General features: G+C 62.8%; 49 protein-coding genes, 1 tRNA gene and 1 riboswitch (1 of these 51 only partly in view). Of the genes, 25 read left to right on the top strand and 25 right to left on the bottom strand.

Annotation, left to right across the window (positions count from 1 at the left end; genetic code table 11):
* Positions 1-36: 36 nt before the first annotated feature.
* From ABH945_RS07140 to ABH945_RS07110, 7 genes are all read left to right on the top strand, one after another.
* Positions 37-1,059, top strand: coding sequence for a tRNA dihydrouridine synthase (locus tag ABH945_RS07140; protein ID WP_429250128.1), 1,023 nt, complete (start codon positions 37-39; stop codon positions 1,057-1,059).
* Between the two features lie 83 nt (positions 1,060-1,142).
* Positions 1,143-2,537: a 30S ribosomal protein S12 methylthiotransferase RimO gene (gene rimO, locus ABH945_RS07135; protein ID WP_074763905.1), complete on the top strand. Its 1,395-nt coding sequence runs from the start codon at positions 1,143-1,145 to the stop codon at positions 2,535-2,537.
* A 3-nt stretch (positions 2,538-2,540) separates the two neighbouring features.
* Positions 2,541-3,491 carry a sugar kinase gene (locus tag ABH945_RS07130; RefSeq protein WP_429250127.1) on the top strand — a complete coding sequence of 317 codons (951 nt, stop codon included), beginning with the start codon at positions 2,541-2,543 and terminating at the stop codon, positions 3,489-3,491.
* Positions 3,492-3,592: 101 nt separating this feature from the next.
* The gene (gene bktB / locus ABH945_RS07125; protein ID WP_074763907.1) at positions 3,593-4,777 is read left to right on the top strand and encodes a beta-ketothiolase BktB; all 1,185 of its coding nucleotides are present in this window, start codon (positions 3,593-3,595) and stop codon (positions 4,775-4,777) included.
* Between the two features lie 77 nt (positions 4,778-4,854).
* Positions 4,855-5,523 carry a hypothetical protein gene (locus ABH945_RS07120; RefSeq protein WP_429250126.1) on the top strand — a complete coding sequence of 223 codons (669 nt, stop codon included), beginning with the start codon at positions 4,855-4,857 and terminating at the stop codon, positions 5,521-5,523.
* 182 nt (positions 5,524-5,705) lie between these two features.
* On the top strand, positions 5,706-6,890 hold the full coding sequence (locus ABH945_RS07115; protein WP_429250125.1) for a cystathionine beta-lyase: 1,185 nt from the start codon (positions 5,706-5,708) through the stop codon (positions 6,888-6,890).
* Positions 6,891-7,130: 240 nt separating this feature from the next.
* Positions 7,131-8,036, top strand: coding sequence for a cation diffusion facilitator family transporter (locus tag ABH945_RS07110; RefSeq protein WP_074763910.1), 906 nt, complete (start codon positions 7,131-7,133; stop codon positions 8,034-8,036).
* Positions 8,037-8,081: 45 nt separating this feature from the next.
* Here the strand turns inward: ABH945_RS07110 and serB are convergent, their stop codons facing one another.
* A complete protein-coding gene (gene serB / locus ABH945_RS07105) occupies positions 8,082-8,921 on the bottom strand; it encodes a phosphoserine phosphatase SerB (RefSeq protein WP_429250124.1) in 840 nt (279 codons plus the stop codon).
* Positions 8,922-9,174: 253 nt separating this feature from the next.
* Here serB and ABH945_RS07100 point away from each other — a divergent pair, with 253 nt between their 5' ends.
* The 4 genes from ABH945_RS07100 to ABH945_RS07085 all read left to right on the top strand — a co-directional run bounded on the left by ABH945_RS07100 (position 9,175) and on the right by ABH945_RS07085 (position 15,253).
* Positions 9,175-10,410, top strand: a complete 1,236-nt coding sequence (locus tag ABH945_RS07100) for a cytochrome P450 (protein WP_429250123.1) — start codon at positions 9,175-9,177, stop codon at positions 10,408-10,410.
* A 176-nt stretch (positions 10,411-10,586) separates the two neighbouring features.
* Positions 10,587-11,624, top strand: a complete 1,038-nt coding sequence (locus tag ABH945_RS07095) for a Ku protein (RefSeq protein WP_429250122.1) — start codon at positions 10,587-10,589, stop codon at positions 11,622-11,624.
* A gap of 84 nt (positions 11,625-11,708) precedes the next feature.
* Positions 11,709-14,867, top strand: coding sequence for a DNA ligase D (gene ligD / locus ABH945_RS07090; RefSeq protein ID WP_429250121.1), 3,159 nt, complete (start codon positions 11,709-11,711; stop codon positions 14,865-14,867).
* A 44-nt stretch (positions 14,868-14,911) separates the two neighbouring features.
* The gene (locus ABH945_RS07085; protein ID WP_429250120.1) at positions 14,912-15,253 is read left to right on the top strand and encodes a hypothetical protein; all 342 of its coding nucleotides are present in this window, start codon (positions 14,912-14,914) and stop codon (positions 15,251-15,253) included.
* Positions 15,254-15,398: 145 nt separating this feature from the next.
* Here ABH945_RS07085 and ABH945_RS07080 read toward each other — a convergent pair whose 3' ends face one another.
* Positions 15,399-16,334, bottom strand: a complete 936-nt coding sequence (locus tag ABH945_RS07080) for a LysR family transcriptional regulator (RefSeq protein WP_429250119.1) — start codon at positions 16,332-16,334, stop codon at positions 15,399-15,401.
* A gap of 182 nt (positions 16,335-16,516) precedes the next feature.
* Here ABH945_RS07080 and ABH945_RS07075 point away from each other — a divergent pair, with 182 nt between their 5' ends.
* Together ABH945_RS07075 and ABH945_RS07070 are read left to right on the top strand one after the other, a co-directional pair.
* Positions 16,517-17,533, top strand: a complete 1,017-nt coding sequence (locus tag ABH945_RS07075; protein ID WP_429250118.1) for a zinc-binding alcohol dehydrogenase family protein — start codon at positions 16,517-16,519, stop codon at positions 17,531-17,533.
* Positions 17,534-17,949: 416 nt separating this feature from the next.
* Positions 17,950-18,531 (top strand): DUF6013 family protein, encoded by a 582-nt coding sequence (locus ABH945_RS07070; RefSeq protein ID WP_074763918.1) that lies wholly within the window; start codon positions 17,950-17,952, stop codon positions 18,529-18,531.
* Between the two features lie 186 nt (positions 18,532-18,717).
* Here the strand turns inward: ABH945_RS07070 and ABH945_RS07065 are convergent, their stop codons facing one another.
* The 9 genes from ABH945_RS07065 to ABH945_RS07025 form a co-directional block, all read right to left on the bottom strand.
* Entirely contained in the window at positions 18,718-19,527 is an 810-nt protein-coding gene (locus tag ABH945_RS07065; RefSeq protein WP_074763919.1) for an ABC transporter permease, read from the bottom strand.
* Positions 19,524-20,237 carry an ABC transporter ATP-binding protein gene (locus tag ABH945_RS07060; protein ID WP_429250117.1) on the bottom strand — a complete coding sequence of 238 codons (714 nt, stop codon included), beginning with the start codon at positions 20,235-20,237 and terminating at the stop codon, positions 19,524-19,526. Before ABH945_RS07060 ends, ABH945_RS07065 begins: the two co-directional genes overlap by 4 nt.
* A 107-nt stretch (positions 20,238-20,344) precedes the next feature.
* Positions 20,345-20,914, bottom strand: a complete 570-nt coding sequence (gene mntP, locus ABH945_RS07055) for a manganese efflux pump MntP (RefSeq protein ID WP_429250116.1) — start codon at positions 20,912-20,914, stop codon at positions 20,345-20,347.
* 17 nt (positions 20,915-20,931) lie between these two features.
* A riboswitch (yybP-ykoY riboswitch) is annotated at positions 20,932-21,098 on the bottom strand.
* 68 nt (positions 21,099-21,166) lie between these two features.
* Entirely contained in the window at positions 21,167-22,075 is a 909-nt protein-coding gene (locus tag ABH945_RS07050) for a cation diffusion facilitator family transporter (RefSeq protein ID WP_429250115.1), read from the bottom strand.
* A gap of 150 nt (positions 22,076-22,225) precedes the next feature.
* Positions 22,226-24,025 (bottom strand): chloride channel protein, encoded by a 1,800-nt coding sequence (locus ABH945_RS07045; RefSeq protein ID WP_429250114.1) that lies wholly within the window; start codon positions 24,023-24,025, stop codon positions 22,226-22,228.
* A 2-nt stretch (positions 24,026-24,027) separates the two neighbouring features.
* The gene (locus ABH945_RS07040; RefSeq protein ID WP_074763924.1) at positions 24,028-24,444 is read right to left on the bottom strand and encodes a MarR family winged helix-turn-helix transcriptional regulator; all 417 of its coding nucleotides are present in this window, start codon (positions 24,442-24,444) and stop codon (positions 24,028-24,030) included.
* A 109-nt stretch (positions 24,445-24,553) separates the two neighbouring features.
* Entirely contained in the window at positions 24,554-25,723 is a 1,170-nt protein-coding gene (locus ABH945_RS07035) for an HPP family protein (protein ID WP_429250113.1), read from the bottom strand.
* 156 nt (positions 25,724-25,879) lie between these two features.
* On the bottom strand, positions 25,880-26,140 hold the full coding sequence (locus ABH945_RS07030; RefSeq protein WP_074763925.1) for a hypothetical protein: 261 nt from the start codon (positions 26,138-26,140) through the stop codon (positions 25,880-25,882).
* Between the two features lie 305 nt (positions 26,141-26,445).
* Positions 26,446-26,727: a GCG_CRPN prefix-to-repeats domain-containing protein gene (locus tag ABH945_RS07025; protein ID WP_074763926.1), complete on the bottom strand. Its 282-nt coding sequence runs from the start codon at positions 26,725-26,727 to the stop codon at positions 26,446-26,448.
* A 259-nt stretch (positions 26,728-26,986) separates the two neighbouring features.
* Between ABH945_RS07025 and ABH945_RS07020 the strand changes: the two genes are divergently transcribed.
* A complete protein-coding gene (locus ABH945_RS07020) occupies positions 26,987-29,512 on the top strand; it encodes an AsmA family protein (RefSeq protein WP_429250112.1) in 2,526 nt (841 codons plus the stop codon).
* A gap of 329 nt (positions 29,513-29,841) precedes the next feature.
* On the opposite strand, the gene ABH945_RS07015 is transcribed toward ABH945_RS07020, so the two are convergent.
* Positions 29,842-30,336 (bottom strand): hypothetical protein, encoded by a 495-nt coding sequence (locus ABH945_RS07015; RefSeq protein ID WP_074763928.1) that lies wholly within the window; start codon positions 30,334-30,336, stop codon positions 29,842-29,844.
* A 427-nt stretch (positions 30,337-30,763) separates the two neighbouring features.
* On the opposite strand from ABH945_RS07015, the gene ABH945_RS07010 reads away from it, so the two are divergent.
* The 3 genes from ABH945_RS07010 (at position 30,764) to ABH945_RS07000 (ending at position 35,070) form a co-directional block, all read left to right on the top strand.
* On the top strand, positions 30,764-32,374 hold the full coding sequence (locus ABH945_RS07010; protein WP_429250111.1) for a sensor histidine kinase: 1,611 nt from the start codon (positions 30,764-30,766) through the stop codon (positions 32,372-32,374).
* Positions 32,375-32,463: 89 nt separating this feature from the next.
* A complete protein-coding gene (locus ABH945_RS07005) occupies positions 32,464-32,985 on the top strand; it encodes a response regulator (RefSeq protein WP_429250110.1) in 522 nt (173 codons plus the stop codon).
* 111 nt (positions 32,986-33,096) lie between these two features.
* The gene (locus ABH945_RS07000; protein ID WP_429250109.1) at positions 33,097-35,070 is read left to right on the top strand and encodes a response regulator; all 1,974 of its coding nucleotides are present in this window, start codon (positions 33,097-33,099) and stop codon (positions 35,068-35,070) included.
* A 120-nt stretch (positions 35,071-35,190) separates the two neighbouring features.
* Here ABH945_RS07000 and mscL read toward each other — a convergent pair whose 3' ends face one another.
* The 4 genes from mscL to mfd all read right to left on the bottom strand — a co-directional run bounded on the left by mscL (position 35,191) and on the right by mfd (position 41,715).
* Positions 35,191-35,637 (bottom strand): large conductance mechanosensitive channel protein MscL, encoded by a 447-nt coding sequence (mscL, locus tag ABH945_RS06995; RefSeq protein WP_074763932.1) that lies wholly within the window; start codon positions 35,635-35,637, stop codon positions 35,191-35,193.
* Positions 35,638-35,726: 89 nt separating this feature from the next.
* Positions 35,727-36,761, bottom strand: coding sequence for a threonine/serine dehydratase (locus ABH945_RS06990; RefSeq protein WP_074763933.1), 1,035 nt, complete (start codon positions 36,759-36,761; stop codon positions 35,727-35,729).
* Positions 36,762-36,827: 66 nt separating this feature from the next.
* On the bottom strand, positions 36,828-38,063 hold the full coding sequence (gene argE / locus ABH945_RS06985) for an acetylornithine deacetylase (RefSeq protein ID WP_429250108.1): 1,236 nt from the start codon (positions 38,061-38,063) through the stop codon (positions 36,828-36,830).
* Positions 38,064-38,232: 169 nt separating this feature from the next.
* Positions 38,233-41,715, bottom strand: coding sequence for a transcription-repair coupling factor (mfd, locus tag ABH945_RS06980; protein WP_074763935.1), 3,483 nt, complete (start codon positions 41,713-41,715; stop codon positions 38,233-38,235).
* 207 nt (positions 41,716-41,922) lie between these two features.
* On the opposite strand from mfd, the gene ispD reads away from it, so the two are divergent.
* Together ispD and ispF are read left to right on the top strand one after the other, a co-directional pair.
* Entirely contained in the window at positions 41,923-42,636 is a 714-nt protein-coding gene (gene ispD / locus ABH945_RS06975; RefSeq protein ID WP_429250107.1) for a 2-C-methyl-D-erythritol 4-phosphate cytidylyltransferase, read from the top strand.
* 42 nt (positions 42,637-42,678) lie between these two features.
* On the top strand, positions 42,679-43,158 hold the full coding sequence (ispF, locus tag ABH945_RS06970) for a 2-C-methyl-D-erythritol 2,4-cyclodiphosphate synthase (RefSeq protein WP_074763937.1): 480 nt from the start codon (positions 42,679-42,681) through the stop codon (positions 43,156-43,158).
* Positions 43,159-43,208: 50 nt separating this feature from the next.
* Here ispF and ABH945_RS06965 read toward each other — a convergent pair whose 3' ends face one another.
* The 4 genes from ABH945_RS06965 to ompR all read right to left on the bottom strand — a co-directional run bounded on the left by ABH945_RS06965 (position 43,209) and on the right by ompR (position 46,843).
* Entirely contained in the window at positions 43,209-43,733 is a 525-nt protein-coding gene (locus ABH945_RS06965; protein ID WP_429250106.1) for a carboxymuconolactone decarboxylase family protein, read from the bottom strand.
* An 83-nt stretch (positions 43,734-43,816) separates the two neighbouring features.
* Entirely contained in the window at positions 43,817-44,365 is a 549-nt protein-coding gene (locus ABH945_RS06960; protein ID WP_074763939.1) for a peroxiredoxin, read from the bottom strand.
* A 196-nt stretch (positions 44,366-44,561) separates the two neighbouring features.
* Positions 44,562-45,911: an ATP-binding protein gene (locus ABH945_RS06955; protein WP_429250105.1), complete on the bottom strand. Its 1,350-nt coding sequence runs from the start codon at positions 45,909-45,911 to the stop codon at positions 44,562-44,564.
* 197 nt (positions 45,912-46,108) lie between these two features.
* The gene (gene ompR / locus ABH945_RS06950) at positions 46,109-46,843 is read right to left on the bottom strand and encodes a two-component system response regulator OmpR (RefSeq protein WP_006048917.1); all 735 of its coding nucleotides are present in this window, start codon (positions 46,841-46,843) and stop codon (positions 46,109-46,111) included.
* Between the two features lie 229 nt (positions 46,844-47,072).
* Between ompR and ABH945_RS06945 the strand changes: the two genes are divergently transcribed.
* The 3 genes from ABH945_RS06945 to ABH945_RS06935 all read left to right on the top strand — a co-directional run bounded on the left by ABH945_RS06945 (position 47,073) and on the right by ABH945_RS06935 (position 50,486).
* Entirely contained in the window at positions 47,073-47,402 is a 330-nt protein-coding gene (locus tag ABH945_RS06945) for a hypothetical protein (RefSeq protein WP_429250104.1), read from the top strand.
* A 175-nt stretch (positions 47,403-47,577) separates the two neighbouring features.
* Positions 47,578-49,236, top strand: coding sequence for a DUF1800 domain-containing protein (locus ABH945_RS06940; RefSeq protein WP_429250103.1), 1,659 nt, complete (start codon positions 47,578-47,580; stop codon positions 49,234-49,236).
* Positions 49,237-49,268: 32 nt separating this feature from the next.
* Positions 49,269-50,486, top strand: a complete 1,218-nt coding sequence (locus tag ABH945_RS06935) for a DUF1501 domain-containing protein (RefSeq protein WP_429250102.1) — start codon at positions 49,269-49,271, stop codon at positions 50,484-50,486.
* 91 nt (positions 50,487-50,577) lie between these two features.
* Here ABH945_RS06935 and ABH945_RS06930 read toward each other — a convergent pair whose 3' ends face one another.
* Positions 50,578-51,402, bottom strand: coding sequence for a squalene/phytoene synthase family protein (locus ABH945_RS06930; RefSeq protein ID WP_429250101.1), 825 nt, complete (start codon positions 51,400-51,402; stop codon positions 50,578-50,580).
* A 221-nt stretch (positions 51,403-51,623) separates the two neighbouring features.
* Between ABH945_RS06930 and ABH945_RS06925 the strand changes: the two genes are divergently transcribed.
* A tRNA-Leu gene (locus ABH945_RS06925) sits at positions 51,624-51,710 on the top strand.
* 102 nt (positions 51,711-51,812) lie between these two features.
* Here the strand turns inward: ABH945_RS06925 and ABH945_RS06920 are convergent.
* Together ABH945_RS06920 and ABH945_RS06915 are read right to left on the bottom strand one after the other, a co-directional pair.
* Positions 51,813-52,112, bottom strand: a complete 300-nt coding sequence (locus tag ABH945_RS06920) for a hypothetical protein (RefSeq protein WP_429250100.1) — start codon at positions 52,110-52,112, stop codon at positions 51,813-51,815.
* Between the two features lie 133 nt (positions 52,113-52,245).
* Positions 52,246-52,386 (bottom strand): hypothetical protein, encoded by a 141-nt coding sequence (locus tag ABH945_RS06915; protein ID WP_429250099.1) that lies wholly within the window; start codon positions 52,384-52,386, stop codon positions 52,246-52,248.
* 122 nt (positions 52,387-52,508) lie between these two features.
* Here ABH945_RS06915 and ABH945_RS06910 point away from each other — a divergent pair, with 122 nt between their 5' ends.
* Positions 52,509-53,987 (top strand): DUF3999 domain-containing protein, encoded by a 1,479-nt coding sequence (locus tag ABH945_RS06910; protein ID WP_429250098.1) that lies wholly within the window; start codon positions 52,509-52,511, stop codon positions 53,985-53,987.
* A 266-nt stretch (positions 53,988-54,253) separates the two neighbouring features.
* Here the strand turns inward: ABH945_RS06910 and ABH945_RS06905 are convergent, their stop codons facing one another.
* Together ABH945_RS06905 and ABH945_RS06900 are read right to left on the bottom strand one after the other, a co-directional pair.
* The gene (locus ABH945_RS06905) at positions 54,254-54,706 is read right to left on the bottom strand and encodes a MarR family winged helix-turn-helix transcriptional regulator (RefSeq protein WP_074766393.1); all 453 of its coding nucleotides are present in this window, start codon (positions 54,704-54,706) and stop codon (positions 54,254-54,256) included.
* Between the two features lie 63 nt (positions 54,707-54,769).
* Positions 54,770-55,939, bottom strand: coding sequence for a glycerate kinase (locus ABH945_RS06900; protein ID WP_429250097.1), 1,170 nt, complete (start codon positions 55,937-55,939; stop codon positions 54,770-54,772).
* A 619-nt stretch (positions 55,940-56,558) separates the two neighbouring features.
* On the opposite strand from ABH945_RS06900, the gene tig reads away from it, so the two are divergent.
* A protein-coding gene (gene tig, locus ABH945_RS06895; RefSeq protein ID WP_074763947.1) for a trigger factor crosses the window boundary here: on the top strand, positions 56,559-57,508 show its 5' portion. Its footprint extends 397 nt past the window's final position; the window shows 950 of its 1,347 coding nt (coding positions 1-950); the start codon lies at positions 56,559-56,561; its stop codon lies beyond the right edge, outside the window.

Raw genomic sequence — 57,508 nt, 5'->3', positions numbered from 1 at the left:
CCATTGCGCCAGTGCTTCGTCTGATGAGACGCCCGCATGAGCCGGCTGTTTCTCGCCCCGATGGAAGGGCTTGCAGACTACGTGTTGCGCGACGTGCTGACCCGCACGGGCGGATTCGACGGTTGCGTGTCCGAGTTCATCCGCGTGACGGGGTCGGTGCTGCCTGCGCGCGTCTACGAGCGGGAAGCGCCCGAGGTGCGGCACGCCAGCCGTACGGCAGCCGGCACGCCGATGGTGATCCAGTTGCTCGGTAGCGATCCCGAATGGATGGCCCGCAATGCGGCTCACGCGGCGCGCCTGTCGCCTTACGGGGTCGACCTGAATTTCGGCTGTCCCGCCAAAGTGGTTAATCAGCACGGCGGAGGGGCCATGTTGCTGGCCGATCCCCGGCAACTCAACCGGATTGTGTCGGCGGTTCGCGCAGCGGTGCCCGCCGAGGTCCCGGTGACGGCAAAAATGCGTCTCGGCGTATCGGACACGGCGCTGGCTCTGGAGTGTGCGGTGGCGCTGGCCGAAGGCGGGGCGGCGTCGCTCGTCGTCCATGCACGGACCCGCGATCACGGCTATCGGCCGCCCGCGCACTGGGAGTGGATCGCGCACATCGACGCGGCCGTCGACGTGCCGGTCATCGCCAATGGCGAAGTCTGGACGGTGGCGGACTGGGAACGATGCCGGGCGGTCAGCGGCTGTGCGGACGTGATGTTAGGGCGCGGCGCGGTTTCGGACCCATTTCTGGCGCTGAGAATACGTGGTCAGATGGACCCGCTTCCGTCCGCCGAAGACTGGCGCGTCGTGCTTCATGACATCGCGGGTTATCTGAAGAAAATACAGGCGCTCGGCGTTGCCCGCCATGAGCACGGGCGTGTCAAAAAGTGGCTCAGCTATCTTCAGCGGACGTGGCCGCAGGCCGCCGAATTGCATGCGGCGATCCGGCGGGTACAGGATTCACACGAAATTCTGCGCGTCATCGAACAGGCGCTGGAATCCACCGGCCCACGCTCGTCTCGCGAAACCCTGCTCGCGGATCAACCCGATCTCGCCGACGCCATTGCCGGTTGAAGGCGAAAATTCAAAGACTTACGAGCGGTCGCCCTGGCGAACCGCTACAATTCAAGGTTTAACGTATTCAAGCGGTCCCCCCCATGTCCACCCCCACGATTACTCCGACGGCCGCCCCTACGGCCGCACCGAAAGTCGGCTTTGTTTCGCTCGGCTGCCCGAAAGCTCTGGTCGATTCCGAGCAGATCATCACGCAGCTCCGTGCCGAGGGTTACGAAATTTCCGGTACGTACGACGGCGCCGACCTCGTGGTCGTCAACACCTGCGGTTTCATCGACGAAGCCGTGCAGGAAAGCCTCGACGCGATCGGCGAAGCGCTCAACGAAAACGGCAAGGTGATCGTCACCGGCTGCCTGGGTGCGAAGAAGAGCGGCAGCGGCTCGGGGCTGATCGAAGAAGTACATCCGAAGGTGCTGGCGGTGACCGGCCCGCACGCGGTCGGCGAAGTGATGCAGCACGTGCACACCCATCTGCCGAAACCGCACGACCCGTTCGTCGACCTGGTGCCCGCCGCCGGCGTGAAGCTCACGCCGCGCCACTACGCGTATCTGAAGATTTCCGAAGGCTGTAACCACCGCTGCACGTTCTGCATCATCCCGTCGATGCGCGGCGACCTCGTGTCGCGCCCCGTCGCCGAAGTGATGCTTGAAGCGGAAAACCTGTTCAAGGCAGGCGTGAAGGAACTGCTGGTGATTTCGCAGGACACCAGCGCTTACGGCGTCGACGTCAAGTACCGCACAGGCTTCTGGAACGGCAAGCCGATCAAGACGCGCATGACCGACCTGGTCGGCGCACTCGGCGAACTCGCCGCGCAATACGGCGCGTGGGTGCGCCTGCACTACGTGTACCCGTACCCGAGCGTCGACGAAGTGATCCCGATGATGGCAGCAGGTCCGTACAAGGGCCACGTGCTGCCGTACCTCGACGTGCCGTTCCAGCATGCGCATCCCGAAGTGCTGAAGCGCATGAAGCGCCCGGCCAACGCCGAAAAGGTGATGGAGCGCGTGAAGGCGTGGCGCGAGATGTGCCCGGATCTGACGATCCGCAGCACGTTTATCGCCGGCTTCCCGGGTGAGACCGAAGAGCAGTTCCAGACGCTGCTCGATTTCATCCGCGAAGCTGAACTGGATCGGGTCGGCTGCTTTGCGTACTCGCCGGTCGAAGGCGCGACGGCCAACGAACTCGACGGCGCGCTGCCCGACGAAGTGCGTGAAGAGCGTCGCGCGCGCTTCATGGAAGTGGCCGAGGAAGTGTCGGCGAAACGGATCGCGAAGAAGGTCGGCAAGACGCTGAAGGTGCTGGTCGACGAGATCAATGCCGACGGCGGCGTCGGCCGTACTGCGGCAGACGCGCCGGAGATCGACGGCGTCGTGTATATCGCGCCGTCCACGAAGGCGTCTAGGCGATACAAGGTCGGCGATTTCGTATCGGTGAAAATCACCGGCGCCGACGGTCATGACCTGTGGGGCGAGGTCTAAACAATGACGGTGAGTACGACCGCTCAGCCAAACAGCAGCACGCCGGAAATCCTCGCGCTCGGCGAGGCGATGATCGAATTCAACCAGTCGGCGAAAGACCAGCCGAACTATCTGCAGGGCTTCGGCGGCGATACGTCGAACTTCTGTATCGCCGCCGCTCGGCAAGGTGCGAAGACCGGCTTTGTGTCGGCGGTCGGTGAAGATCATTTCGGGCGTCTGCTGATCGATCTGTGGGAACGCGAACAGGTGGACACGTCGCTCGTCCGCGTCGATCCGCGCGCGCCCACCGGCGTTTATTTCGTGTCGCACGGCCCGAACGGCCACGCATTCGATTACCTCCGCGCCGGCTCGGCGGCAAGCTGCTACGCGCCGCACGATCTGCCGCGCGACGCGATTGCGGCAGCCAAAGTCATTCACCTGTCCGGGATCAGTCTCGCGATCAGCGTCAGCGCTTGCGACGCCGCGCTCGAAGCCATCGCGCATGCGCGCGCAAGCGGTGTGCGCGTGAGCTTCGACACCAATCTGCGTCTGAAGCTGTGGCCGCTGGCCCGCGCGCGCGCCGTGATGCTCGAAGCGATCCGCCAGACGGACATCTGTCTGCCGAGCTGGGACGACGTCACCGAACTCACCGGTTTAACCGGCCGTGACGAGATCGTCGATTTCCTGCTGTCGCACGGTCCGCGCGTGGTCGCATTGAAACTCGGCAAGGAAGGCTCGTATATCGCGACGCCGGACGAACGGCGCGTCGTGCCGGGCCACGTCGTCAACGCGGTCGATGCCACCGGTGCGGGCGACTGCTTCGGCGGCGCGTTTATCGCGCGCATCGTCGCCGGTGACGATCCTTTTGCGGCGGCGCGTTATGCGAACGTCGCGGCGGCGCTGTCCACGCAAGGTTACGGCGCGGTTGCGCCGATTCCGTCGTGCGAGACAGTGCAACGCCTGCTGGCAGGCTGAAATCCGTGCCCACCGCGACACGCCGCTGCGGCGATGTCGCGGCCTGCGGCCCGCGGGCAAGATCACAAGATCATCTTGAGAGACTAAAAGAGGAGCGAGCGATGCAACGGGACGTAGTGGTGGTCAGCGCGGTACGTACGGCAATCGGCGGTTTCGGCGGCAGTCTGAAAGATTTTCCGCCGACCGACCTCGGCGCACGCGTCGTGCGTGAGGCCCTTGTGCGTGCCAGCGTATCGGGCGACGAAGTCGGCCATGTGGTGTTCGGCAACGTCGTGCATACCGAACCGAAAGACATGTATCTCGCCCGCGTGGCCGCGATCAACGGCGGCGTCGCGCAGCACACGCCCGCGCTAACCGTGAACCGCTTGTGCGGATCGGGCTTGCAGGCCATCGTTTCGGCCGCGCAGAGCGTGCTGCTCGGCGACGCCGACATCGCGATCGGCGGCGGTGCGGAAAACATGAGCCGCGCCCCTTACTCGATGCCCGCCGCCCGCTTCGGTCAACGCATGGGCGACGCGCGCCTCGTCGACATGATGGTCGGCGCGCTGAACGACCCGTTCCAGTCGATCCATATGGGCGTCACCGCTGAAAACGTCGCGCGTAAATACGATATTTCGCGTGAAGCGCAAGACGCGCTTGCGCTCGAATCGCATCGCCGCGCGGCTAACGCCATCGCCAGCGGCTACTTCAAGGAACAGATCCTGCCGATCACGATCCCGTCGAAAAAGGGCGATGTCGTGTTCGATACGGACGAACACACGCGAATGAACGCGTCGGCGGAAGATTTTTCGAAGCTGAAACCGGTGTTCGCGAAAGAAAACGGCACGGTGACGGCCGGCAATGCGTCGGGCATCAACGACGCGGCGGCCGCGGTCGTGCTGATGGAGCGCAGCGTCGCCGAAAAGCGCGGCGTCAAGCCGCTCGCGCGGCTGGTGTCGTATGCGCATGCGGGTGTCGATCCGGCTTACATGGGTATCGGACCGGTGCCGGCGTCGCGCAAGGCGTTGGAGCGCGCGGGCCTGACGGTCGCCGACCTCGACGTGATCGAGTCCAACGAAGCGTTTGCCGCGCAGGCTTGCGCGGTCAGCAAGGAGCTTGGGTTCGATCCGGCCAAGGTCAATCCGAACGGGTCGGGCATTTCGCTCGGTCACCCGATCGGCGCGACCGGTGCGTTGATCACCGTCAAGGCGCTGTATGAATTGCAGCGCGTCGGCGGCCGCTACGCGCTCGTCACGATGTGTATCGGCGGCGGGCAGGGCATTGCTGCGATCTTCGAGCGGATCTGACGCGGGCTGGACATAGGTTTAAACGGTGCCGGCTGGGGTTCGGGGGCACCGCGCAGTATTGGCAGGAGGAAGAACGGATGCAGGAATCAAAAGCGATGAAGAGTTTGCCGGGCGGCGTGCGAAACGGCGCAGTGCGGCGGCGTGGCTGGGCGGTGGTTAGCGTGGCCGCGCTACTGTGTGCCGGTGCGGGAGCGTTGATGCCCGCGCAAGCCTGGGCCGAAAGCGACGCGGTCAAGGAACTGGCGGCGCCTCCGCCAATCCAGTTGCCGCTCAGGCCGAGCCCCGAGTTCGCAAAATTTCCGCGTTATGCAGGCATGCTCGGCTCGCGTCAGATCGTGTTGCGGCTGGGCCCGAAAACCGACGACCCATCGGGCGTGCACGGCGAATACCAGTACACGGACACCGGCGAAGTTATCCTGATCGCGGGCGACCGCGACGGCGATACGCTCGAAGTCGAGGAGTCGAACGATGGCACCCGTATCACCGGCAATTGGGTCGGCAAGTTCGCGGCCGACGGCACGGTCTCTGGCGACCGGATGAACGTCGACGATTCCGATCCGCAACCGTTCGATCTGAAGCCGCTGGCCGCAGGCCAGGCGATTCCGGCTCCGGGCGCGCCAGCTGTGGCTCATGCGGCTCCTGAGGCGGCGCCCGCGCCCGCGCCTCAAGCAGGCGGTAACGGGACTGCACCGGCCCCTGGTGGCCACCCGGTCGGCGGCGTCAGCAATCTGCAAACCGGCGACTGATCTGCCACTGTCCAATGACTAACCGGCCACTAGTCAGCCACGAATCTGCAACACAAAACAGAACCCCGTGCGGACCTCTCAAAGATCCTCGCGCGGGTTTTCTATCAGGCGCAATCCCGCCAACTCGTCTACTCTTTCTCAGGCGGCGCAACACCCCGCGCCGTCTTTCAACGAATCTCACCATGACCCAATCCAAACTCAAACGCGATCTGCAAACCCGCATCGTGCGCGCCGAAGACCAGATCACGCCGGGCTTCGAATCGTTTTCGACGCCGGTCGCGCGAGCCTCGACGGTCGTGTTTCCCGATCTCGCCACCATGCGCGCGCTCGACTGGAAAAACGACGCGCAATGGCGCTACGGCCTGCATGCAACGCCCACGTCGCTCGCGCTGGCCCAGCGTCTTGCCGCCATCGAGGGCGGCAATCATGCGCTATTGCAGCCGTCGGGTCTGTCGTCGATTTCGAATGTGTACTTCGGCCTCGTCAAGGCAGGCGACGACGTGCTGATTCCCGACAACGTCTACTCGCCGAATCGCGAACATGGCGACTGGCTGGCGCGCGATTTCGGTGTGACGGTGCGTTATTACGATCCGCTGATCGGCGCGGGCATCGCCGATCTGATCCAGCCGAACACGCGCCTGATCTGGATCGAAGCGCCCGGTTCAGTGACGATGGAAGTCGCCGATGTCCCGGCGATCGCCGCGGCGGCACGTGCGCGCGGCGTGATCACGGCAATCGACAATACCTGGTCCGCGGGTCTCGCGTTCCGTCCGTTCGACCATGGCGTCGACATTTCGGTGCAGGCGCTGACCAAGTACCAGTCAGGCGGCGGTGACGTGCTGATGGGCGCGACGATCACCGTCGACCGTGACTTGCACGTGAAGCTGAAGGCGGCCCGTATGCGCATGGGGATCGGCGTATCGGCGGATGACTGCTCGCTGATTCTGCGCAGCCTGCCGAGCATGCAACTGCGTTTCGAGCAGCACGACCGTGCTGCACTGGCCCTCGCGCAGTGGCTGAAAACGCGCCCTGAAATCGCGTCGGTCCTGCATCCGGCGATTGCCGACTGTCCGGGCCACGAGTTTTTCAAGCGCGACTTTACAGGCGCGGGCGGGTTGTTTTCGGTCGTCTTCGACGGCCGTTACAGCGCGGCGCAGATCGACACGTTCTGCGAATCGCTCGAACTCTTTTCGATCGGCTGGAGCTGGGGCGGCGCACACAGCCTCGTGATGCCCTACGACGTCGCGTCGATGCGCACCGCCGGCGACTGGCCGCACAAGGGCACGCTGGTGCGCTTCTATGTCGGTCTGGAAGCCGAGGCGGACCTGCGCGCGGACATCGAGCAGAGTCTGTCGGCGCTGGCGTGAGCGTTTGAGCTTCTATGCGAGTGCCAGGGCTCGCGACAGCCTTTTTGCCGCCGTGATGCAATGAATCGACCCACCGGGACCCGTTTCCGGTGGGTTTTTTTATATCCGGCGACGGTCATCAGCGTGCCTGGAAATCCATCGCGACATCGCACTGCACGCCACGCCGCAGCCCACTCGCCGCCGATATACTGCAACGGTCACTTCCTCGTTGGATCCTCGAACATCAGGAGGCGCCAGATCATGTCGGCCACCGAACTCGAGCAGCGAACCCTCAGGCGATCGTTGCTCTGCACGTTGATGATCGCGGGTGTCGGAATCGTCGTGGGTGTGGTCAGCGGTTCGCTGTCGATCATCTTCGACGGCATGTTTTCCGCGCTCGACGCCGCGATGTGCAGCCTGTCGCTGCTGGTCGCGCGCCTGTTGAGTCAGCCGGGCAGCCGACGCTTCCAGCACGGCTTCTGGCACATCGAGCCGCTTGTGCTGGTGTTCAACGGCAGCCTGCTGTCGGTGCTGTGTCTGTATGCGTTCGTCAACGCGGTCAAGGGAATCATCGACGGCGGCCGGGAGCTGGAGTTCGGCATCGCGATGATCTACGCGGTCGTGGTCAGCATCTTCTGCTTTTTCATGTACTTCCGGCAGCGGCGGCTCAACCGCGTGATCGAATCGGAACTGATCGGACTCGACACCAAAAGCTGGCTGATGTCGGCATGCATCAGCTCGGCGCTGCTGGTCGCGTTTTCTGTCGCGTGGATCCTGGAGCAGACCCGCTACAGCCACCTGAGCTGGTATGTCGACCCTGGCGTGCTAGCCGTGCTGACGCTGGTGTTGATTCCGATGCCGATCGGCACGGTGGTCGGTGCCGTCAAGGAAGTGCTGTTGATGACGCCGGACAGTCTCGACACGACCGTGCGCGAACTGATGCACAGCCTGACCGCCGAATACGGCTTCGTGACGTACTCGCATTACGCGACGCGCGTGGGGCGCGGGCTGTTCGTCGAGGTGCACATCGTGTTGCCCGATGCGATGGAGCATGTCGGCATCCGCCAGCTCGATCTGATTCGCGACAAGATATCGCGTGCGATTGGCGAATCGGGCCCGGATCGCTGGCTGACGGTGGCTTTTACGCGAGACCCGCGCTGGCTGTAATTCGCCGATGCCGGCGGGTCTCAATGTATTTGCGTGAGGCTGCGCTCAGAACAGCCGCAGCAACCCGTCCAGTCCGACATGATTGAAGGCCACGGTGGCCGCTTCGCGCACCACCGGTTTCGCGCGAAACGCGACCGACAAACCGGCCTCGGCCATCATCTTCAGATCGTTCGAACCGTCGCCCATTGCAATAGCGCGCGCCGGTTCGATGCCGAGTTTCGCGCAGGTTTCGCGCAGCGTGCGTGCTTTCACCTCGGCATTGACGATCTCGCCGGTCACCTGGCCCGTCAGTTTTCCGTCGACGATCTCGAGCGTGTTCGCGTTCGTGAAATCGAGGCCCAAACGCGCCTTCAGTTTTTCGGTGAAGAACGTGAATCCGCCCGACACCAGCAAGGTTTTCAGCCCCGCCGCCTTCGCGCCTGCGAGCATGCGCTCCGCGCCGGGCGACAGTTGCAGACGTTCTTCGTAGACCCGTTCGAGCGCGCTGGCGTCGAGGCCTTTGAGCAGCGCGACGCGACGCGTCAGGCTCTCGTTGAAGTCCTTGATCTCGCCGCGCATCGACGCTTCGGTGATCTCGGCCACTTCCGCTTTCAGTCCGCAGAAATCGGCGATTTCGTCGATACATTCGATCGTGATCAGCGTCGAGTCCATGTCCATCGCGACCAGCCCGAAGTCGCGCAACTGACGGCCCGCTTCGACAAACGCGTAGTCAAGCTGATGGGTGCCGCAATACACGTCGATATCCGCGCGCTGGTCGATGTTTGCGTCGGCGATACGCAGCGCATTCGCGTCGATCGCGGTGGCGTGCGAACCGCGTGCGAGCGCGACGAGCGTTTTGTGGTGATCGGCGGAAAGGGGCGCGGAGCTTTGAATGACGAGGTTCATGGACGACGCAAGGGAAGCAGGAAGTAGGAGAGCGCGGAAATCCCGCTATTGTATCGGTTCCGGCAGATGCGCCGTCCTGGGCGGCGGTTCTGCGGGTGCGGCGGTTGCGGGCGGGCGGAGAATCACGCTGTGCAAACGGATTGCGCGCGAGCCATACTCGACTGTCGAATCGAACGACGCTGCGAACGATCCCTCGCGGTCATTTGCATCGACCCGGCAACAACACACATAAACACAAAGACGGAGACACAGCATGACCCCGGCGACTGCCAGCGACCCCTCCATCCTCGCGCGCGATTTCGATCTGCGCCACCTGAGTCCCGCTTTCTACGCCGACCCGTATCCGGTTTATCACGCACTGCGCGTCCACGAGCCGATCCGGCGGATGCCCGACGGCTCGCTGTTCCTGACGCGATTTCGTGACGTGCAGGCGGTCTATCGCGATCCGAAGACGTTCAGCTCCGACAAGACCGTCGAGTTCAGGCCGAAATACGGCGACTCGCCGCTCTACGCGCATCACACCACCAGCCTTGTGTTCAACGATCCGCCACGGCATACGCGGGTGCGCAGACTGATCGCCGGAGCGCTCACGGCGCGTGCTATCGCGGCCATGGAGCCGGGCCTCGTGCGTCTCGTCGATGGCCTGCTCGATCGGGCGGCCGCGCGCGGCACGATCGATCTGATCGGCGAATTCGCGTCGGCGATTCCGGTCGAGATCATCGGCAATCTGCTGGACGTGCCGCACGCCGAGCGCGAGCCGTTGCGCGACTGGTCGCTCGCGATACTCGGCGCGCTCGAGCCGTCGCTGAACGCCGCGCAACTAGAACGCGGCAATCGCGCGGTGACCGAATTCGTCGATTATCTGCGCGATCTGGTCGCGCGCCGGCGGCGCGAACCGGGCGATCCGCAGCACGATGTGCTGACCCGGCTGATCGAGGGCGAGGCGGGTGGTGAGCAACTGTCCGAAGCGGAATTGCTGCAGAACTGCATTTTCATCCTGAATGCCGGACATGAAACGACCACCAACCTGATCGGCAACGGTCTCGTTACGCTGACCGAATGGCCGGAGCAACGCGCTGCGTTGTTGCGCGAGCCGTCGTTGATCGAATCGGCGGTCGAGGAATGTTTGCGTTTCGAGAGTTCGAATCAGTTGGGTAACCGGATGGCGACCGTCGATACCACGATCGGCGGCGTCGAGGTTGCGCGCGGTACGCCGGTCACTTTGTGCATCGGCGCGGCCAATCGCGACCCGGAGCAGTTTGCCGAGCCGGATCGTTTCGACATTCGCCGCGATCCGAACCGGCATCTCGCGTTCGGCTTCGGGATTCATCAGTGCGCGGGTTTGTCGCTCGCGCGGCTCGAGGCGCGAATTGCGATTGGGCGTTTCGTGCAGCGGTTTCCGTCGTATCGGCTGAATGGGACGCCGACGCGAGGCGGCCGCGTCCGGTTTCGCGGATTCGCGGCGGTGCCGGTCGAGGTGAACGGCTGAAAAACCGCCAAAACCTGCTGAAAACGGCGGGAATCCGTTCCGCATCTTTTGCCGGGCTGACGCAAGTCTTACAGCCTCGCCACAGCGTAATCCGCGTCCCGTCATGCGCTGTGGCGCCTGGACCCGTGGCACGCAAGCTGCTTCACATCAGGTCTTCGGCTCACAGGAGCGTGACGATGCCACACATGATCTGGAAAGGCGCAATCAGCTTCGGCCTCGTCCACGTGCCGGTGCAGCTGTATCCGGCGACGCAGTCGGAGAAAGTCGGCTTCAATCTGCTGGACAAACGCACGATCGATCCGGTCGGCTACAAGCAGATCAACAAGCGGACCGGCAAGGACGTGACGCGCGAGAACATCGTGCGCGGCTTCGAGTATGAGAAGGACAAATACGTCGTGCTGTCCGACGACGAGATTCGCGCGGCGAATCCCGAATCGACGCAGACGGTGGACATTCTCGCTTTCGTTGATGCCGCCGACATCTCGTTTCTCTATCTCGACACGCCGTATTTCCTGACGCCCGACCGCAAGGGCGAAAAGGTCTACGCGTTGTTGCGCGAGGCGATGAAGTCATCGGGCAAGATCGGCGTGGCGAGCGTCGTGCTGCACAACAAGCAGCATCTGGCGGCGCTGATTCCGCTGGGTCCGGTGCTGGCGCTGAACACGCTGCGCTGGGCCGCCGAAGTGCGCGATCTCGACGAATTCAAGCTGCCCGCCGACGGCACAAAGGCCGCAGGCGTTTCCACTCGCGAACTCGATATGGCGAAGAAGCTGATCGACGACATGAGCGACAAGTGGGACCCGTCGCAATATCACGACACGTTCCGCGACGACATCATGGCGTTAGTCGACAAGAAGGTGCGGGCGGGCAAGACCGAGGAAATCACCGAGATCGAGACGCCGCACGAGTCGCGTCAATCCGCCGATATTCTCGATTTGTCCGATCTGTTGAAGCGCAGTTTGGGGCGCGGTAAGGACAAAGACAAAGGAAAGGCGGCGGCGGGTGGTCGAAAGCGGGCTTCCGCAGCCGGGGACGACGAAGACGACGAAGCGGAAACCGGCGAGAGCGAAGCGCCAGCCCGCAAGAAGCCTCGCGCGACGAAGGCGGCGAGCGCGCCACGCGGGCGAAGCGGCGGCAGTAGTTCCAGCGGCGGTCGCGCGGCGGCGAAGACGGCTGCGTCGTCCCCGGTTCGCAAGCGCAGGGCGGCGGCCTGAGTGCGGTCCTGACCGGGCCGCGCCTGTCGTCGTGATTCCGCTTGCCAGGCGCTATTTCACCCCTCTCTCGATGATGTCATCGCCATGAACGACAGACTCGATCTCTATCAACGCAAACGTCGCTTCGACGAAACGCCGGAGCCTTCGGGCGCGACTACGGCACGTAAGCGGGCGGGGCGCGCGGGCCGTCAAGCGGTGCATGCCGACGCGGACCAAACGCTGTCATACGTGATCCAGGAGCATGACGCGCGGCGTCTGCATTACGACTTCCGGCTCGAATTGAACGGGACGCTGCTTTCATGGGCCGTGCCGAAAGGGCCGAGCCTCGATCCGTCGGTGAAGCGGCTGGCGGTCCATGTCGAAGATCATCCGGTCGAGTATGGCTCGTTCGAAGGCGAAATCCCGGCCGGCAACTACGGCGCGGGCAGCGTGATCGTGTGGGATCGCGGCACGTGGGAGCCGGTCGGCGGATCGGCCGAGGCGGCTCGCACGTACGCTGCGGGCAAGCTCAAATTCAGGCTCCATGGGGAAAAGCTGCGCGGCGGCTGGACGCTGGTGCGCAGTCACATGCGCGGCAGCGGCGACAAGGAGCAATGGCTGCTGATCAAGGAGCGCGACGACGAAGCACGTGGGGAAGCCGAGTACGACATCCTGAAGGAGCAGCCCGGGAGCGTGCTGGGTGAGGGCGGAGCGTCGGTTGGGAAAAAGGGACGCGGTGCGGGCAAGGACGGCGGAAATAGCAGGCGCGCGAACTCGCAAACGGACGAGGGAGAGGATGGCGATGGGCGTCGCACGCGAAGCAAAGGCGCGGGCAAAGCCGTGCCTAAGACTACCGCCAACGCGACCAGTCGAACCGCGCCCGTGCCGGCCACGAAGTCCGCGACTAGAAGCGCCGCCAGAACGGCCGCCAGAACCGCAGCCTCAACGGCCGCAACAAAAACGGCATCGACAAAGCCTGCTGTCCGCAAAAAAGCCAGCGAGTCCCCGAACAAACCCACCGCCTCGGCGAAAGCCACCAGGCGCAGCGATACAAAACCCGCGTCATCCAAAGCCGATCCCAGGCGACCCGACATCGTCGCCACGCGCACCAACGAATCGCTGCGCGAGCTTGCCGCGTCGCCCGCGATCGAAGGGGCGGTCAAGGCACGCCTGCCCGCGACCTTCAAACCGCAACTGGCGACACTCGTCGACAGCGCGCCCGCAGGCGACGACTGGTCGTACGAGATCAAGTTCGACGGCTACCGCGTACTGGTCCGCATCGACCGTGTGTCGAAACGCGGAGTCACGCAGATATTCACGCGCGCCGGTAACGACTGGACCGCGAAATTCGGCAAGCAGGTCGAGGCCGTCGATCAGCTCGAACTCGACAGCGCGTGGCTCGACGGCGAAGCCGTGGTACTCGACGATAACGACGTCCCAAGCTTCCAGGCGCTGCAAAACACGTTCGACGCAAACCGTCCGCAGGACATCGTCATCTACCTGTTCGATGTTCCTTATCTGAACGGCTACGACCTGCGCGACGTGCCGCTCGAACAGCGCCGCGCGATCCTGCGCGCCTTGCTCGAGAACATCGACGACAGTGTGCTGCGATTCTCGAACGACTTCGGATTCAGCGCCGACGAACTGCTCAGGAGCGCCTGCGATATGTCGCTCGAAGGGATCATCGGCAAGCGTCGCGATAGCGGCTACCTGTCCGGCCGTTCGTCGTCGTGGATCAAACTGAAGTGCCGCCGACGCCAGGAATTCGTGATCGGCGGTTATTCGGAACCGTCCGGCAGCCGCGCGTCGTTCGGTGCGCTGCTGCTCGGCGTCTACGACAGCAAAGGCAGACTGAATTACGCAGGCCGAGTCGGCACCGGCTTCGACGCCGCGTTGCTGCGCTCGGTCAAGAAGGCGCTCGACGCGCACGCAAGCAAGGAGATGCCGTTCGCCGCCGCGCCGCGCGAGCGCAGCCGCACAGCGGTTCACTGGGTCGAGCCGGTGCTAGTCGCCGAATGCAATTTCGCCGAGTGGACCAGCGACGGCATCGTGCGCCAGGCGTCGTTCGTCAGCTTGCGCGACGACAAACCGGCACGCCAGATCGTCAAGGAAGCATCCCGTCAAGGAGTCGATGTGCAACAGGAAACCGATATCCGTCACGAAGGTGCCGCTGAAGCTGAAGCTGAAGTCGAGGCCGCGCCGAAGAAACGCGCGTCGTCGAAGAGTGGGGTGGGTAAGACGGTGTCCGCGAAGACTACTGCTGCGAAGGCTGCTGGTGCGAAGACGGCTACTGCAAAAACGCCTGCTGCAAAGACGGCGACTGCAAAAACACCAGCTACAAAAACCTCCGCCACAAAAAAATCCAACGCCACAGAACAAATCGCCGGCGTACGCGTATCCCACCCCGACCGCGTGATCGATAGCAGCACCGGCGCACGCAAGATCGATCTCGTCCGGTATTACGAAGCGGTGGCCGACTGGATGCTGCCGCATCTCAAGGACCGGCCGGTGTCGCTGGTGCGCGCGCCCGAGGACATCGGCGGAGAACTGTTTTTTCAGAAGCACAGCCAGAAACTGTCGATTCCGAATGTCACCCAGCATCCCGGCCTCGACGCCGGCCATCCGCCGCTGATCACCGTCGACGTACTCAACGCGCTGGTCGGTGCCGCGCAAATGGGCACCGTCGAATTTCACACGTGGAATGCGCTGGTATCGAACATCGAAAAACCCGACCGGATGGTGTTCGATCTCGACCCCGATGCGTCGCTCGGCTGGGAACGCATGATCGAAGCCGCGCAACTCACGCGCTCACTGCTCGAAGAACTCGGTCTCGAATCGTTTTGCAAGACGAGCGGCGGCAAAGGGCTGCATGTCGTTGTGCCGCTCGCAAAACAGGCCGGCTGGGACGAGGTGAAGGACTTTTCGCAAGCCGTCGCGCAGCACATGGCCGCCACGCTGCCGAAGTATTTCAGCGCAAAGATGGGCGCGCAGAACCGCAAGCAGAAAATCTTCGTCGATTACCTGCGCAATAACCGTGGATCGAGCACGGTCGCCGCATTCTCGGCGCGCGCGCGGCCTGGTCTCGGTGTATCGGTGCCGCTATCGTGGGACGAAGTCGCCGCGACCACGGCGGGCGATCAATGGACCATCCAGAACCTGCACGAGCGGCTCGCCGATCTGAAGAAAGATCCTTGGGCTGCTTACGCGAAGACACGGCAGCGGATTACCGCGGCCATGAGAAAACGCCTCGACGAAGCGCAGTAAGCGCCGGTCGGCGGAATTTATTCAACGAGAAAAGGGAGCACGTCATGAAGACTTCACCGCAATCATCGGATGGCGACAAGCTGGCGGGTACGCAGAGCAGCAAGCCTGGCGACAAGCAGGCTGATCCGCATGCCGACAAGCAGCCTCGCTCGATGCAGGACGCTGCCGCGCCGTTGCCGCACGAGACCGACCAGAATCCCGAATCGCAACACGAGGACGAGCCGCGCCACGTGGGTAAACAGGCGCATCGCGATGTCGAGCGCGGGCTGAAGGATACGGACCGGCGCGGCGGCGACGAGTATCAGCAGAAGACGCAGAACGACGCGCATACCGATGTCAATTCCGATGGGAAGCGGGCGGGGGCGGCAGGGCAGCGCAAGCATTGAGTGGTTCGGGCCGTGGTTCGCAGAGGCGGTTGCGGCGAAGGTTCGCCGAAACGCCGCAATTCTCGATGCCCGGTCGCGCGCGTCCTCGCGTCTATTGCCAGTGTGACTTGTCACACGCCAAACGACTCGGCTCCGGATGCGGCGCTCACCTCGGCGCCACATCCCAATACGGCGGATCACCGAAATGCGCAGCAAGGAACTCGATGAAAGCGAGCGTTTTGGGCGGTACGAACGCGCGGCTCGGATAAACCGCCCAGATCGCGACGTTATCCACCAGCGGGTAAGCATCGAGCACGCTGACCAGTTCGCCGCTGCGCAAATAGGGCGCCACGTCCCACGTCGATTTCAGCGCGATGCCGAATCCGGCGAGCAGCGCGTCGCGGATCACCTCGCCGTTGTCGGTGACGAGGCGCCCGCTCACGCGTACCTCAAGCGGGCCTGCCGGCGTCACGAACGCCCAGTCGCGCTGGTCCGACAGAATCACGCACTCGTGCCGGGTCAAATCCGATGGATGATGCGGCATGCCGCGTGCGGCGAGATACGCGGGCGATGCGCACAGCACGCGCCGGTTGACCGCGAGCCGCCGCGCAACCAGCGACGAATCCTTCAGCGCGCCGATCCGGATCGCCACGTCGATTCCGGCATCGACGAGATCGACCAGTTGATCGGTCAGGCGCAAATCGACGCTCACGCCCGGATAACGTCTCAAGAACTCGCTGATCACCGGCGACACATGCTGGCGTCCGAACGACGATGTCATCGACACCCGCAAGCGGCCCTGCGGCTCGGTCTGCGCGCGGCCGACCGACGCGCGTGCGGCGGCCGCCGCGTCGAGCAGCGCCTCGGCGCGCGTCATGAAGACTTCACCGTCCTGCGTGAGGCTGATACGGCGTGTGGTCCGGTGCAACAGCCGCGCGCCGAGCAGCTTTTCGAGCTGCGCGATGCGCGAACTCGCGACCGCCGCGGATAAACCGAATTCGCGTCCCGCCGCCGATACATTGGCAAGCAGCGCGGCGCGTACGAACAACGCGACATCGAGCAGATCGAGCCGCTCGCGCTCAGCGGACGGGGAAAGCGTCATTATCTGGAAAATCCAAAAGATGTTTTAGTCATTATGATGGTTTTGCGAGAAGAAGAGGCATCGTACGATTACGCCTATGGATCGACGGCATCAAGAGGGCGTTGCGCTCGCGAAACATGCCAGCCAACCGGACCAGCCGCCGATCTTCGTCAAACCTCAAATCCGAACAAACAGGAGTTGCCATGAAAGCCATTGGTCTCTATCGCTATCTCCCAATCGATCACGCCGAATCGCTGGTCGATGTCGACATCCCGACGCCCGAAGCCACCGGCCGCGACCTGCTGGTGAAAGTCGAGGCGATTTCCGTCAATCCGGTCGACACCAAGGTGCGCGCGCCGAAAGATACCGTCGAAAAGACGCCGCGCGTGCTCGGCTGGGACGCCGCCGGCACAGTTGTCGCGGTCGGCCCGGATGTCACGTTGTTCAAGGTCGGCGATCCGGTGTTTTATGCGGGCAGCATTACGCGTCCGGGGGCGAACAGCGAGTTTCATCTGGTCGACGAGCGGATCGTCGGCCGCAAACCGGCATCGCTCGATTTCACGCACGCGGCCGCGTTGCCGTTGACCGCGATTACCGCGTGGGAAGCGCTGTTCGACCGCCTCGGCGTATCGCCGCAAGGCGCGCATGAAGGCCGCAGCGTGCTGATTTTCGGCGGCGCGGGCGGGGTCGGCTCGATCGGCATCCAACTCGCGAAGCAAATGGCGAAGCTGAAGGTGATCGCGACCGCTTCGCGCCCCGAATCGGCGAAGTGGGCGAAGGAACTGGGTGCGGACCACATCGTCGATCATTTCGGCGATCTGCCCGCGCAGTTGAAGGAACTCGGTATCGATCAGGTCGATTACGTACTGATTTTCAACGACACCGACAAGAATTTCCCGGCTGCGGCCGAAGTGATCGCGCCGCAGGGCAGCATCGCGACGATCGTCGAAAACAGCGAGCCGGTACCGGTCGAGTTGCTGAAGGCGAAAAGCGCCGCGTTTCACTGGGAGTTCATGTTCACGCGTTCGATGTTCGGCACGCCCGACATGATCGAACAGCACAAGCTGCTGACCGAGGTCGCACGTCTGGTCGATGCGGGCACGTTGCGCACCACGGTCGGACAGGATTTCGGCAAGATCAACGCGGAGAATCTGCGTAGCGCGCATCGGCTGCTTGAAGAAGGGCGTGCAATCGGCAAGGTCGTCCTGACGGGATTCTGATCGCCCGCTGAGCGTGTTTCGCCGATAAAGCATGGCCAGTGCCGCAGCGATGCGCACTGGCCATGTTTATTTGCGCGTACGTTTGGGCGCGGTTAACCAGGGGCATTGGAGTGCGCGGGTTTGTGCAATGCAACGCGCGGCGACATCGTTTTAAAACGTGTTGTGCAGACACACTGACCACTCGGCTCACGCACGGAAAACTCGTTCCGCAAGCGGGTTAACTCCCAAGCTTGCGCCCCGCACGAAGGGTCGCGCTTGGGATTAGACTGGTAAAGCATCACGCTAAAACAGTTGCGTGTCTCGTGATCCAGCTGGCCGCAGAACGGTGTCAATCATGACCCGTTGCGTCGGCAGTACACAGGCAATGGCAGTAGCGCCGTTACGGGCGCGCAGCGGCACAACAACGAGGTGACAGTATGAGCTCCAGCTTCAAACTCTCCGCCGTTTCCGCTGTTTCCACTGTCTCAGTGATTGCTTCTCTCGCTTGCGCGTTCGCGCCCGCCCTGGTCGTGCAGCAGGCCCACGCGGCCACGCCGATCACGGTGACCTCGCAGGCCGCTCTCGATGGTCCGATTCGCTACACGGTCCGCGTCACGTCGAAACAGTTCGGCAATTCCCAGGAAACCCGCACGATCCGCTCTGGCGAGTCGGACGATTTCACCTGGAAGACCGTGCCTCCGGGCGGTCCCGTAGCCGGCACGGACGACTGCCCGAACTATTCGTCGCTGCCGGTCGATACCAACGGCGCGATGATCCGTCAGACGCAGATCCGCTTTGCGCCGGTTGTCGCCGGCGACGGCACGGCGACTGTGCAGATGAACTTCCAGGCGCAAACTCCGCACGGCGTGAAGACGGTGACGAACGGCGGCAAGACGCTCAAGTGTCCGAACGACGTAACCGTCAGCCAGATTCTGCGTTTTACGATGCCGGTCAACGGCAGCACGAAAACGCTGACGCTCAATGACGGCACGGAAGTGGCGATCAGCGCGAAGCGGTGACCGTCGTGTTGTGCGAAGCGTGCAATGCGGTGAGGGCAGTTTGCGTGTTGGTCGCGCGTTGATGGCTGGCGAGCGGACCGAAGCAGAGGTCCGCTACGTGTCGTGTCACGACCGCGTTGCATAGCGCAAGCGCGCATGCCGCTCAGCGTCACTGAACATGGCCCGAGCGGCATCCGCAGAGCGACGTTAGCCGCGCTTCGCCGCCGCCCGTTCCACCAGCCGCGCGGACAAAAACCGGTGCTCTGCCGAAAACAGCCGCCGGTACGTCAGCAGCACCGCGCCCACTGTCCCCAACGCGGACGACGCCGCAATCAGAAACATGATCACGATCTGATACCGGACCGCCTGCAACGGCGACTGACCCGCCAGCACCTGACCGGTCATCATGCCGGGCAGGCTGACCACGCCGACCACCGCCATCTGGTTCAGCGTCGGCATCATCCCCGCGCGCACCGCCTGACGCGCCGGCGCCTGCGCCGCTTCCCAGCGGGTCGCACCGAGCGCCAGCGCCATGTCGACACGATCGCGCCGGGCGGTCAGTTCCTCGGTCATCCGTTCGATTCCGAGCGACACGCCCGTCAACGTATTGCCGAGAATCATTCCGAGGATCGGAATCGCGTATTGCGGCTCGTACCACGGGTGAATGCGGATCACGACGAACAGCCCGACCGCCGCCACCAGCCACGAACTGACCCAGATCGACAGCACGCTGTCCGCGCGCTGCCCGGCGTAAGTGCGGCTGCCGCGATTCGCACCCGCGAACCCGGCGATCAGCGTCATCAGGATCATCAGCGGCAGCACGACGAACCAGTGGTCGTAGCGGAACACCCAGCCGAGCACATAGCCGATGGCCAGCAACTGGACCACGGTGCGCACCGCCGCCCACGCAAGCTTGCGCTCCAGATCGAGCTTCAGCGCCACCGACACCACGCCGTTCACGACGATCAGCAGCGCGGCAATCGCGACGTCCCAGAGACTCAGGTTTTGCAGGGTCATCGCGCGGCCTCCTCGTGCGCGGGCGATGGCGCCGCGCTTTCGTCCAGCACGCCTGCACGCATGGTCAGATGGCGCTCGCTCATGCGCGCGGCCTGGGCCGGATCGTGCGAGACCCACATCGACGCGTGACGTGACGGATCGGCGTCGAACCACGCCTTCACGAGACCTTCGATCGCCTGCGACGACTCGGGATCGAGCGACGCGGTCGGCTCGTCGAGCAGCAGCACTTCGGGCGTCAGTTGCAGCACGCGGATCAGCGCGGCGATCTGCGCTTCACCGCCGGAGAGTTCGCTCGCGCGCTGGTCGAGAAAGTTTGCGCTGCGGCCGGCCTGCACCGCGAGGCTCGCCGCCCGCGCGCGATCGAAACGCACGTCGCGATAGGTGCGCAACTCGAACGGATAGCGAAGGTTGTCTTCGACCGTGCCGTCGAGCAATGCGGGCCGCTGCCGGATATACGCGACGTTGCGCCGATAGCGTGGAATCGCCGCGCGCTCGACCGGCGCGCCGTGCCACAGCACGCGCCCGGCATCGAGCGGATCGAGCAGCGCGAGCGCGCGCAGAAACACGCTCTTGCCCGAGCCGGACGGCCCGGTGATGGCGACGCGATCACCCGCGCGCAACGCGAAGGTAGTGGGCTGCAACAGCGTCTGGTCGCGCTGTGGATCGCGCCGGACGATGCCGTCGGCGAGAACAAGGGGGACGTCGGTCATGAGTGGGATCGTAGCGGCGTAGTGGGGGCACTGCGCCATCTATCTAACCGCTCGGCGAGCCGCCGTCAATAGACGTGCGGCCGATGAGCCCTCAGCCGAGCGGAAACTCAGCCGATGATCTGAAGGTGTTCCGCCAGAATCGTGCAGCCGATCGCGATCAGCACGACGCCGCCCGCCATCTCCGCGCGCCTGCCGGCCACGTGACCGATGACCCGTCCGAGCAGCACGCCGATGGTCACCATCAGCGTGGTGGCGAGTCCGATTGCAGCGGCCGTGGAGTAAATGTTGACGTCGACGAACGCGAGGCCCGCGCCGACCGCCATCGCGTCGATGCTCGTTGCGAAGCCGGTGACGGCCAGCAGCCAGAACGAATGGGTCGCGGGTTTTTCCTCTTCAGCCTGCGGCGTGCGAAAGCCGTTGCGCACCATGCGCGCGCCGAGCACGAGCAGCAGCGCGAACGCGATCCAGTGATCCCACGCGGATACGTATTGCGCCGCCGCCTTGCCGAGGAACCAGCCGATCAGCGGCGTGAGCGCCTCGATGGCACCGAAGATAAGCCCGGTGCGCAGCGCTTCGCGCCAGTGCGGACGATGCAGCGTCGCGCCTTTGCCGATGGCGGCTGCGAAGGCGTCGGTGGACATGGCGAAAGCGAGGAACAGTGTGGCGACAGGATTCATGACAGGAGTGGCTCGAGGTCCATGGTCGGGCGGAAAACCGCGACACACCGCCGCGCCCGACCGGTCGCGTGATGTGTCGATGGTCTTGCCAACCTGACGGCTACCTGCACCACGGTCTGCGCGACCGAGAATGTTGATGCAGGCGCTTCTGGGTAGAAGCCGGCTACTCCCCAAAGACAGGGCGCAAGCTTAACACGTCAGAAAGCATTCTGTAATAAATAGCCTGTGTTGACGGGGGGTTTGCGTGAAGGGCTATTTGACGAGATCGTCCAGACGTTCGTCGTCGATACCGGCGGGTTCGAGGTGCGCGGTGACATCGGCGGACTGGAACAGTTGCTGGACCGCTTTTTCCGCGTTGTCGCTGATCGTGTGGCCCTCGTTGACCGTGAGCGAGCCTTCCACTTCGACGTGGAACTCGACGAACACGCGGTCGCCGCCGTCGCGTGTGCGGATATCGTGCACGTTCTGCACGCCGTCGCAGCCTCGCACGGCCGCCTCGATACGCTCGCGGTCGGGCATGTCCAGCTCACGGTCGAGCAACTGCACCAACGCCTGCGCGGCCATGCCTCGCGCGTTCCACAGCATGTACAACGAGATGACGATGGCGCCGGTCGCATCGGCGCGCGACCAGTCGAGAAAATGGTCGAGCAGCAGCGCGGCCAGCACCGTCAGGTTGACGGCGACATCGGTCGCGTAGTGCGCGCGATCGGCGGCAATGGCGGTGGAGCCGGTGCGCCTGACCACCAGCGTCTGCATGCCGACGAGTCCGGCTGCGGCCAGCGAGCTGCCCACGATCACCGCAATGCCGAAGCCGGTCTGATTCAGCGGTTGCGGATCGAAGAAGCGGCGTGTCGATTCGACGCCGAGTCCGACCGCCGCGCCTGCCAGCAGCAGCGCCTGAACGAAGGCCGCGATCGCTTCGGCTTTGCCGTGTCCATAGCGATGACCTTGATCGACCGGACGCGCCGCATAACGGACGCCTGCAAAGGTCACCGACGAAGCGAGGACATCGACGAGGCCATCGGCGGCGGAGGTCAGCAGCGAGATGGAGCCCGTGGCGAGCCATGCCCATACCTTGACGACGACGAGAATCAGCGCGACCGCCAGAGCAACGATGGAGGCCATGCGGCGGAGTGCTTCATCGGACATGCGTTCGGACATCGTTGCGGTCTTCGGTCGTGGCGATAGGCGAATGAGACCACGCTTTGCGGGTCAATGGATAGGCCTGTGAAGGAATGCAGGTCACGCTTGCATAAACAAGAAAAGGTTGAAGCAGTCAGCCGCTTCAACCTTTATGTGGGCATGCTGGTTTCAGCCTGCCTTGCGGATCGGCGCAAAGCGCCGCTTGCCGAGCACCGGCGTCAAACGCCGGAAACGCTCCCGCTTATGTTCTTCTTCGAAATGGCTCAGCGACGGTTTGACCAGATCGCTGCGCGACACGATTCCCACGAGGCGCATGCTCTTGCGATCTTCGACCACCGGCAGCCGTTCGAGATTGTGGACGGCCAGTCTTGTTGCAACGAGACGGCAGGTTTCGGAAGGCAACGCGTAGGTGGGGCTCATCTGCGCGAAGACGTCGGCGAGAAGTGCGGCGCGTTTGACTTCTGCGTTTTCCCGGCAGAATTGCTCGAGCAGCGCCCGATCGGCCACGCCGATCACCGCGTCATCACGCAAGACGGGATACGCGCGGCGCGTCTGATTTGCGCCGAAAAACTTCTGCAAGGTTTCGCCGACCGTCGCGCCTGCGTCGATCGAATCGACGGTGGGCGTCATCACTTCGTCGACGAAGTGACGCTCGAGCGGATCGACCCCGTACTCGCGATAGATGTGATAACCACGGCGCGCGATTTTCTCCGTCATGATCGAGCGGCGCATCACGACGGCCGAAAAGCCGTGTGCGATCAGCGTGGCGGTCAGCAACGGCAGCAGCGCGTTGGCGTCGTGAGTCAGGCCGAAGGCGAACACGATCGCGGTCAGCGGTGCGCCAAGCGTTGCGCCGAGCGTCGCGGCCATGCACACGAGCGGCCACAACGCCGGCTGATTGCCCGGCAGCCAGTGCGACAGCACCGTGCCCAAACCCGCGCCGAGCATCAACAGCGGGGCGAGAACGCCGCCCGACGTGCCGGACCCGAGCGCCACGACCCACATCACCGCCTTCACGGCGAGCAGTGCGAGCGCGATCTGCAAGGCGATGTGCTGATGCAGAAGATCGCCGATCACGTCGTAACCGACGCCGAGCGCGCGCGGCTCCAGCCATCCGCCGATGCCGACCACGACGCCGCCGAGCGCGGGCCACCACATCCAGTGAATCGGCAGCTTGCCGAACAGGTCCTCGGTCTTGTACAGCGCGGCGGAAAGTCCGGACGCCAGCGCGCCCGACAACAATCCGGCGATCACGCACGACAACAGCGCCCAGCTGTCCGGCGCGGCAGTTTCAAGCGGGAACAGCGGACCTGTGCCGAAGAAAAGCGCGCGGGCAAAACCGGCGACCGCGCACGCGATTGCGACCGGCAGGAAACTGCGCGGCCGCCATTCGAACAGCAGCAGTTCGACCGCCAGCAGCACGGCGGCCACCGGCGTGCCGAACACCGCCGTCATACCGGCGGCCGCGCCCGCGACCAGCAGCGTCTTGCGTTCGGCGGCGGTGACTTTCACGCATTGCGCGATCAGCGAGCCGAGTGCGCCGCCGGTCATGATGATCGGACCTTCCGCGCCGAACGGGCCGCCGCTGCCGATCACGATGCCCGACGACAGCGGCTTGAGCACCGCCACTTTCGGCGACATGCGGCTCTTGCCGAACAGGATCGCTTCGATGGCTTCGGGAATGCCGTGTCCGCGAATTTTTTCGGAGCCGAAGCGCGCCATCAAGCCGACGATCAGACCGCCCGCCACCGGCACGCCGATCACCCAGAGGCCGAGCGTGTTGCCCGCAGGCGAGCGTTCGGCGAACGATAGCGTGCCGAAGAAAAACAGATTGGTGAACAGATGAATCAGGTTCAGCAAGACGAAGGCGGCGAGCGTGCTGACCGCGCCGATGCAGGCCGCCAGAACGAAGATGCCGGGCAGCCGCGCGTTGGCCGCGAAGTCGCGCTTATGGGAGTCCATGCTCATGATCAGTCGAGGTCGATCTGTGGAATCTGGAACGCACCTTCAAGCGATTTCAACTCTGCCCGGTGCAGTTCGGCGAGCCGTGCGAGCACGCGTTCACCGGCTTTTTCAAGGTGGACTTCCACCTGACGGCGATCGTTGTCGCTGACCTGGCGGCGCACGAGTTCGAGCGCTTCGCAACGCGATACCAGCGCGACAACGCCGTGATGTTGCGACTGAAGCCGCTCCGCCAGTTCGCCGACGGTTGCCCAGTCGCGGTCGGGATAGCCCTTGATATGCAGCAGCAACAGATACTGCAACGGCGTGATGCCTTCGCTCTGCGCGGCCTGTTCCGAGAACCGTTCGAAGCGGCGCATCTGATAGCGAAACTCGGACAGTTGCTCGAAGTCGGCTTTATTCAGCCCGCGAGTGCGTGTTTTCATTGGAGACCTGCCGGTGCGGAGAAACGACGAATATATCACATGATGATGTATTTTATTTTCGTGCGATTCGTGCGATTCGTGCGATTCGTGCAGATTCGCCTTCGCCGTGTCATGCAGCCTGACGCAGTGTGTCCCCTGTCTGTCGGTACAGGCCTGCGATCAGATCCACTTGCGTAATCATTCCCGCCACGTGTCCCGATGCATCGAGTACCGGAATATGGTGATGGCCGTGAGTGGCAAAAATCGGCACGAGGTCGGTGATCGGCGCGTTCGTGCGGATCGTGCAGACCTCGGTGGTCATCACGTTGCCGACGGTCGGCGTACGTAGCCCGTCGCCGCGAAGCCATCCTTCGAGATAGCGCGTGAATGGCGCCGGTTTATCGACTCCGCGCCTGTCGGCGAGATCGGCGCGCGTCACGATGCCGATCAGATTCCGGTCGGTGTCCGTTACCGGAAGCGCCTTCACGTTGTTGCGTTTCAGCAGATCCCACGCGGCTGTCGTGTGCGTGTCCGCCGATACCGACACCACGTGACGCGACATGATGTCTTCGCAAGTCAGTTCGTTGAAGCTGCGCGAAAACGCCTGAAGCTGTGTTTCCCGCAGCAGCGATTCGAGGTCATCGGGATCGATGTCGAGCATTTCGCTGCGGCGTTTCAGAACAGCATCGAGGTCGGCGCGCGTGAAGCTGTCGCGCGCCGGGTTTGCAGCGTTATTTGGCGTGACGGCAACGCGAGCCTGCCGCCCCGAATGCGGATAGCGATGACCCGTAGCCGCGTGATAAGCGATTGCCGCGACGAGCAGTGCGGCCGACTGGATCGCAATCGGTTCGAGTACGAAGCGATATCCCAGTGCGTGAATGGCCGGTCCGCCGAGCACCGCCGTCAAAGCGACCGCGCCCGATGGCGGATGAACGCAGCGCAGCGCGAACATTCCGCAGATCGACAACGCGACGGCAAGCGCGGCCGCGAGCACGGGTTCGCCGATTGCGTATGCACAGGTCACGCCGATCGTCGCGGACACCAGGTTGCCGCCGACGATCGACCACGGCTGCGCCAGCGGACTCGCGGGCACGGCGAACAGCAACACCGCTGAGGCGCCCATCGGCGCGACGAGCAGCGGAATGTTCGCAGTGGGCCCGAGCAGCAGGAACATCGTGCCGCCGGTGAAGGCGATGCCGAGCAGCGCGCCGAGGCACGAGCGCGCGCGCTCCTGCCATCTCACGGTGACGGGTGCAGGAATAAAGCTGGCGAGCCAGCGGAGGGCGATGGAGCGGAACAAGATAGATACGGGACAAGGAGTGAAGGCGCGACGCCGAGCCGTGATTATATGTCAACGTGATATAAATGCGCTCGCGTGGCTCCGCTCATGCGCCACGGCGAAATTATCACGTTGTGATGTGAAATGAAAACAGCCGGATTTTGGGCAGCGGACGGACTAGCTAAAGTCATTCACGCTGAGCAGAACCATCGCCAGACGCGGATTGAAACGCCGCGACTTGTAGGCCGCCGAACGAATCTTCGACTGGTTTGCGGTGAATACTTCAGTGGGAGAGTAGCCGGAATCGTCGGCGAGAATGCGCATGGCGGCACTGGATATGCGGCCTGGAATCGTCGCTGTGCCGTCTTGGATCGTGAAATTCAGATCGCCGCCGCGCGCGTCGTCGCGAGGGTCTGTTACCGCGAAGAGGTTTTCCATGGTCGCATGTCCAATCCAGAGATTGCCGGGTAAGTCCCGCGAGCAAGTGATGACTGGAGGCGGGGTCGAAAACGGTATTCCTGAAACCGGTCAGTGGTTTGGAGCGATGCGAAAGCGGCTGACTCATTTGGCATGGACGCAAAAAATGTTCCGCGAATAGCTGGTTGCGCTGAGGATTTAATTGCGTGCGTGCATTGACCAATAGGGCCTCGGCAGCGCGTCGTGCCTCTTTGCGCAGTCATAACGCATAGAGGCAACGTCAACAACTTCGCATGACAGACCGGCTGCAGGCTAACCGCTCCGTCTCATTGATACATCCCGTTTGGCAGACGACCGTGATAAGGCGTATTCCGGCAGTGTCCCCACGGACCAAGCCACGATCCCGGAGGGCACGCATAGCTCGCAGCGGCGGGCGCCGCATAAACCACCGGCGCCGGTTCGACGATCACGGGTGCTGCGTAACGGCATTGGCCCCACACGTTACGCCATCCGCCCGGACCACAACCTTGCGCGGCTTCTGCGGTACCAATGGAAAGCGCCAATGCGGTGGCGGCGACTACAACGGCTGCAAGATGTTTGCGGTTCATGATCGACTCCTGTCGGTTTGCGTCAGAGTTGTTCTGACTGACGGGACTCATTGTGCGCGGCGACAATTAGCAGAAAATGAGCGCGCATGCTGTTCATCTGCTGCGAGGTTTGCGCACTTCTTGAGTGAAGCGGCGCGGCATGCCAAAGGCCTCTAAACGCATCCATCACCTGGGTGAAGGCCTGGAGAAAAGCGAACTCACATCGGGCACATAACGTGCTGCTCGTTGCGCAACGTACAAAAAACCGCGGAGCCTCCCAATGGCAGTGTCAAGCACCATCGGAAAACGGACCGGAAAAATCATTGCATGGCTGTTGGGTACTCTCGTTGTCCTGATTGTCGCGCTGGTCATTTTCATTCTCGCGTTCGACTGGAATCGCGCCCGGCCTTACATCAACGATAAGGTTACGCAGGCCATCGGCCGGCCGTTCGCAATTAATGGCGATCTGAAGGTGGGGTGGAAGCACCCCGTGGGCGAAACCGGCTGGCGTGGCTGGGTGCCCTGGCCGCGTTTTTCGGCGGCCAATATCACGGTGGGCAATCCCGACTGGACCAAACACCCGCAGTTCGCGACGCTCGATGAAATCGACTTCGAAGTCAAGGTGCTGCCGCTGCTTGCGCACGACATCGTGATTCCGGAGATCAACCTCGTGAATCCTTCGGTCGATCTCGAGCGCATGCTTGACGGCCGTAATAACTGGACTTTCAAAATGGCGTCGTCGAGCGGGCCTTCCGAATGGAAGCTCGAATTGAACGATATCGCCTTTGCGAAGGGCAATATCGCGCTCTCCGATCAGCAGAAGAAGGTCGATCTGCAAATGGTCGTCGATACGCTCGGCCAGCCGATTCCGATCGGCGAGGCAATGAAGCAGCAGGAAGCGGCGTCGCGTAGCGCGTCGGCGCAAGCCATCGGTAAGGCGGGCGCGAGCAAGCTGACCGCCCAGGCCAACGCGCAGGCAGCGTCGGAAGCGGCGGCAGCATCGGCGGCGGCTGCGTCAGGTGCTTCGTCGACGGATATCACGGCGTCGGGAACGACTGCGGCTACGGGCGCTTCGGGCGCGCTGGTCGCGGGTGGGGCGGCCGGGGCAAGCGCGGGTGCAAGCGAAGCCGGAGTCGCGAGCCAAACGCCCGAAACCGCCAGCGGCGCGATGACCGCCTCGGGCGCAAGCGGTACGGTGACGACGGCCGGAGCGAAGCCGGAAATTCCGCCGTACGCGATCGGCTGGACCGTCAAGGGCACCTACAACAAGACACCGGTGGCGGGCAGCGGCAAGGTCGGGGGCGTGCTGGCGTTGCAGGACGCGAATCGTCCGTTCCCGGTGCAGGCCGATGTGAAGGCGGGCGATCTGCATGTCGGCCTGGTCGGCACGATTACCGAGCCGGCTCATCTGGCCGCCGTCGATCTGCGGCTCTGGCTGCAAGGCAACAGCATGGCGCGTCTCTACTCGCTGACCGGCGTGACCTTGCCCGACACGCCGCCTTACGCGACCGAAGGCCGTTTGATCGGCCAGTTCAAATCCACCGGCAATGTCTTCAAGTATGAAAATTTTACAGGCCGGGTAGGCGGCAGTGATCTGAACGGCTCGTTGACCTATACCGCGCGTGAGCCGCGTCCATTGCTGCAGGGCGAACTGATCTCGCATCTGCTGCAATTCGCCGATCTCGCCCCGGTGATCGGCGCGGATTCGAACGCCAGCAAGGCCAAGCGCGGCGACGCGACCGCGCAGCCAAGCAATAAGGTGCTGCCGGTCGAAGAGTTCCGCACCGACCGCTGGAAGGCAATCGATGCCGACGTGAAATTCACCGGCCGGCGCATCGTCAAAAGCTCCGATCTGCCGATCACCGACCTGTACACCCACGTCGTGATGACCGATGGCGTGTTGTCCCTGGAACCGTTGAAATTCGGCGTGGCAGGCGGCTCGCTCGCGTCGAACATTCATCTCGACGGCAGCACCACGCCGCTCAAGGGACGCTTCTCGACCTCGGCGCGGCATCTGAAGCTCAAGCAGTTGTTCCCGAACTTCAAGACGATGCAGAGCGCGTTGGGCGAAATCAACGGCGATGCCGCTTTGACCGCCACGGGCAATTCGCCGGCCGCGTTGGCGGCCACTTCCAACGGCGAGGTGAAAGCGCTGGTGACCGACGGCACGGTGAGCCGTCTGCTGATGGAAGCGGCCGGTCTGAACGTCGCGAACGTGGTGTACGAAAAGCTGTTCGGCAATCGGGACGTGAAGATCAACTGTGCGGCCGCCGATTTCGTCGCGACCGACGGCGTGCTCGAACCACGCGTGTTTGCCCTCGATACCGACGACGCGGTGATCAACATCGACGGCACCGTTAATCTGCGTGACGAGACGCTGGACCTTGGCGTGCATCCGCATACGAAGGGTTTCCGGGTGTTTTCGCTGCGCTCGCCGCTCTATGTGAAGGGCACGTTCAAGGACCCGCATGTTGGCGTGAACGCGGCCGCGCTGGCGCTGCGTGGCGGCGCGGCGGTGGGGTTGGGGCTGATCAACCCGTTCGCTGCGCTGATTCCGTTGCTGGCTCCGAGCAACAACAAGCCGTTGCCGTGTGCGCAGTTGCTCTCGCAAGTGAGGCAGGCTCCGACGGCGCCGCCGCCGGGCGTCAAGCAGCAACCAAAAGCGGCGCTTTCGCTTGATGGCGCGCCGGTCAACAAGTCGGTTGGCGGGGCTTCGTCACCCGCCGCAGCCAGCGACGCGAAAGACACCAGGAAGAAGCCCGCTGCGATGTCGCCGGCAAGCGCTTCGTTGTACAAGGGGAGCTGATGTTTTCGACGTTACCTGCAGACTGGCTGAGCTGGAGTCTGGGCGGCGGCCTTTCATTCGTCTTTCTATGGCTGATCAGCGTACCCTCGGTGCGCGGTCATAGTGAAGACGCGATAACGGAGTGAGTGGGCGGGGGACGGCCGTCATTACCTGAGAGTGCGCACGATCAAACCGGGTCTCGATCGAAGCGTGACTCGATGGAGCGCACTCGGGCGCGTCAAGGCAACTGGGGAAAGAGAAGAGGGACTCTGGCAACGCCGCCGTCAAGAAAGTGGCGCTACCAGCGACTCAAAAGAGAACAACCTGAGAAGAAACCGGCGCGACTGCGCTTACCTCAACGACCTTGGAGCGGTATCGCCGGCCGCATCCTGCCGACGCACCCCGCGACGCGAACCGCCCACACGGGTCGCACCGAATTCCGCGAGAATCTTGCTGCGCGCACGACTGGCGAAAACGAGAAAGCCGAAACCGTCTGCCTCATACCAGTAACCGCCGTTCTCGAGACCATCGAGCGGCTGCTCCAACGCATTCGTAATGGATTCGATGCAGCGCCGGCGCAATTCCGCCGGTGCCGGATACGGAGGTTGCGCGCCCCGCACGCTGCATAAGAGCACGTCGAGCCCAGGCAACACATGCGCGTAAAGGACCGGCTCGTCTTGCGCACGGGCGCGCGCAATTTTGGTGTCGAGCTGACCGAAGGGCTTGAAATGCCGCAGTACCGCGAGGAACGACTCATCGCCGTCCACCTTCGCGCGTCTACGCTTTTTCGGGAAGGACATAAAAATTCGCCTGAAAAAGAATTGCAAAAAACGCTGCGTCCTCATGCGACAACTCCCGGCTTCGCGCGCCGCACGTCGATCTTTTATAGCATACGACAAGGCCGGATTCACGATGATTCGACGACTGCGCCGCCTCACCGCTTCCCGCACGAATCATGCCGAACCGCCTCGCCGCGCGCTTTCGCATCCCAGCACATCTGTCTCCATCATAGACGCACGAGCCGCCGAAAAAACACCTCGTACCAATAAAAAAGTCATTTTTGTGTGGGCCAGCGCATCTTGCCGCTACATTGAAATATCTCGAATTCACGTCGATAATGGCCCGTCCGGCTGCACTGCACCGTGCGTTCCGGCCGGTATGCCGGTCGCGTGAACGAGATGATGCCTCACACGTATCTGCGTGGTTCGGGATTCGCTTTGGTCACGACCGGACCGATCCCTGAGCGACCGCTTTGCGACCCTTCGGGCGAACATGAAACTATTCACCAGGGGGCTGCTGCTGATTGCCGTGCCGAGCGCGGTCGAGCTGGCGCTCCTTGGCGTCGTCTTCGATACCCAGGAGCAGACGGCGCAGGCCGCGCAGTGGGTCACCAACAGCAAGCAGATCCTCTATCAGTCGTCGGCGATCATCGACCCGCTGCTGCGTCAGGCAGCACGGGTCCGTACCGCCATGGTCACCGGCGACGTCTCGCTGATCGACCGCCATACGGTGTGGGTCGACGTCGGCGACCGTCTGTCGAAGCTCGACGCCCTGGTTGCGGGAACGCCTCAACAGGTCGCGCGCGTGCACAACATGCAGCGCGCCATCGACGAATATCGCGAGCAAACCGCCGAAATCTCCCGGGCCTTGCACGACGGACACAGCACGAAGCCATTCATCGCACGGGAAACGGGCGCGTTGCCGCAGCAGGTCGCGTTGTTTCGCGACGAACTTGCCGGATTCGGCCAGGAGGCGTCGCGGCTCGACGCCGAGCGCTCGGCTGCGCTTGCCAGGCGGCGGGACCGGCAGCAATACGCATTGATTGCGGCGGTGATAGGCTCGATGCTGATCTGGGCCGGCACGGCGGTGGTGTTCGCGCGAAGCATCGGCCGGCGGCTGGAAGTGCTGACCGGAAACGCCGAGCGCCTGGGCAGCGGGCGCCCGCTCGCGGCACCCCTGTCGGGCAGCGACGAAATCGCCGCGCTCGACGCAGTGCTGCATCAAACCGGCACGCGGCTGCGCGCAGCGGACAGCGAGCAGGCCAGCCTGAAAACGCGGCTCGAAGCGCGCGCGCGGGAACTGGCGGGCCTCAACGAAGAGTTGCGGCAGGAAACACAAGACAACGAAATGTTCATCTACAGCGTGTCGCACGATTTGCGCTCGCCGCTGGTGAATCTGCAAGGGTTCTCCAAAGAATTGCAGGTGTCCTGCGACGAACTGGGTGGCATCGTCGCGCAGGCGGGATTGCCGGAGGCGGAGCATCGTCGTATGGCGCATATTCTCGACGGTGATGTGCGCGAATCGCTGTACTACCTGCGCACCGCGGTAACGCGGGCGGCGGCGATCATCGAGGCGCTGTTGCGGATTTCGCGCGCGGGGCGGCTCGAATATCAGTGGCAGCGGGTGAGCGTAGGGCGGGTGGTGAGCCGCGTGGTCGACGCGTTGCAGGGCCCGATCGCTCAGCGCTCGGCAACGGTGACCGTGCGCGAGTTGCCGCCGGCATGGGGCGATCCGGCTGCGGTCGAGCAGATTTTCAGCAATCTGATTGGCAACGCGCTGAATTTTCTGGATCCTGCGCGTCATGGTCGAATCGAAGTCGGTGCGTTGGAGGCCGAAGCGGTCGACGAAACCGAGCCGCGCGCGGTGCGCATGCGTACGTATTACGTTCGCGATAATGGCCTGGGCATTCCAGCCGCTTATCTGTCGAAGGTGTTCCGCGCGTTTCAGCGCCTGCATGGCGAGGTCGCGAGCGGCGACGGTATCGGCCTCGCGGTGGTGCGGCGTACCGTCGAGCGGCATGGCGGGCGTGTGTGGGTCGAGTCGGCCGTCGGCGCCGGGTCGACCTTTTTCGTGGTGCTGCCCGAGCAGCCGTTGCGCGGTTGAGGCGCAGCTGAGCGGCACGGCCTTCGTCAGGGCCAGCAACAAAAATGACAGGTAACTTGCATAGACGAATCTGTTAGCACGGAGAGCATATGAGTCACGGGGATACGGTCAGCATCGTACTGATCGAAGATGACGACGGACATGCCACGCTTGTCGAGCGCAATTTGCGCCGTGCGGGCATTTCGAATCGCTTCGTGCGCCTTCACGACGGGCAGCAGGCGCTCGATTATTTCTTCGGTCCGGCTCCGGCGGACAACGCCGGCACGCTGGCCGCAACGGCGACCGCGACCTCCAGTCAGGCGTCGAATCCGTATCCGCCGCTCGAAGATCTGAGCCATTTCGTCGTGCTGCTCGATCTGAAGATGCCGCGCGTGGACGGCTTCGAAGTGCTGCGTCGTCTGAAAGAATCCCCGAAAACGTCCGCCGTGCCCGTGATCGTGCTGACCACCACCGACGACCCGCGCGAAATCGCCCGTTGCTATGAACTCGGCTGCAACGTCTACATCTGCAAGCCGGTCGAATACGATGCATTCATCGAGGCGGTGCGCCGGCTCGGCTTTTTCCTGCAGGTCGTCAAGCTGCCGCCCGGCCACCGGCTCGCCGCGCCGTGAGCGTTTTTCGGACGACGCCGTAAAAGCCGCCCGAAAGCCGCGCGTGACAAGATAGACAAGACCGGCCACATCGACCGCATCGACCACCTGACCTAGCCAGAGAAACTCCGCATGACCGAAGAAGTGTCCACGCAGCCCGCCGCGTATGTGCTAGTCGTCGATGACGACGAAGGCATCCTCCGGCTCGCGCGCAAGTCGCTCGAACGCGCCGGTTGCCGGGTGGCGATCTGCGCCAGCGTCGACGCGGCGCGCGAACGCCTCGCCGGCGGCGGCCCCGACCTGCTGGTCCTCGACTATCAACTGAGCGGACCGGAAACCGGACTCGACTTTTTCCGCCGTCTGCGTGCTGAAGGTGTGCGGATTCCGGCGATCCTCGTGACGGGTTTTACCGACGAGTCGCGCGTGATCGAAGCGCTGCGTGCGGGCGTGTCCGACGTCGTGCCGAAATCGGGTGACTATCTCGACTATCTTCCGGAAGCCGTGGAACGCGTGTTGTCGCAGGTGCGCCTGCAACGGGCGTCGGACGAAGCGCTGTTGCTGCGCGATCGCGAACAGCATTACCGGACCCTGTCGGAAGCCTTGCCTCACCTCGTGATGACCTGCAACGCGGCGGGCGATTGCGATTTTCTGTCGAAACAGTGGTACGACTACACGGGTCTCGCCGAAGACAGTTCGTATGGCCTCGCGTGGCTCGATGCGGTTCACGCGGACGATCGCGAGCAGATCCGCCGCAGCTGGCTAAAAGCGGTGGCGAGCCAGGCGGGCGACTATCGGCATGAGTTGCGGATTCGGCGGCACGACGGCGAATATCGCTGGTTCGACGCGCGCGTGGTGGCGATGCGCGATGCCGAGCGCAACGTCAACAAGTGGTTCGGCAGTTTCACGGATATTCATTCGCAGCGCGAGGCGAGCGAGGAGCGCGAACGGCTGCTCGCGTCAGAGCAGGCCGCGCGTCAAACGGCCGAAGAGGCGAATCGCGCAAAAGACCGCTTTCTGGCGATGCTGTCGCACGAATTGCGCACGCCGCTCACGCCGGTGCTGGCCGGGGCGAGTGTGCTGGAGATGATCCCCGATTTGCCGGACCAGGCGCGCAGCAGTGTGCGCATGATTCGGCGCAATGTCGAACTCGAAGCACGGCTGATCGACGATCTGCTCGACCTGACGCGGGTGGCGAACGGCAAGCTGCGCCTGTCGCTTGAAACCGTCGACGTGCATGACGTGATGGACAGCGTGCTCGAACTTTTCCGCAGCGAGATTCAGGTCAAGCAGCAGGACGTGCACGTGCAAAAGCACGCTGCGCATCACTATGTGCTGGCCGATCGCGCCCGCCTGCAACAGATGCTGTGGAACCTGATTCGTAACGCCGCCAAGTTCACGCCCGACGGCGGCCATATTTACGTACGTACACGCGATGAGCGAATGCACGTGCAGATATCGGTCGAAGATACGGGTATCGGCATCGAGCCGGAACAGATCGGCAAGCTGTTCAACGCATTCGAGCAGGGCAACCAGAACATGACGCGGCAATTCGGCGGCCTCGGCTTGGGGCTGGCGATTACCAAGGCGCTCACCGATGTTCACGGCGGCACCGTCATTGCACAAAGCCCTGGCGCGCACTGCGGCGCGACTTTCACGATTACGCTGCCCACCGCCGCCGCCCCCGATATCGTGCAGCCGGTGGTCGCGCCGGCCCAGGTGCATCCGGAGGGATTGCTGACTATTCTGCTGATCGAAGATCACGAAGATACCGCCGAGGTGATGGCGCAACTGATACGCAGCCTCAGTCACGACGTGACGGTGGTGGGGCGCGTGGACGATGCGCTGGCCGCCACGCAATTGCAAAATTTCGATCTGATTGTCAGCGATGTCGGATTGCCGGACGGCACCGGTCTCGATTTCATCAAGGCATTCCGCGAGCACTCGGATGCGCCGGCAGTTGCGTTAACCGGTTTCGGTACCGATGAAGATGTGCGTCGTTGTCTGAGTGCCGGCTTTACATCGCATTTAACGAAGCCAGTCAATTTCGGCCAGCTTGAAACGATGATTGAAGGCGCGGTGAATCTGAAAGCGCAGAAAGAAGCCTGACGTGTCGCGTTATCTGCGCGATGGGGGCAATAAAAAGCGACTCAACAAATTGAAAGGCCTGTTGCGACAGATATCGCAACAGGCCTTTTTTATTGGCTTCGACTCGATAATCGCGCGTGCTTAACGCGGCGAGTTCTTCAGCGAATCGCGGATTTCACGCAACAGCAAAACGTCTTCCGGCGTGGGTGCCGGTTCTGCCGGCGCGGCCGGAGCCGGCTTGCGCAGATTGTTGATGAACTTGACCATCAGGAAAATGATGAACGCGAGAATGATGAAGTTGATCAGCACCGTAATGAACGAGCCGTAACCGAATACCGCAACACCCGCCGTTTGCAGATCTTTATATGACTCCGGGTTGCCTTTGTAGGACGCAGGAAGATCGCCGAGCCGAACGAACTTGTTGGAGAAGTCGAGGCCGCCGAGTGCGAGCCCGACAACCGGCATGATCAGGTCTTTCACAACTGAATTGACGATGGTGGAAAATGCGCCGCCGATGATCACACCAACCGCGAGGTCCATCACGTTGCCCTTGAGGGCGAATTCCTTGAATTCCTTGATCATGCTCATAGAGATTCCTCCCAAGTATCGATAAGCGAATGATACCAACCTGAGAAGGATAGGCTAGTGCTTTGCCACAATATGCAAGGATTGTTTGCTTACTGCGGAAACTGTGACTCGCCGTGCCGCGCGCGCTCTATATGCTCAGCAAAACTGACCGGATCGGTATTCGTGCCGCACAGCAGTACACCCACGCGTTTGCCTTGCAACTGATCGCGCAGCGGACCGAGCAAAGCGGCGGTAGCAGCAGCGCAAGCGGGTTCCACCGCCAGCTTCAGTTGTCCGAATAAGATCAGCATGGCGGCGCGAAGCTGGTCGTCCGAAACCGTCACCAACTGGTCGATATGACGGCGGCACAACTCGTAGCTGTATTCCTCCGTATGCGGCGACATTAGCGAGTCGGCAATGCTGTGCATGTGGCCCATCTTGACCGTGTGATTGGCCGCAAAACTCTTGCCCATCACATCAGCGCCTTCGGGTTCGACGCCATAAACATGCACTTGCGGATTCGCGAGACGCATCGCCGTCGCCACGCCGGCAGCGAGTCCGCCACCGCCCACCGGCACGATCACCGCTTCGAGATCGGGCGATTGCGTGGCCCATTCATATCCAAGTGTGGCCGATCCCAGCACCGTGCGATAGCCGTTAAACGGATGCACGAAGTAGCGGCCTTCTTCAGCCTCGACATGGCGCACCAGTTCAAACGCTTCAGCTATATCTTCTGCGTAGACGATGTCGGCGCGATACTGCCGGCACAGCGCAACGCGTGCCGGATTCGCTGAACGGAACAGCACGACCTTCGCGCTGATGCCCAGACGCATGGCCGCATACGCGACGGCGACGGCATGATTGCCGCCCGACACGCAGGTCACGCCCGCGCTACGCTGCGATTCGTCGAGGGCAAGCAGGTTCGTGAACGCGCCGCGCGCCTTGAAACTGCCGCCCGCCTGCAACAGTTCAAACTTGAAATTCACCACTGTGCCTTCCAGCGATGAAAAATCCAGCCGGTCGAACACTGGCGTTCGCATGACCCACGGCGCCAGTGCAAAGTGCTGCGCGGCGATGTCGTCCAGTGTGGGGATCGGCTCGCCGTCGATCGTGTGGTCCGTATGTTGCGGCGTGGCGGTTGACATGGCGTGGGCGTGGGCGTGGGCGTGGGATTGTCGGTAATCGTAAGACCCGTTTCGCGGCGCTCAGTTTCAGCGCGCGTGAGCCGGGTGCGCGTCCACCGACATGCTGTGAATGAATTTCTGCAGGAAGCGTTCGCACGCGACCAACTGATCCAGCGCGACGAATTCATTCGCCTTGTGCGCCTGCTGAATATCGCCAGGACCGCACACGATGCTCGGAATACCCGCCAGCGAAAAGAGCCCCGCTTCGGTGCCGTACGCGACCTTGCGTTTGTCCTGATCGGCGGTCAGCGCGCGCACCAGTTGCGTGATCGCGGCTTGTTCAGACGAATCGAGGCCGGGCGCCGCTGCAATCTTCGTAATCTCGATCGCTGCCGACGGATGTTCGCGCAACATCTTCGGCAACAGCGTCTCGCGCGCGTACTGATCGATGCGCGCGAAAATCGGCTCGGGATCGAGCGTGGGCAGATTGCGGAATTCGAACTGGAATTTGCACTCGGCCGGCACGGTATTGATCGCATTGCCGCCGATGATCGTGCTGGTCTGCGTGGTCGTGAAGGGCACGTCGTACAGTTCGTCGAACGGACCCTGCTCGCGGAACTGGTCGGCCATGTCGCGGATATAGCAGATCAGCCGTGCTGCGTATTCGATTGCGTTCAAGCCCTTGGGCGTCAGCGACGAATGCGCGGCCTGGCCGCGCACGCAGCACTGATACGCATTGATGCCCTTGTGAGCCACGATGGGGCGCATGCTGGTCGGCTCACCGACAATGCAGCCGTCCGGCTTCACGCCGCGCTTCATCAGATCGGCGATCAGCAGCGGCGCGCCTGCACAGCCGACTTCTTCGTCGAACGACAACGCGAAATGGATCGGCTTCGCCAGTTTCGTGCGCTGCATGTCCGGCACCAGCGCGAGCGCCGCACCGATAAAACCCTTCATGTCGCAGGTGCCGCGGCCATAGAGTTTGCCGTCGCGAATCTCGGGCTTGAACGGGTCGCTGTCCCATTGCTGGCCGTCAACCGGCACCACGTCCGTATGACCCGACAGCACCACGCCGCCGTTCGTTTCGCCGTCGTGCGCGGGGAGGGTAGCGAACAGGTTCGCCCATTTGCCGCTTGGGTCGTGTGTCAACGTGGCTTCGACACCGACTGCGCGCAGTTCGTCACGCACGGTTTCGATCAGGCCGAGATTCGGATTGCGGCTGACTGTGTCCATCGACACGAGACGGGTGACCCACGGCAGCGACGCAGGCGACGCAGCAGATGAGGAAGAGGTGGACTGCGCTGATTCAGCGACGTGAGACATGACAGGACTCCAGCATTTGAGTCTTTCGATCATACCCAAAAAAAACACGCCCGTAAGCGGCGGCGGCCATGGCGCAGCGCAGCATGAAACGAAAAAACGCTATACGTCCCCGGGTTTCTTCTCCGGCATCGCTAATGCAGCGTTAGCAATGCCGGAGCAAGCAGGGTGCTTATCGTGCCGCGGCGGCAGGCGCCGTGCCGCGACTCGGCGATCCCAGTGCGCGCAAGGTTTCCTTGACCGTGGCGACACGCACCGCAAGATCCGGGCTGCGTGTTTCGATCCGCAGCTTGTCCTGGCCCGCGAGTTTGATGTGCTTATGCTTTTGCACCATCTCGATGATCCGCATCGCGTCGATCGGCGGATTGGGGATGAACTGCAAGCCGATCACCGTCTCACCCGCGTCGATCTTCGAAATGCCCAGCGGCTTCGCGGCGAGCCGCAAACGATGCGTTTCCACCAGCGCATGCGCCTGCGGCGGCAACTTGCCGAAGCGGTCGATCAGCTCTTCCTGAATGCCGTCGATCGAATCGTTGTGCTCGCAGTTGGCGAGGCGCTTGTACAGCGACAGACGCTCCTGCACGTCGCCGCAATAGTCGGCGGGCAGAATCGCGGGCGCGTGCAGATTGATCTCGGTCGTCGCGGCGAGCGGCGCGGTGAGGTCCGGCTCCTTGCCTTCCTTCAGCGCCTTCACGGCGTCGTTCAGCATGTCGGTATAAAGCTGGAAACCGATCTCGTGAATTTCGCCCGACTGCTTGTCGCCGAGCACTTCGCCCGTGCCGCGAATTTCGAGGTCGTGCATCGCCAGATAGAAGCCCGAGCCGAGTTCCTCCATCTGCTGGATTGCTTCGAGACGGCGTTGCGCCTGCTTGGTCAGCCCTTGCGGATCGTGCACCAGCAAATACGAATATGCCTGGTGATGCGAGCGGCCGACACGTCCGCGCAACTGGTGCAATTGGGCGAGACCGAATTTGTCCGCGCGATGAATCAGGATCGTGTTGGCGCTCGGCACGTCGATGCCGGTTTCGATAATCGTCGTACACAGCAACACGTTGGCGCGTTGAGCGACGAAATCGCGCATCACGCGTTCGAGTTCGCGTTCGTGCATCTGGCCGTGCGCGACCGCGATACGTGCCTCAGGCACGAGCGCTTCGAGCATCTGCCGGCGATTTTCGATCGTCTCGACTTCGTTGTGCAGGAAGTACACCTGGCCGCCGCGCTTCAGTTCGCGCAGCATCGCTTCGCGAATCACGCTGTCTTCTTCGCGACGCACGAAGGTCTTGATCGCGAGCCGCTTTTGCGGCGCGGTGGCGATTACCGAGAAATCGCGCAGGCCTTCGAGCGCCATGCCGAGCGTACGCGGGATCGGCGTCGCGGTCAGCGTGAGCACGTCGACCTCGGCGCGCAAGGCCTTCAGCGCCTCTTTCTGACGCACGCCGAAACGATGTTCCTCGTCGATGATCACAAGCCCCAGCCGCTTGAACTGCACGTCGGACGACAGCAGCTTGTGCGTGCCGATCACGATATCGACGGTGCCTTCGTTGATCTGCCCGATGGCCGCGTTGACTTCCTTGGTCGACTTGAAGCGCGACAGTTCGGCGATCCGCACCGGCCAGTCGGAAAAGCGGTCGGTGAAGGTTTGCGTGTGCTGTTCGGCGAGCAGCGTGGTGGGCGAGAGCAGTGCAACCTGCTTGCCGCCCATCACCGCAATGAATGCCGCGCGCAACGCCACCTCGGTCTTGCCGAAGCCGACGTCGCCGCACACGAGACGGTCCATCGGCTTGCCGCTCGTCATGTCGCCGATCACGGCCGCGATGGCGGCGGCCTGGTCGGGCGTTTCCTCGAAGCCGAAGCTCTCGGCGAACTTCACGTAGTCCTTCGGCTCGAGCGGGAACGCGTGGCCGGAACGCGCGGCACGGCGCGCGTACAGGTTCAGCAACTCGGCGGCCGTGTCGCGAATCTGCTGCGCGGCCTTGCGTTTGGCCTTTTCCCACTGGCCCGATCCGAGCGAGTGCAAAGGCGCGCTTTCCGGATCGGCGCCGCTGTAGCGCGAGATCACGTGAAGTTGCGCGACCGGCACGTAGAGCTTGCTGTCGCCGGAGTATTCGAGGTGCAGGAACTCGGTTTCGCCTTCGCCGAGGTCCATCGTGACGAGGCCCATGTAGCGGCCAATGCCGTGCTGCGAATGCACGACCGGATCGCCGACTTTCAACTCGGACAGATCGCGCACCATCGAATCGACGTTGCTCGCCTGTTCCTGGCGGCGACGCCCCGCGCGTCGCGCGAGCGGCCCGTAAAGCTCGGTCTCGGTGATGATCGCGATGCCGTCGACCGGCACCGCGAAGCCGTTCGCGAGCGGCGCGACGCCTAATGAGAAGCGCGAGTCGCCTGTGAGCCAATCCTGGAAGCTGTCGCTCGATGCCGGTTTCAGATGGTTGTCGGCGAGCAGTTGCAACAGCGTTTCGCGCCGTCCGGCCGACTCCGCGGCGAACAGCACGCGGTTTGGCGTACTGGCGAGAAACGCGCGCAACGCGAGCACGGGGTCGTCGGCATGACGGTCGATGGCGAGATTCGGCAGAGGCGTCGACCAGCCGCCGCCTGCGTTCGCGGGCAACGCGAGCCGCGCGAACGGCTTGGCGAACGTAAAGAAATCCGTGTCCGACAGAAACAGCCGCGCGGGTTCCAGAATCGGCCGGTCGCGATCATGCGACAGGAAGTTGTAGCGCTGCTTCGTGTCGTTGGTAAAGCGGCGGATTGCAGCGTCCAGATCGCCGACGAAAGCCAATTGCGCGCCTTCCGGCAGGTAGTGGAACAGCGTTGCCGTCTCTTCGAAAAACAGCGGCAAATAATATTCGATGCCCGCCGATGGCACACCGTTGCCGATGTCCTTATAGATCGCCGCGCGGCTCGGATCGCCCTCGAAGGTCTCGCGCCAGCGGCTACGGAAAGCGGTGCGCGCGGCTTCATCGAACGGGAATTCGCGGCCGGGCAGCAGGCGCACGTCTTTCACGGGATAGAGGCTGCGCTGCGTGTCGGGATCGAATGCGCGGATCGAGTCGACCTGGTCGTCGAACAGGTCGATCCGGTAAGGCAGCGGCGAGCCCATCGGGAACAGGTCGAGCAGCGAGCCGCGCACACAATATTCGCCAGGCCGCACGACCTGGCTGACGTGTTCGTAGCCGGCGAGCGTGAGCTGGGCCTTGAACTTCGCCTCGTCGAGCCGTTCGCCCTGCGCGAATGAAAACGTGTAGGCCGCCAGAAACGACGCGGGCGGCATCCTGTAGAGCGCCGTGGTGGCGGGCACCAGCAGGATGTCGCAGCGGCCTTCGCCGAGATCGTGCAGCGTGGCGAGGCGCTCCGAGACCAGATCCTGGTGCGGCGAAAAGGTATCGTAAGGGAGCGTTTCCCAGTCGGGCAGCAGGCGCACCCGCGCGTCGGGCGCGAAGAAGCCGATTTCCTGCGACAGACGCTGCGCATCGACCGCGCTTTCGCAGACGACCGCCAGCAGCGGCACCTTGTCGCGGTAGGCGAGGTGATAGCGGGCGATCAGCAGCGCGTCGGACGAACCATGCGTGCCGTCGAAAGCAAAGCGCTGGCCGGCCTTGACGAGCGCGACGGGCGGAGAGAACTGCGAAGATGCGGCGATGTCTGGCATAGATGAGAAAAGGCGGCCTCTGGCTCACGCGTGATCGGCAAGCCGCATTGGCGAGCGAATCGACAGGCAAATTGGCAAGCGGCTGAGCAAGCGAATGGACAAGCAAGTGGACAAGCGAATTGGGGAAGTTTAAGCGTCTCGGGCCGTGAATGCGAAAGACCTATTATAAAATCCGTCCTTTACTTTGACTTCGCGGCATCCGCACTCGTGACTTCCCGTCTTTTTGCCCTGATTCCGTGCGCTGGCACCGGCAGCCGTTCCGGCGCCGCGATGCCCAAACAATATCGCACTGTCGCCGGCCGCGACATGTTGCATTACTCGCTCGCCGCGTTCGACGCGTGCAGCGAATTTGCGCAAACGCTGGTCGTGATCGCGCCCGACGACACTCACTTCGATGCCCGCCGCTTTGGTGGCTTGCGCTTTGCGGTCAGCCGCTCCGGCGGCGCGTCGCGGCAGGCGTCGGTGCTCAACGGACTGCATGCGCTCGCTGGCTTCGGCGCGCACGACGACGACTGGGTGCTGGTGCACGACGCCGCGCGTCCCGGCATCACGCCCACGCTGATCCGCACGCTGACCGGCGCGCTGAAAGACGATCCGGTGGGCGGCATCATGGCGTTGCCGGTCGCCGACACGCTGAAGCGGATCGACGCGACGTCGCACGACGGCCGCATCGCCCGTACCGAAGCACGCGACGGCTTGTGGCAGGCGCAGACGCCGCAGATGTTCCGCATCGGCATGTTGCGTGAAGCGATTCTGCGCGCCCAGGCCGACGGTCACGATCTGACCGACGAAGCGAGCGCAATCGAATGGCTGGGCCACGCGCCTAAGCTCGTGCAGGGCGCATTGCGCAACTTCAAGGTGACGTATCCGGAAGACTTCGATCTGGCCGAGGCGATTCTGTCGCGGCCATCGGCTGCGTGACGCATTTCAATTTTAGCTAGCGGACTTAAGGACTTGACGCATATGGATTTCAGAATTGGGCAAGGGTATGACGTGCATGCGTTGGTGCCGGGACGTCCGTTGATCATCGGCGGGGTGACGATTCCTTATGAGCGCGGCCTGCTCGGCCATTCCGATGCCGACGTGCTGCTGCACGCGATCACCGACGCGCTGTTCGGCGCGGCCGCGATGGGCGACATCGGCCGTCATTTCTCGGACACCGACGCGAAATTCGCTGGCGCCGACAGCCGCGTGCTGCTGCGCGAATGCGTCGCGCGCGTGACGGCGGCGGGCTTTTCGATCGCCAACGTGGACAGCAGCGTGGTCGCGCAGGCACCGAAGCTCGCGCCGCATATCGAAGGCATGCGCGCGAATATCGCTGCGGATCTTGGGCTGCCGGTCGATCGGGTGAATGTGAAAGCCAAGACGAACGAGAAGCTCGGCTATCTGGGCAGAGGCGAGGGGATCGAAGCGCAGGCTGCGGTGTTGCTCGTTAAGAATTGATCCTCGGGTTTTGTTTCCTTCGGGCACCCGAAGGAAACAAAACCGATGAGTTATTTTCCTTCTGCAGCAATGCATTGCGCGGTCGCGTTGATCACCGCTGCAATGCGTCCGACGTCACGCAACTGCGTCGAACTCATGCCTTCGGCAACCAGCGTATCGAAGTGCGATTTCACGCAGAAATGGCACTTGCCGATAATCGACGCCGCCAGCGCATACATCTCGAAGCGCCGCTTGTCCACGCCGCCGTGCGACGCATAAGCATTCATCCGTAGCTGCGCCGGTTGGGATTTCAGATCGGCATTGCCCGTCATTTCGACGTACGGATACCAGACGTTGTTCATCCCCATCAATGCCGCCGCCGTCAGCGCGCCATTGGTTTCTTCCGGCGACAACACGCCCGCGTTGCGAATCGCGTCGACGATAACCGTGCTCTTCGCGGCGAACGCGGCCGCCAGCGCCACGCCCACGGAGTCGTTTCCTTCGAGCGATGAGCGCGCAATCGTCCCGTCCAGGTTCAACCGGATGTCCTTCGCATAGTCCGGCACGAGCGCCTTAATCGAAGCCAGGAATTCCATTAGCATCTCCTATCGGATGGTCGACAAAAAAGCCCGCGGCTTTTGCAAGCGAGGCGGGCTTTCGGGCGTCTGAGCGCACGGCGTTACAGCGTTGCGCCACCGACTGCGCGGTTGCAAGGACAGAGTTCGTCCGTTTGCAGGCCGTCCAGAATACGCAGGACTTCCTCGGGATTGCGGCCCACGTTCAGGTTATTCACCGACACGTGCTGGATCGTATTGTCCGGGTCGACGATGAAGGTGGCGCGCAGCGCGACGCCGGCTTCCTTGTCGCGCACGCCGAGCTGGTCGATCAGCTCGCCTTTCACGTCGCCGAACGAGTAGTGGTTCAGCTTGTCGAGATCCTTGTGTTCGCGGCGCCAGGCCAGCTTCACGAATTCATTGTCGACGCTGCCGCCCAGCAGGATCGCATCGCGTTCTTCGAAGTCTTTGGCAAGCTTGCCGAATTCGACGATTTCCGTCGGGCACACGAAGGTGAAATCCTTCGGGTAGAAGTAGATGATCTTCCACTTGCCAGGGAACGACTGCTCGGTGATTTCTTCGAACGCCGACGAGCCGTTTTCTTCATGATTGTTGAAGCCCGGCTTGGCAGCGGTAACGGTGAACGCTTCGACTTTATCGCCAACGGTTTTCATGCGAATGCTCCTTCGTGTGTTGGAAAAAACAGCATGTTGAGGCTACCTGCCCGTGATAACGAGCGCGTTACACCGAACCACTATAGTTCTATTGGACTATCCGACCAATAGTTTTTTTCTAACAACCCGGATAGTTATTATTCAACGCGAAGCGGCTGATTTGGAACGCGAACGGGCATAGGGATGCCCGTCCCGGTCACGCGCCCTTGGCGAGCGGAAACTCGATGGTGACTTCGAGTCCCGGTCCTGGCGTGCGATTGCGCAGGCGCAATGCACCGCGATAGCGACCTACCAGCCTCTGCACAATCGCCATGCCAAGGCCCGTGCCGTTGGCTTGCGTACGCGCCGAATTCACACGATAGAACGGCCGTGTGACAAGCGCTAGCTGGTCTTCTGGAATGCCAGGACCCTCATCGACCACCGACAGTTCGACACGGGAATGCGACACGCGCGTTTCCAGAATCACATGCGGAATGCCGTCGCCATCGCTCAGCCCATATTTGCGCGCATTTTCCAGCAGATTGCCGACCACGCGGCGCATGTCGGTTTCATCTGCCTCGATGACCGCCGACGGCGCGAGCCGGGTAATCAGCCGCATGCTGTCCTCGCTTTGCATACGCGCGGCCAGTTCGCCCGCGATCACCGACAGATCGACCGGCTCCGGAACACGCTGCACCGGGCGAGCGTAGTCGAGGAAGCGGCCGATGATCATATCCATCTGCTCGATGTCGTCGACCATCGCGTCTTTGGTGCTCTGATCGGACGGACTCATTTCGGTTTCGAGCCGCAGACGCGCGAGCGGGGTGCGCAGATCGTGCGAAATACCTGCGAGCATCAGAGCGCGGTCGGCCTCGAGTTGTTCGAGGTCCTGCACCATCTGGTTGAAGCTTCGGTTGGTCTCAGCGGCCACGCCCATGCCCCGTTCGGGCAGCAGTTCCGGCGATTGACCCGAGCCGACCTTGCGTGCGGCCATCGCGAGCCGCGCAAACGGACGGTTCACGAGACTCGTGATGAACGCCGCCCCGAATAGCGACAGCGCCAAAGCGAACACGCCCCAGCCGGCCCATTGCAGACCGGTCGCGTTGTCGAGCTGATCGCGGTCGAGCGCGACCCAGTAATCGTCGTCGTCGATCTTGAAGCTGATCCAGACACCGTTGATGTCGTTCACGCTCTGCGCGATGACGGTGTCGTCGCCGAGGCGCCCACGAATGTCGTGTTCGATCAGGCGATTGAGCGACTCGTCGGGCTGGAGCTTGTATTTGTCGTTAGCTTCACGCGGATACACCCGCACGCCTTCGTTACTCTCCAGATCCTGCAGCAGCGCGCGCCGCAGATCTGGGTCGGAATAAAGGAGCGCGGTGCGCGTAAGCTTGACGATGGCGACGAGCTGAAGCGCCACGCGCTGTGCGCGCGGCTCGCGTTCGATCACGCGAAAGCTCTGGAACCAGGCGGCGAGACTGACTGCGATCAGCAATGCGATCAACAGAAAGGTCCGCCAGAAAAGGCCGCCGAACGCGAGCGTCAGGAGGCGCCGGTCGATCCGCATGGGCCCTTCTTATTTGAGATCAAAGACAGCAACTATTTTGCATGAGGCCAGAGCGGGTGCCGAAGCGCTGGCTCTGGCCGACGCGATGCGTGGAGCCTGAGTAGACGCTGAAGCACCAACTCGGGTCGACGCTTTGCATGGGACCCGAGTAAGCGCTAAAGCGCTAACTCGGGTCGACACATGAGGTGAGTGCAAACTCAGGCCGCACCGTCGGGGATGAAGACGTAGCCCAGACCCCACACGGTCTGAATGAAGCGCGGGCTGCCCGGGTCCGGTTCGATCAGCTTGCGCAGACGCGAGATCTGCACGTCGAGACTGCGGTCGAACACTTCGTACTCACGGCCGCGTGCGAGCTCCATCAGCTTTTCGCGCGACAGCGGCTGACGCGGATGACGCGCGAAGACCTTGAGCACGGAAAACTCGCCCGTGGTCAGCGGAATTTCCTGGCCGGCCTTGGTCAGCGTGCGGGTAGCGAGATTGAGCGCGAATTCGCCGAACTCGAACACCTCGGTGGTTTCGGACGGTGCACCCGGCAATTCGGACGGCGACTGGCGGCGCAGCACCGCGTGAATTCGCGCGACCAGTTCGCGCGGATTGAATGGCTTGGGCAGATAGTCGTCGGCACCCATTTCGAGCCCGACAATACGATCGACATCTTCACCCTTGGCCGTCAGCATGATGATCGGCGTGCGGTCGTTGCTGCCGCGCAGACGGCGGCAGATCGACAGGCCGTCTTCGCCTGGCAGCATCAGATCGAGCACCAGCAGGTCGAAGCGCTCACGCACCCACAGCTTGTTCATGGACGGCGCGTTTTCGGCAACGTAGACATTGAAGCCCTGTTCGCCGAGGTAACGGCGCAGCAGATCGCGCAGGCGCGGATCGTCGTCGACGACGAGGATTTTCGAAGGGTTTTTGGTTTCCATGGTCGGCATCTTAGCGCGATTAGAAAGTGGTGCGCGGTCGCATCATTTCTGGGGTTACAGTCAGTTACAAAATTTACCCGGACTGTGGCACGACGTAAAGCAGGGGCAGGTAGACTCCTTTACTGAATGCGGCTGTTCGGTGGATACTTCACTCGACTAACACTCTCGCACCCGGCTCGTTACCGGGGTCTGTATACGCATTTGAGGTAGCCGGTTGCCGCGCCACGAAGGGAACAACATGAAGGGAGGGGTTTGGCCAAATGTGCGCCTGAGCGTCATTGCACTGGCAGTAGCCGGTACGCTCGCAGGCTCACTGGTACCCACGCTCGCCCATGCCCAGCCTTCCGCCGACAGAGCTGCGAGTGAGCGCGCGCCTAGATCAGGCAACCCGCGTTCAAGCCGCCACAATCTGAATAACGACGAACGTCCTGCATCAGACGCAATGTTGCGCACGGCAGTTCCCCCCGATCTTGATCAACGTCGTCGTGATGGTCATATGACGCCCGACGAACGGCGTCTATTGCGGCAGCATATCGAAGATGCTGTCCGTGAACTCTATAAGCGGTAGCTATTTCCGTGCCTGACACCGGGCACATCACTCACGCACCTTCTTCGCGTGAGACATCCTGTTTCAACTCCATAGTCAACTTTCCCGCGCAGCCTGCCGTTGAGGCGTTAGAGCAATACTTGTATTGCCGCGTCAACGCGTCTTTGCGTGGCGTCATGCTGCGAGGAGGTAGTCGATGAAACTGCGGGCGCACGGTAATCGCGGGCGATGGTTTGTAGTCTCTGCCATGGTGTCGAATGTCGCCTTGGGCGCAGCGTTGCCTCGCGATTCGTCGGTTTCAGCCGCGCAGCAAGGGGCAACTTCAACTGCGCATGTTAGGCATCGACCGGTAGCGAGGACGGCCGCCACGTCGTCGGCTACGGCCAGCGAGCAGACCATTCTCGATGCCGATGACGCGCGCTTTTTCCTCACGCGAATCGGCTTTGAGCCAGATCGCACCGAGGCTGCGCAATACGTCGGACTTACCCGGCAGCAGGCCGTCGACAAGGTGCTCGCGACAGCGCGAACCGAAGCCGTCACACCATCTCCCGACTGGGTGTTCGAACCCATCCCGACACGAGAAGCGCGCCAGACGTGGACCGTCGACCAGCGTCGCGACGAGCAAAGTCTGCGTAGACAGCGTTACGAACTATTACGCGCGTGGTGGGTTCGCGAGATGTTGGCGACGCCTTCGCCGCTCACCGAGCGTATGACGCTGTTCTGGCATAACCACTTCACGTCCGCGCAGGACAAGGTTCCGTATCCGCAGCAGATGGCGCAGCAAAACATGCTGTTGCGCCGCGACGCGCTGGGCAATTTCGCAGACTTGCTGCACCAAGTCGCGAAAGATCCGGCAATGCTGCAGTACCTCGACGGTGCAAGTAATCGCAAGGGCCGGCCCAACGAGAATTTCGCGCGCGAAGTGATGGAACTGTTCACGCTGGGCGAAGGCCATTACACGCAGCGCGATGTGTCAGAGGCGGCGCGCGCTTATACGGGCTGGAGCCTCGATCCCGACACGCAGGCTTACGTGTGGCGCGCGAATCAGCACGACGACGGCGATAAAACCGTGCTCGGTCAAACCGGTCGGTTCGATGGCGATCAGGTGCTGGACATCCTGCTCGCACGTCCGGAAACGGCCACTTTCGTGACCACGAAGCTATGGCGCGAATTCGTCTCCGAAACGCCTGATCCCGCTCGCATCGCGCCGATCGCCGAGCAGTTTCGCGCCAGCCATTACGAGATCGCGGTCGCACTGCGCGGATTATTTCTGAGCGACGCATTCTGGGACGACAGCAATCGCGGCGTCCTCGTGAAATCGCCGGCGGAGTTCGTGGTCGGGACCTTGCGGGCGTTCGATGTTGGCTACGACAGTACCGGCGCCTTCGCCGCGCAGATGCGCGTGCTCGGCGAGAACCTGTTCGCCGCGCCGAACGTCAAAGGATGGCCAGGCGGCACGACTTGGATCAATAGCTCGACGCTGCTTGCACGCAAGCAATTCGTCGAGCAACTGTTTCGCGCGACCGAGGCCGCGCCGATGCGCACGGGGCAGCCGGGTCGCCCTGCGAACGCGACATTCGCGGCGAGCGGCGCAGCCGCCGCCATGCAGACGAGTCCGCCGATGCAACGCGTCATGGCAACAGCAAAAAGCGCGCGGGGTGGCGTACGCTTTGACGTCGACACATGGCTCGCGTCGTACAACACTGCGCCTGCTGCGAGGCCCGGGTTGTCGGCCGAGCTTCAGTTGCAGCATGCAGTCCTGCCGTTCACCCCGGTGGATGCAATCGAAACGGATTCGACCGCGAGCGCCTACCTGGAAGCATTGCTGATGGACCCGGCTTATCAGTTGAAATAATCCCGGTCGTTACAAGAAAAACGAGGTGCAGGATGAATCGACGTAGCTTTCTTTCGACGAGCGCAGCTGCCGGCGCAACGCTATGGTTGCCCCGGGCGTTCGGCGCGCAGACGGCGTTGGCGGATGGGGTTTCGGCCAACGGCTACGACAACCTGCTGATCCTCGTCGAACTGAAAGGCGGCAACGACGGCTTGAACACCGTGATCCCGTTTGCCGATCCTGCGTATTACGAATTGCGCCGGAACATCGGCATCAAACGCGGGCAGGCGATTCAACTCGACGAGCGCACCGCGCTGCATCCGTCGCTGCTGCCGCTGATGCCGCTATGGCAAAGCGGGCAACTGGCGATCGTGCAGGGCGTCAGCTACGCGCAGCCGAACCTGTCGCACTTTCGTTCGATCGAGATATGGGACACGGCGTCGCGCTCCGATCAATATTTACGTGAGGGCTGGCTGACGCGAACGTTTGCGCAGGCGCCCGTGCCCACCGATTTTGCCGCGGACGGCGTGGTGATCGGCAGCGCTGAAATGGGGCCGTTCGCGAATGGCGCGCGCGCGATCGCGCTGGTCAACCCAACCCAGTTCATCAAGTCGTCGAGACTTGCCACGCCCGTGTCTCTGCATGAACGCAACCCCGAGTTGGCCCATATTCTCGACGTCGAAAACGACATCGTGAAAGCGGCCGGCCGGCTGCGTCCCACGCAAAATAATGTGCAGTTAAAAACCGTGTTTCCCGGTGGAGCGTTCGGCAATTCGATCAAAACGGCGATGCAGGTGCTGGCTGCAGGTGACACCCCGCAAGCGCAACCGCGAAGCGGGCAGGGCGTCGCCGTGATCCGTCTGACGCTGAATGGCTTCGACACGCATCAGAATCAGCCGGTGCAGCAGGCCGCGTTGCTCAAGCAGTTTGCGGACGGATTTGCGGCGATGAAGTCGGCGCTTGTCGAGCTTGGCCGCTGGAACGAGACGCTGGTGATGACATACGCAGAGTTCGGGCGACGTCCGCGTGAGAATCAGAGTCAAGGCACCGATCACGGTACCGTCGCGCCGCATTTCGTCATGGGCGGGCGGGTGCGGGGCGGTTTGCACGGCGTCGCGCCGGTACTCGCGCGGCTCGACGGGAACGGCAATTTGCCGGTCGGGGTGGATTTTAGACAGATCTATGCGACGGTGCTTGGGCCCTGGTGGGGGCTGGATGCGTCGGAGATTTTGCAGCAGAGGTTTGAGCCGTTGCCGTTGTTGCGGGTTTGACGACGTGAGGGGCGGCGCTGGTTGTCGTGTGCGAGTTGCAGCAAAACATTCTCGACGCGCAGCGACCGTCATCCCACCGTTGCGAACGCGTCTATTTCGCCCGCCACGCAATCCATAGTTTGCGGATCGGCGTCAACGCAATCCGCTGATGTAAAACCTTATAGCCGTCGCGCTCGATTTCATCCAGCAGCGCCAACGCCAACGCGGCCAGCGCAAGCAGCGTCCGCTGCGAACGACGTTCGCCACTGGGTATTGCGTCAAGCGCCGTATGCAACGCCGTGCGCGCTCGAGTGGTCTCGAAGCGCATTAGCTCGGTGAACGCGTCGGAATATTTTCGGTTGATCAGATCGGCGGCGGTGACGTTATAGCGCTGCATTTCGTCGATCGGAATATAGATACGCCCGTGCCGCGCATCATTTCCGGTTTCGGCGACGCATTGCGCAAGCAGTAGCGCATCGCCCAGCGGCGCGGACCAGTCGGCCGACTGCTCGGCGTCTTTCGCCGTGACGCGCGCGACCAGCGCCGCGAACGTGCCTCCAACGCTTGCCACATAGCGCTTCAGATTCGGATAGTCGAGGTAGCGCGCCTGGTCGAGGTCCATTTCGAAGCCGGAAAGCAACGCCTGCAACGCCGGATATTCCGCTTTCGCGTCGGGCAGATAGGCCTCCAGCGCCTTGGCAACCGGATGCGATGGGGAGCCCGAAGCCAGCGCGGCGATCTCGTTTTGCCACCACGCGAGCTTGGTGCGACCGATGGTCGGATCGCTGGTTTCCTTGACCGTTTCCTCGAACTCGCGGCGCAATGCGAACAGCGCGGTCAGAAGTGGCTGACTTTTCGCGGGCGCCTGCCGAAGCGCGTAGTAAGTGCTCGATCCTGGGGGCGCCGCTTTCTGCTGGCAATATTCGTCGAAATTCACTGGATTGGCGTCGTGGGGAGAGGCAGGCGAAGAAGGCTGACACGGGGGGCCGTGCGTCGAGCCAAAAATTGTAGCATCGGCGATGGGTTGAAGGACGCCGCAGATGCAGACAAGTGCGAATCAATCGGTTAGAATCTCGCGCTTACGCTTTCGGACGCAGGTTTTTGACGCGGCTGGAAGCAGGCAGGACATCGGGTGAACGCACTGCGGCTCACCCGGCTGCGAGGGTGGCGAAATTGGTAGACGCACCAGGTTTAGGTCCTGACGCCCGCAAGGGTGTAGGGGTTCGAGTCCCCTCCCTCGCACCATTATTTAAAGCGAAAAACCCCGTTAAGTCTTTGGACTGACGGGGTTTTTTGTTTTCGTCTATTTTTGCTTCGTACGCCGGGCCCATGGTCGCCCGGCCTGGTTCATGCGGCGGGCGCGTCGGGCTGGGCCGCAGACGCAGAGGGCGAACCCGGCGGTTCCGCTTGGGCAGCCCCTTCGAGAAAACGGCGGGTCGACTCGAAGGCCTGGAGCATCGGCTCCGGCCACGGCGTTTGCAGCATGACCGCCTGGTGGTTTTCAAATGCCGACGACAAAAGCTTCACCAGTTCGGGCGAGCGGAGGTGGCGCAGCAGCACGCTAACGGCAATCGCCGTCGCCTGGCTTGCGCCGGCGGTCTGGAGTTCCGAAGCGGTGAGCGCTGCAACCTGTTTGTTGATGTCCACAGAAACTTCCTTGAATGAAAAGTGGAGAGTGAAGGCTCGGTGGCCAATCCCGAATTTTGACATGGTTGGCAACGCATCGCGATACGAGGCACTTTGCCTTGTCCGGCAAACGTGGCATTGCGGCTCAGGCGGGTCAGTCGCGCGAATTCAAAAACGCATGTGCGCAATACTCCGGAATCTCCCAGTTTCGGTATTCTGGATAACCTGCATGGCATACGCCGGGCACGATGATCCGGACGTTCAGGGTGATCGGCAGCACGCGGCTCTTATCCATTTTTGTTCGACTTGTCATAACCGGCTGGTATGACACGGATCGCGCCTTTTTTCGGCGCGGGATGTTTCCGCTCACTGGCGGCATCTCGTGCCGCTCAACAATGTGGTTCTGGAAACCTGGCAATGAAGCATGTTTTGAAATTCACCGGCTGGTGTTTTGCCATTGCGTCCGTGGGGCTTGCTCTGCCCGCGGTCGCGGCCGACAGCTTTGCGCAGCGCGATTTCGCGAAGCATTTCACGCTTCAACTCGATGACGCCGCCGCGTCGTCCTACAGCATGACGTTGCCGGCGATCGTCTACGCCGCCAGCCAGCGCAGCGATCTCGGCGACATCCGCATATTCAATAGCACCGGCGATACAGTGCCGTACTCGCTCGACGCGCCGCGCGCGGTCGCCCGCACCCCGTCCAGAACGCGTTCGGTAGGGTGGTTCCCGCTTGCGCCGGCCCCGGCCGGCAGCAGCGGCATGCCGGCCGGAGTGGCGATCGCGGCGGACGGATCGTTGCGGGCGACCGCCGCTCCGCCGCCCCGCGCTCAACACGAACTGGACCTGATCGACCTCGGACGCGTATCGCGGACAACCCAGGTCGACGCGTTGGTTGTCCATTTGCGCGACGACAACTTCCAGGGGCGCGTCACCGTCGAGGTCAGCGACGATCTGCGTCACTGGCAGCCTGCCGGCGATGCGCAATTGCTCAAGGTCAACTACAACGGCAGCACGCTGAGCCAGGACCGTATCGAACTGAGTGGAGCGCACGCGCGATATCTGCGTCTTCACTGGCTCGACGGCGCACCGTATGTCGATTCGATGGACATGGAAATCCAGCCTGTCGGCGCCGGGTCCGCCCAGACCGCTGGCACACAGCGGGAGTGGAAAGAAGGAATCGTCGCCCACACGAGCCTGAAGCCGGGCGAGTACTTCTTCGCGACGGGCGGCTCGTATCCCGTCGACCGCCTGCGGCTGACTTTGCCGCAGCCTAATACGGTGGTGTCCGCCATCATTTATTCGCGAACCGGGCTGGACAAGCCGTGGCGCGAGGTGTCCAGCGCGACGCTGTTCCGTCTGCACAATGGGACGGTCGAGCAAAGCAATGCGCCGCTCGAACTGAAGACCGACACCGACCGTCAATGGCGCGTGGTTGTCGATACCCGTAACGGCGGTCTTGGCAGTGGGGCGCTGACTGTCTCGGCGGGCTGGCGTCCGGCGGCGCTGACTTTTGTCGCGCAAGGGAGTCCGCCTTATACGTTGGCGGTGGGGCGCGTGGAGGCGCTGCCAGCGGTTGTCAGTCGCAGCACTTTGCCTGTGAGCGCGTCGTCGGTACCAGGCGTTGCGCGACTGAATGACGAAACGTCTGTGGCGCATCCGGCGAGCGCGCAGTTGATCGCTAGCGCTCCGGACGCGTCGCGTGGTTATTTATTGTGGGCGGCATTGCTGCTGGCCGTTGGTTCACTTGGGGCGATCGGATGGCGGATTGCGCGTGGAGCGCACATTCGGGCGGCCGACGCGCAGGGAGGTCTGGCCAACGGCGCAGGAACAATGAGCGCGACGGCTAGCGATAGCGCCGCGACCGCCGCCGATGAAGCCGGTGATGTGAAGGGCTGATTCGTGTTAGCGGAGCGTGAGTGCCGCCATTAGGGGTTGCCTGGCGGCGCGAACGCTGCGTGCGCGTCGGCACGTCGTGCGCGAAGTTGAACTTCGGCTCGAGCTAGACAGTGCGGATTGAGTGGGCTGCGGATGGCTGCACGTGATGGCAACCAGGTGACTAACAACCGGGCGATTGCCTCACAAAAGCAATGCTCGGCTGGTCCGCGAAAAGTGCTGAATACTAGCGCGAGGAGAGTCGTTGTCACTAGCGTGAGACACGATCCTCACTCCTGCCGCGCCGACATCGCCGCTATGATCCTGTCGAGCGCGTTCCCGAACGCGGCCCTTTCCTGTTCGTCGAGGCAATCGAACATATCGCCGTTCCATTTTCGCGCAATCGGCATGACCTTCCGATAAAGCGCCCGGCCTTCCGCCGTGAGCGAGACCAGCACCACCCGTCCGTCTTCCTCACTCTGCTGTCGCTGAACCAGTCCTTGCTGGATCAGCGCTTCCGCCGCGCGGCTCGCCTGACTTTTGTCGAGATTGGCGTGTCTCGCCAACTCCATGATCGAGAACGGTCCGAACGATCCTACCGACGCAATCACCCGCGCCTCGGGCAAGGTCACGCCGAGTTTCCCTTGATAGCGCTCACTGATGCCACGCTCCGCAAGTTTGTTCAGCACGTGCAGACGGTAGGTGAGGAGCTGCTCGAGCCCAGCTTTAACGGAGTCCTTCATGGTCATCCCGTGATGAGTGGAGCGGTCGTGGCGCTGTGATTGTTGCCGCAACCGCCCTGCGGGTCAACGCGCGCCGGGGGCGGAGTCTGGTGTCGGCCCGTACCTGAGGCGCGTCAGTTGTTCCGCCTCGTTGGCAAGCAGACGTGCCGCGTCGCGAATCGCGACATCGAGCGTAATCGGGCCCGGAGCGGGCGAAAAGCATCCGCTGAAATATTCGGAAAGACGCGGCAATGCGGCTGAATCCACTGCGCCGGAAAGTAACGTGGCCGGCACACCGGCTGCCTGCGCGTGACGGCAAGCGATGAACGGCGCCTTGCCGTGCAGCGTTTGCACGTCCGAGCGGCCTTCACCTGTGATCAGCCAGTTAGCGCCTTCGAGCGCCGCGTCGAGGCCGATCTGCCGCGCGACTGTTTCCGCGCCGGGTTCGAATTTCGCGCCGAGCATATGCAGCGCAAATCCGAGGCCGCCCGCCGCGCCCGCACCGGCCTGGTCGCGCGCCTTACGCCCGAGTGCTGCTTCGAGCAGATCGGCAAAGCGGGCGAGGGCAGCGTCGATCGATGCGATCTGTTCCGGCTTGACGCCCTTTTGCGGACCAAATACCGCGGTTGCGCCGTGATCGCCGGTCAGTGGGTTATCCACGTCGGACATGCCGATAAATTGTGTGTCCGCGAGGCGGGCGTCCAGTTGGGAAACATCGAGACGCGCGACGCGCGCAAGCTGCTCAGGCGTGCCGTCGAGTTCGTTGCCCTGCGCGTCGAGCAGTTTCAGGCCGAGGCCGGCCAGTAAGCCGGCGCCGCCGTCATTAGTGCTGCTGCCGCCCAGCGCGACGAAAAACCGCCGCACGCCGGCGTCCAGCAGCGCGCGTATCGCTTCGCCCATGCCGCGAGTACTGCGAGCTTCGACCGGCACGCCCATGCCCACCGCGTCCGTAATGCCGACGATTTCCGCTGTTTCGATAATCGCACTGCCGTCGGCGAGCAGCGCAGTCTGGGCTTCGCGCAATGGGCCGGCTGCGCCGCGCACGCTCAGCTTGCGTCGCTCGCCGCCGCTCGTGAGCATCGCGTCGAGCGTGCCTTCGCCGCCGTCGGCCATCGGGCAAATGCGCACGCTGGCATCGGGCCGCGCGCGCTGAATGCCGGACGCGATCGCCTGCGCGACCTGTTCCGCGTTGAGCGAGCCTTTGAATGAGTCGGGAGCAATGACGACGACAGGCGAGGACGACGAATTCGGCATGGTGTCTCTGGATAGTTGGAATTGTTTCGCGGGGTGCTGGGGCAGTCGGAACAGAGCAGAAAGCGATGCAGTCCAAGCTCGTTCATTAGCTTATCAGCATGGGCGCGCGGACTGAATATGTCGAACGGCATAGCCGGAATCGTCCGCTGGAGCGTGCTGGCCGACAGGCGCTGTTCTGTGGCGGCGGTAAACGGGGAGCTAGCGCAACGTGAAGGCGGACGGGGCTGGAGGCGCGGCCGTAATGGATATCGTCGCGAACGGTGGTTGCGATTGCTGTGGCTCCGGGTGCTGGGTCAACGTCGCCGCAGACAGGCGGAGACCAGGCGCAGGAGCGGCACTGGAATCAGGTGGAAACCGTGCAGAAACGGGCCGGAAAGCTACCGGAATCTCGAGAAAAACGTCCTCATTCATCGAATCCCGGTTGGGCGCGCAAATAGTTTGCTAAAATATTCGGCTCTTTGGACCCAACCGTGCTGCCGGCGGCCTGCAAGCCCGCGGCGCAGGCGCGCAATCGATGCAAAACGACGTTAGCGAATGTAAGAACGTTTGCACGCGACATCGACAAGCGGCACGGAGAAGATAACTGATTCGCTCGAATAATTTTAGGACGATTGAAGCCATGGCTAACGTTGTTGAAAACCTCGGCAAGCTCGAACGCCGCGTCACGATTTCCCTGCCGAAGGATGCCGTGCAGAAGGAAGTGGACTCGCGTATCCGTCAACTCGCGAAGAACGTGCGTATGCCGGGTTTCCGGCCGGGCAAGGTGCCGCTCAAGATGGTGACGCAACAGTATTCGGGCCAGGTGGAAGCCGAAGTGCTGAGCGACAAGGTCGGCAAGGAATTTTTCGACATCAGCCGCACCGAAAACCTGCGCGTTGCAGGCCAGCCGAGCTTTGCGCCGAAGGCCGACGTCGCTGAAGGCGACTACGCATTCGACGCAACTTTCGAGGTGTACCCGGAAGTGAAGCTGGGCGATGTCGCTACGGCTGAAATCGAACGCACCACGACCACGATCAGCGAAGCGGAAATCGACCGCACGCTGGAAATCCTGCGCAAGCAACGCGTGCACTTCCACGCTCGCGGCGAAGCTGGCGATCACGGCGACGGCGGTGCCGATACGGCAGCCAAAGACGGCGATCGCGTGACGGTCGACTTCGTCGGCAAGATCGAAGGCGAAGTGTTCCAGGGCGGTAGCGCCGACGACTTCGCGTTCGTGCTGGGCGAAGGCCGCATGCTGCCGGAATTCGAAAAGGCGGCACTGGGCCTGAAGGTCGGCGAGGCGAAGGAATTCGACCTGGCGTTCCCTGAGGACTACCACGGCAAGGACGTCGCAGGTAAGACGGCGCAATTCACGATCACGATGAAGAAGATCGAGTGGCCGCACCTGCCGGAAATCGACGCTGACTTCGCGAAGTCGCTCGGTATCGAAGACGGCGATCTGACCAAGATGCGCGCCGAGATCAAAGACAATCTCGAACGCGAAGCAAAGCGCCGCACGCAAGCCATCGTCAAGAACCAGGTGATGGACGCGCTGCTGAAAATTTCCGAACTCGACGTGCCGAACGCACT

Source organism: Paraburkholderia sp. GAS333, from assembly GCF_050435665.1.
Lineage (GTDB): Bacteria > Pseudomonadota > Gammaproteobacteria > Burkholderiales > Burkholderiaceae > Paraburkholderia > Paraburkholderia fungorum_A.
The sequence above is the reverse complement of the archived record's forward strand: the minus strand, read 5'-3'. Positions and strand labels throughout refer to the sequence as shown.

Excerpts from the sequence above, each read along its gene's own strand:
- ABH945_RS07140 (WP_429250128.1), top strand. The coding sequence starts at position 37 with ATGAGCCGGCTGTTTCTCGCCCCGATGGAAGGGCTTGCAGACTACGTG.
- ABH945_RS07030 (WP_074763925.1), bottom strand. The coding sequence starts at position 26,140 with ATGGAAAACCTCTTCGCGGTAACAGACCCTCGCGACGACGCGCGCGGC.
- ABH945_RS07070 (WP_074763918.1), top strand. The coding sequence starts at position 17,950 with ATGAGCTCCAGCTTCAAACTCTCCGCCGTTTCCGCTGTTTCCACTGTC.
- ABH945_RS06990 (WP_074763933.1), bottom strand. The coding sequence starts at position 36,761 with ATGTCAACCGCCACGCCGCAACATACGGACCACACGATCGACGGCGAG.
- mfd (WP_074763935.1), bottom strand. The coding sequence starts at position 41,715 with ATGCCAGACATCGCCGCATCTTCGCAGTTCTCTCCGCCCGTCGCGCTC.
- ABH945_RS06940 (WP_429250103.1), top strand. The coding sequence starts at position 47,578 with ATGAAACTGCGGGCGCACGGTAATCGCGGGCGATGGTTTGTAGTCTCT.
- ABH945_RS07050 (WP_429250115.1), bottom strand. The coding sequence starts at position 22,075 with ATGTCCGAACGCATGTCCGATGAAGCACTCCGCCGCATGGCCTCCATC.
- ABH945_RS07095 (WP_429250122.1), top strand. The coding sequence starts at position 10,587 with ATGCCACACATGATCTGGAAAGGCGCAATCAGCTTCGGCCTCGTCCAC.
- ligD (WP_429250121.1), top strand. The coding sequence starts at position 11,709 with ATGAACGACAGACTCGATCTCTATCAACGCAAACGTCGCTTCGACGAA.
- ABH945_RS06905 (WP_074766393.1), bottom strand. The coding sequence starts at position 54,706 with ATGAAGGACTCCGTTAAAGCTGGGCTCGAGCAGCTCCTCACCTACCGT.
- mntP (WP_429250116.1), bottom strand. The coding sequence starts at position 20,914 with ATGAATCCTGTCGCCACACTGTTCCTCGCTTTCGCCATGTCCACCGAC.
- serB (WP_429250124.1), bottom strand. The coding sequence starts at position 8,921 with ATGAACCTCGTCATTCAAAGCTCCGCGCCCCTTTCCGCCGATCACCAC.
- ABH945_RS07000 (WP_429250109.1), top strand. The coding sequence starts at position 33,097 with ATGACCGAAGAAGTGTCCACGCAGCCCGCCGCGTATGTGCTAGTCGTC.
- ABH945_RS06955 (WP_429250105.1), bottom strand. The coding sequence starts at position 45,911 with ATGCGGATCGACCGGCGCCTCCTGACGCTCGCGTTCGGCGGCCTTTTC.
- mscL (WP_074763932.1), bottom strand. The coding sequence starts at position 35,637 with ATGAGCATGATCAAGGAATTCAAGGAATTCGCCCTCAAGGGCAACGTG.
- argE (WP_429250108.1), bottom strand. The coding sequence starts at position 38,063 with ATGTCTCACGTCGCTGAATCAGCGCAGTCCACCTCTTCCTCATCTGCT.
- ABH945_RS07075 (WP_429250118.1), top strand. The coding sequence starts at position 16,517 with ATGAAAGCCATTGGTCTCTATCGCTATCTCCCAATCGATCACGCCGAA.
- ABH945_RS07085 (WP_429250120.1), top strand. The coding sequence starts at position 14,912 with ATGAAGACTTCACCGCAATCATCGGATGGCGACAAGCTGGCGGGTACG.
- ABH945_RS07110 (WP_074763910.1), top strand. The coding sequence starts at position 7,131 with ATGTCGGCCACCGAACTCGAGCAGCGAACCCTCAGGCGATCGTTGCTC.
- ABH945_RS07130 (WP_429250127.1), top strand. The coding sequence starts at position 2,541 with ATGACGGTGAGTACGACCGCTCAGCCAAACAGCAGCACGCCGGAAATC.
- ompR (WP_006048917.1), bottom strand. The coding sequence starts at position 46,843 with ATGCCGACCATGGAAACCAAAAACCCTTCGAAAATCCTCGTCGTCGAC.
- ABH945_RS06910 (WP_429250098.1), top strand. The coding sequence starts at position 52,509 with ATGAAGCATGTTTTGAAATTCACCGGCTGGTGTTTTGCCATTGCGTCC.
- ABH945_RS07100 (WP_429250123.1), top strand. The coding sequence starts at position 9,175 with ATGACCCCGGCGACTGCCAGCGACCCCTCCATCCTCGCGCGCGATTTC.
- ABH945_RS06915 (WP_429250099.1), bottom strand. The coding sequence starts at position 52,386 with ATGGATAAGAGCCGCGTGCTGCCGATCACCCTGAACGTCCGGATCATC.
- ABH945_RS06960 (WP_074763939.1), bottom strand. The coding sequence starts at position 44,365 with ATGAAAACCGTTGGCGATAAAGTCGAAGCGTTCACCGTTACCGCTGCC.
- ABH945_RS07060 (WP_429250117.1), bottom strand. The coding sequence starts at position 20,237 with ATGACCGACGTCCCCCTTGTTCTCGCCGACGGCATCGTCCGGCGCGAT.
- ABH945_RS07025 (WP_074763926.1), bottom strand. The coding sequence starts at position 26,727 with ATGAACCGCAAACATCTTGCAGCCGTTGTAGTCGCCGCCACCGCATTG.
- ABH945_RS07040 (WP_074763924.1), bottom strand. The coding sequence starts at position 24,444 with ATGAAAACACGCACTCGCGGGCTGAATAAAGCCGACTTCGAGCAACTG.
- ABH945_RS06965 (WP_429250106.1), bottom strand. The coding sequence starts at position 43,733 with ATGGAATTCCTGGCTTCGATTAAGGCGCTCGTGCCGGACTATGCGAAG.
- ABH945_RS07020 (WP_429250112.1), top strand. The coding sequence starts at position 26,987 with ATGGCAGTGTCAAGCACCATCGGAAAACGGACCGGAAAAATCATTGCA.
- ABH945_RS07065 (WP_074763919.1), bottom strand. The coding sequence starts at position 19,527 with ATGACCCTGCAAAACCTGAGTCTCTGGGACGTCGCGATTGCCGCGCTG.
- ABH945_RS07015 (WP_074763928.1), bottom strand. The coding sequence starts at position 30,336 with ATGAGGACGCAGCGTTTTTTGCAATTCTTTTTCAGGCGAATTTTTATG.
- ABH945_RS07120 (WP_429250126.1), top strand. The coding sequence starts at position 4,855 with ATGCAGGAATCAAAAGCGATGAAGAGTTTGCCGGGCGGCGTGCGAAAC.
- ABH945_RS07005 (WP_429250110.1), top strand. The coding sequence starts at position 32,464 with ATGAGTCACGGGGATACGGTCAGCATCGTACTGATCGAAGATGACGAC.
- ABH945_RS06945 (WP_429250104.1), top strand. The coding sequence starts at position 47,073 with ATGAAGGGAGGGGTTTGGCCAAATGTGCGCCTGAGCGTCATTGCACTG.
- rimO (WP_074763905.1), top strand. The coding sequence starts at position 1,143 with ATGTCCACCCCCACGATTACTCCGACGGCCGCCCCTACGGCCGCACCG.
- ABH945_RS07010 (WP_429250111.1), top strand. The coding sequence starts at position 30,764 with ATGAAACTATTCACCAGGGGGCTGCTGCTGATTGCCGTGCCGAGCGCG.
- ABH945_RS07080 (WP_429250119.1), bottom strand. The coding sequence starts at position 16,334 with ATGACGCTTTCCCCGTCCGCTGAGCGCGAGCGGCTCGATCTGCTCGAT.
- bktB (WP_074763907.1), top strand. The coding sequence starts at position 3,593 with ATGCAACGGGACGTAGTGGTGGTCAGCGCGGTACGTACGGCAATCGGC.
- ispF (WP_074763937.1), top strand. The coding sequence starts at position 42,679 with ATGGATTTCAGAATTGGGCAAGGGTATGACGTGCATGCGTTGGTGCCG.
- ABH945_RS06935 (WP_429250102.1), top strand. The coding sequence starts at position 49,269 with ATGAATCGACGTAGCTTTCTTTCGACGAGCGCAGCTGCCGGCGCAACG.
- ABH945_RS07115 (WP_429250125.1), top strand. The coding sequence starts at position 5,706 with ATGACCCAATCCAAACTCAAACGCGATCTGCAAACCCGCATCGTGCGC.
- ABH945_RS07045 (WP_429250114.1), bottom strand. The coding sequence starts at position 24,025 with ATGAGCATGGACTCCCATAAGCGCGACTTCGCGGCCAACGCGCGGCTG.
- ABH945_RS06900 (WP_429250097.1), bottom strand. The coding sequence starts at position 55,939 with ATGCCGAATTCGTCGTCCTCGCCTGTCGTCGTCATTGCTCCCGACTCA.